Below are 55632 nucleotides of genomic sequence, written 5' to 3' on the forward strand. Positions count from 1 at the left end.
AGCACCTACGTCGGTGGTTGCATCTTAGCTCGCAGGGTTACTCGGAGGAAACCGTCGCGAACGCGATGGCATGCATGCTTGACGCATTGTCTGTTGCGTCCAGTCGCTGCATCGGTGCCGATGTCGCAACGCACAACACTGAGCCGCCGCGATAGTTTCGATCGATTCCAAATTGCATTTGCCTCCACGCGCGAACGCGATCATTCTTGCGATCAAGGCGGCCGCCGGCCCGGTGGGCGTCCGCCACACAAGTGTTGCCGCCGTAAGCGGCTTCATGCACCGGCAGGGGAAGACGCCTATGCCAACGCTCACCATCAACGGGCGGAGCATGCCCGTGGATGCGGCAAACGACACGCCGCTCCTTTGGGCTATCCGCGAACAATTGCAGATGACCGGCACAAAATTCGGCTGCGGTGCCGGGTTGTGCGGTGCCTGCACCGTGCACGTCAACGGCGAAGCCGTGCGCTCGTGCCAGACCCTGGTCGGCGACGTCGCCGGCAAGAAGATCACCACCATCGAAGGCCTCGCCCCCAAGGGCGACCATCCGCTTCAGAAGGCGTGGATTGCCGAGCAGGTGCCGCAATGCGGCTACTGCCAGTCCGGACAGATCATGCAGGCGGCCTCGCTGCTTGCGAAGAACGCCAATCCGACCAAGGAAGAGGTCGTGGCGCATATGGACGGAAATCTCTGCCGTTGCATGACCTATTCGCGGATCCAGAAGGCGATCATGCGCGCCGCCACCGAGATGCGCACCGCATCCGCCGCCGGCAACGAGCGGAGGCCCACATGAATCAGCACATGAAGACCATCACCCCTGAGGCGACCGATCTCAGCCGCCGCTCCTTCCTCGTCGGCACCGCCGCGACCGGCCTCGTGCTCGGCTATGCCGGCGTGCCCGGCATCGGTGAGGCGCTTGCCGCGCCGTCGAATTTCGAGCCGAGCGTCTGGTATGCGATCGCGCCCGATGGTCTGGTCACCGTGACCTGCGGCAAGGCCGACATGGGCCAGCACATCGCCTCCACCATGGCGCAGATCGTCTGCGAGGAGCTGGGCGCGAAGTGGAGCGACATGCGGGTCAATCTCGCCTCGAACGATCCAAAATTCAACGACCCCGTGCTGGGGGCGCAGATCACTGGCGGCAGCTGGTCGACCATGATGAATTTTGACGCCATGAGCCGCGCCGGCGCGGCCGGACGGATGGCGTTGACAGAAGGTGCTGCTGCCGCGATGGGCGTGCCGGCGTCGGATCTCGTGGTGCGCGATTCCATGATCGTGCATCCGAAGTCGAAGAAGCAGATGTCGTTCGCTGATGTCGTCAAGAGCGGCAAGGCAACCAAAACCTTCACGCCTGATGAGCTCAAGGCGATCAAGCTGAAGACGCCGGATCAGTACACCATGATCGGTGTATCGGTGCCGCAGCTCGACATCCCCTCCAAGACCAACGGCACGGCCAAATACGGCATCGACGTGATGATTCCGGGCATGGCCTATGGCGCGGTGGTGACGCCGCCGGTGCGCTTCGGCGCCACGGTGAAATCGGTCGACGACAGCGCTGCGAAGAAGGTGCCGGGCTTCATCAAGGCCGTCACCCTCGACGACAAGACCCAGACGACGTCGGGTTGGGTCGTTGCGGTCGCCAGCACCTATGCCAACGCCAAGAAAGCGGCCGAAGCGCTGAAGATCGCCTATGACGGTGGCCCGAATGCGAAGGTGTCGAGCCAGTCGCTGCTCGATGAAGCCAGGCGGCTTCAGAAACTCGACGATTCCGGGCAGTTCTTCGTCAAGGACGGCGATCCCGCGGCGGCACTCGGCACGGCGGCCAAGGTGCTGGAGGCGGAGTACACCACCAGCATCAACATCCACGCGCCGATGGAGCCGATGAACGCCACTGCGGAGTTCAAGGGCGACATCCTGCACATCTATTCCGGCAACCAGTTCGCAACCCGCTCCGGCGCGATTGCGGCGGGCGCGGCTGGGATCGATCCGAAGTTCGTGGTGATGCACCAGATGTGGCTCGGCGGCGGCTTTGGCCGCAGGCTGGATGCCGACATGATGGTGCCGGCGGTGCAGGCGGCGAAGGCGATCGGCAAGCCGGTGAAGGTGATCTACACGCGCGAGAACGACATGACGATGGATTTCTCGCGTCCGCTGACCTACCAGAAAGTGAAAGCCGGTGTTGATGGCGACGGCAAGCTCGTCGCGCTCAGCCACGACGTGGTCTCGGCCTGGCCGACCCAGCGCTGGGGAATCCCCGATTTCCTGACGCCCTCGGTCGACAAGAAGGGGCCGCTGGATTCGTTCACGGTGAACGGATCGGACTTCTTCTACACCGTGCCCAACCATTATGTGCGGGCGATCAAGAACGAGATGGCGCACAACGCCACCCCGTCGGGTCAGCTTCGTTCAGTGGCGCCGGGTTGGACGTTCTGGGCGGTCGAGAGCATGATCGACGAGATCGCGGCTGCGACCGGCAAGGATCCGGCGCAATACCGCATCTCGCTGCTCGACGGCGCCGGCAAGAACGACGGTGGCGCGCAGCGGCTGCGCAACACGCTGCTCGCCGCGATGGGCCTTGCCGGCTACGGCACCAAGAAGCTGCCGAAAGGCGAGGGCATGGGCGTGGCCTGCGTGTCGTCGCAGGAACGCGCGACCGCAAGCTGGACGGCCTGCGTCGCGCATGTCGCCGTGGCGCCGTCGGGCGAAGTGACCGTGAAGAAGCTCACGGTCGCAACCGATGTCGGCACGCAGGTGCATCCCGACAACATCCGTGCCCAGGTCGAGGGTGCGGCGATGTGGGGCCTGTCGCTGGCGATGTACGAAAAGGCGACGCTGAAGGACGGTGGCATCGAGCAGACCAATTTCGACAGCTACACGCCCTTGCGCATGAGCCAGGTGCCCGAGGTCGCAATCGCCGTGATCGCCAATGGCGAAAAGGCCACCGGCGTCGGCGAGCCCGCGGTGACCGTCATCGCCCCGGCGATCGGCAACGCCATCTTCAACGCCTCAGGGGCCCGCGTCCGGGCGCTGCCGATCACGGCGGAAGCCGTGAAGGGCTCGATGAAGGCGTAAGGCGGTCCAGGGCTGCTTGAGACAATCCGCCGGAGGGCAACCTCCGGCGGATTTTTTCGTTCCGAAAAACGCAGTCTTTTCAATGGTATGTCTACTGTGCATGGGGTTGTTTCCGCCATTTTGCTGTTCCCGTCACGGAACCCGAATTCCGTAAAATTGCGTGCAATTCCCAAAGCTTCCATTGAGCACGCCTCTTAAGGGCGAGAGAACCTGATCCGGCTTAGGCTGATGCCAAATCCCGTCCCGTGCTTTTGGGGAAGCCATGAACGCGCCAGCCAAATCCGCCGCCAAACGCCGGCTTTTGCTCGCCTCCGACCGGAGCGACGAGAGCAACGAACTCGCCAGCATCTTGAAGGCGGTCGGCGATGTCTCGACGGTGACGACACGGGAGATTCCCGAGCAGCCCTCGCGCGATCTCTCCGGTCTCGTCGTCGACATCAATCTGCGCGCGCCCGAGAGCGTGCAGCGCGTACGCAACAAGTTGCGCGGCGATGCCTATCGCACGATGCCGCGGCTGTTCGTGCTCGCCGATGCCCTGCATCACGGCACCATGCAGGCCTGGGCGCTGGGCGCCACCGACACGATCTCGCGCCCGCTCCAGCCTGAGGACATCCTCCAGCGTATCCGCGCCGCGTTCCCGGACACCACGACCTATGACGCGACCGATCGCGGCAAGACGCTCAACCGCGGCGTCGAGGCGGCGCATGCGGTGCTGAAGAAGATGTTCGAGAAGCTGCCGCTCGGCGTACCGTTGACCTTTGACGACGTCATCGCCGCCGAGAGCAAGATCTTGAAGGCGATCAAGCACTCCTCGCTGCGCGAATGGCTGACCACGGTCGGCTGCCACCATGCCGGCAGCTATCGTCACTGCCTGTTCGTCACCGGCTTTGCCGTCTCCTTTGCGCAGCATCTCGGCATGCGCGAGGACGACCAGCGCCGCCTGACCCGCGCCGCGCTGCTGCACGACGTCGGCAAGGCCTTCGTTCCCTCCGTGCTGCTCGACAAGCCCGGCAAGCTCACCGACGAGGAGATGGCCGAGGTCCGCCAGCATCCACGCCGCGGCTATGACGCGCTCGCAGCCCAGGGCGGCTTCCCGCCGGAGATGCTCGACGTCGTGCTGCATCACCACGAATTCCTCGACGGCAGCGGCTATCCGAACGGGCTCTCGTCGAACCAGATCAGCGACATCGTGCGTCTGACGACGATCGTCGACATCTACGCCGCCCTGGTGGAGAAGCGCGCCTATCGCATGCCCTTCACCCACACGCGCGCCTTCACGATGATGGAAGGCATGGGCAGCAAGCTGGATCAGCAGCTGTTGCAGGCGTTCCGCCCGGTGGCGCTGGGATCGTTCTAGGCGAGATGCCGTAGGGTGGGTTAGCCTCGCGGCTGCGCGAAGCGCGGGCGCTGGGCGTAACCCACCATCCCTCCACGCTTGCCGAACGAAGTTGGTGGGTTACGCCGAGCATATGCGCTTCGCGCATATGCAGGGCTAACCCAACCTACGGCACCGCCTCACCCCAGCATCTTCCTTAACTCCGCCTTCGCCACCTTCTCCAGCGTCGAGCGCGGCATGTCGTCGACGAGCCTGATCTCGCGAGGCACCTTGAAGTCGGCGAGGCCCTTGCGACAGGCGGCCATTACGCTGTCGTGCAGACCGGCGGCAGCGCCCGCGACGCCGCCATGCGGGATGATGAAGACGACCGGCACCTCGTCCAGCATCGGATGTTTCTTGGCGACCACCGCCGCTTCGCGCACGCCGGGCACGACGGCGACGACTTGCTCGATCTCGGACGCCGCGACGTTCTCGCCGCCGACCTTCAGCATGTCCTTGGCGCGGTCGCCGAACCTGATGAAGCCGTCTGTCAGACGCTCGACGCGGTCGCCGGTGAGAAAGAAGCCGTGCTCGTCAAAGCTTTCGCGCGTCGCCGTCTCGTTGTGCAGATATTCGGCGAACAGCGACAGGCCGGGGATGCCCTTGATCGAGAGATTGCCGGTGTCGCCGATTTCGGTCGGCCGTCCGTCATCGTCGGTGATGCGGATCTGATATTCGGGAGCGGCGCGGCCGATCGACATCGGGATGTTGGGCTGATCGACCTCGCCGACGATGCCGTGGGTGATGGTCTCGGTCATGCCCCACCAGCCGATCATCTTGATGCCGAACGCGGCAAAGGCCGGCGGCTCGTTGATCGCGGTGCCCCAGAGGCGGAATTTGTGGTCCTTCGGGACCTCCTGCTCGAGCAGCGCCTTCATGCAGAACGGGATCGTCGAGGTCCAGGTCGAACCGTGCTCGCGCGCCACGCCCCAGAACCGGCTGGCGGAGAAGCGCGGCTGGATCACGCAGGTCGCGCCGACCCACAGCGACGCCAGCATCGAATAGGCCAGCGCATTGGTGTGGAACAGCGGCAGATAGGTCTGGTGTACGTCGCTGGCGTGCAGGTCTTCATGCGCGGCATTGATCTTGGCGCCCCACAGCGCGTTGGCGTGGGTCCAGAGCACCGCCTTCGGCCGCGCTGTCGTGCCTGACGTGTACTGTACGCTGCACGGTGCCAGCGGATCGGGCGCGCGCTTGGGACGGTCCGCGCCGTCGACGAACAGCGCCTCGAAACTGTCGCCGCGTGAAACCGCCTGCTGAGGCGCCGTACCTGCATCATGCGACGTCACCGCCATCCAGCGGATGTTGCGGCAGCTTTGGGCGACGATCTCCGCATAGGCCGGCTGTGTGATCGCAGCGATGGCGCCGCAATGATCGGCAAAATACGCGATCTCGGCCGGCGCCGAGCGCGTGTTGGTCGTAACCGCGATGGCGCCGAGCTCGACGCAGGCGAACCAGGCCAGCAACGCCTCGATGCAATTGTCGAGATGGATGAGCAGATATTCGCCGGGCTTGACGCCGCGTTTGGCGAGCCCTGCCGCGAGCGCGCCGACCCGATCGTGAAACTCGCCATAGCTCCAGCGCCGCGCCGGCGCATCGAACGGCGCCCAGATCAGGAACGGATGTGAGCCGCGCACCTCGGCGCGCATCCTCAAGAGCCAGGGCACGTCGAGCCCGTCGAACGGGCCCACGACTCCGGCTGTGGTCTGTTTGATGGCCATGCGTCCTCCCAAGCAGCCTGCATCTTGATGGCGGCCGCTATTTGATTATTGCGTCTTGCCGCTCTCTCCTCCGTCATTGCTTCGTCGCAAGGGATCCTCGCAATGACGGTGCGTGGGGCCGGCCGCCAGCCCTACCGGCCGCCATCCATGTACGACGAAATCTCGATCAAGCTCCCATCCGGATCCCGGCAATAGACCGAGCGCAGCGTGCCGCGGGCGCCCTGCTTGGCAACCGGGCCTTCCTCGATCGCGACGCCATGTGCCTTCAAATGCGCCACCACCTCGTCGGGCGCGGCGGAGGTCAGGAAGCACAGATCCTCGCTGCCGGCGGTCTGGTGGTCCGCGGTGAACCATTCCACCTTGTCGGCATCGCGCGGCCGGACGTTGATCTTCTGGTTACCGAATTGAAGAGAAGTCCGCGGCGCTTTGCCGCCGCCGGGGTCGAACACCTTGACTTCCATGCCCAGGATCTTGCGATACCACTCTGTGGTGACAGCGACCTCGGCGACGTTGATCACGAGATGATCGAGAGCTTCGACCCTGACCGGCATGCCTTATCCTTTCGTCATGGTGCGCCGCACGCACTTTCCGCCTGCGGCAAGCTTTGTTACAACCGCGCCGCCGACTCCTTCAAGATATCCGCTTTCAAGAACAACACTGGGAGAACCCTTGAGATGATCACTCGCCGTTCCGCGCTGGGCCTGCTTGCCGCCAGTCCGCTTGCAGCCAGCCCGCTGTCGAAAGCCTTTGCCGCCGACTATCCGTCCCGGCCGGTGAAGTTCGTGGTCGGCTATCCGCCGGGCGGCGCCACCGACATCCTGGCGCGGCTGATCGGCCAGCGGCTTTCGGAACGGCTCGGCCAGCAATTCGTGGTCGAGAACAAACCAGGCGCCGGCAACAACATCGGCACCGAATCCGTCGTCAACGCCGAGCCCGACGGCTACACCGTGTTGCTGGTCAATCCGGCCAACTACATCAACTCCACGCTCTACACGAACCTCAAGTTCAACTTCGTGCGCGACATCGCACCGATTGCCGGGTTCCAGCGCGTGCCGAACGTGATGACCGTGAACAAGGACGTGCCGGCCAAGACCGTCGCCGAGTTCATCGACTATGTGAAGGCCAATCCCGGCAAGGTGAACATGGCTTCCTCCGGCAACGGCACCTCGGTGCATTTGTCCGGCGAGATGTTCATGGCGATGACCGGCTGCAAGATGCAGCACGTGCCCTATCGCGGCGCCGCGCTCGCGATCACCGACATGCTCGGCGGTCAGGTGCAGGTGATCTTCGACAACATGCCCTCGATCATCCAGCACATCCGCTCCGACTCGCTGCGCGCGCTCGGCGTCACCACGGCGCAGCGTTCGGCGCAGCTCCCTGACGTGCCCGCGATCGGCGAGACCGTGAAGGACTACGAGGCGAGCGCGCTGTTCGGCATGGGCGCACCGAAGAACATGCCCAAGGACATGATCGCCAAGCTCAACAATGAGATCAACGCGCTCATGAAGGAACCCGACATGACCAAGCGCCTGGTCGAGCTCGGCGGCGATCCGCTGGTGCTGACGCCCGAGGCGTTCGGCAAGGAGGTCGAAGCCGAGACCGCGAAGTGGAAGAAGGTCGTCGAGTTCGCCGGCCTGAAGGTCGAGTAGCGATCTTGTGATTGCGAGGAATGGAGCCCTGCCGTTCGGCAGGGCTTTTTTCTTGCGTGGTCTGTCCCGTCGATCTGGAATAAAACGGCGCGGCGAAACCTGATGATAGATGACGCGTATCTCGTGCCGTGAACAGAGGAGTTGGGATCATGCGCAAGACGCAATTGGCACTGCTGACGCTGGGCGCGACGGTCCTTGCAGGCGTTCTCACCACGACACCGGCCGCGGCGCGCAACTATCCCTGGTGCGCCCAGGGCGGCGAATACGACTATCCCGGCGAATGCGCCTACAGCACCTATGAGCAATGCCAGGCGAGCGTCTCCGGCCGGCTGCTCTACTGCGGACCCAATCCGCTTGTCGCCTATGGGCAGGCGGCGCAGCCTCAGCCGCAACCACGCCGGCGCCCGCGCCACGTCGCGCCGTACTAGCGGCGCGCCTTCGGCGCTCCGACGATCGGCCTTGTCCCGATCGCGTCGTCGTGCAGGCTCGTGAACTCGGGTTCCTGCTTGACGCGACGTCGTTCACGCCTATACTAAACCATATGGTTAAGTATCAGGATCAGACCCTCGACCGAACCTTTGCGGCGCTCTCCGATCCGACGCGGCGTGCACTTCTCGCGCGCCTGGGCGAGCAGGCCGGCCTGTCGGTGAGCGAGCTGGCCGCACCGTTTCCGGTCTCGCTGCCGGCGATCATGAAGCATCTCGATGTGCTCACGGATGCCGGCCTGATCATGCGGGAGAAGACCGGGCGCACGGTGGCTTGCCGGCTCACCGCGCAGCCGATGCAACAGGCGGCGGGCTGGCTCAATCGCTACGCGCAGTTCTGGTCCGACAATCTCGATCGTCTTGCCGCGTTCGTGGAGGAAGAGACATGGCCAACGCAGCCGTCAACGCCGACCCCCGTACAGCCGACCCGCCAAGCCTTGAACGTCCGAGCCTTGAACGTCCAAGCCTTGAATGTCCAAGCCTTACACTCACGCGCCGGCTCCGCGCGCGGCCGGAAAAAGTCTACGCCGCCTGGACGCAAGCCGCGCAGCTGATGCAATGGTTCGGGCCGCCGAACATAAAGCCGGCGACGCTGAATGCGGAGCTCGACGTCCGCCCCGGCGGCCGTTATCGCATCAGCTTCACCCGCGATGACGGCGAATATTTCGAGGCGGGAGGCACCTATCGCGAGGTGGTGCCGAACGAGCTTCTGGTGTTCACCTGGGCCTGGCACTCGACGCCGGAGCGCGAGTCGCTGGTGACGATCACGCTGAAACCGGACAGCGACGGCACGCTGATGATCTTTCATCATGCCCAGTTCTTCGACGAGACCGCGCGCGACAACCACCAGCGCGGGTGGAGCTCGTTCCTCGACAAGCTCGATGCCTACGTCGCCTGACACCATGGAGGACACCATGCAGCAACATCAGATTGCCTCGCGCGAGCAATGGATCGCGGCCCGCAAAATCCATCTGGCGCATGAGAAGGAACTGAGCCAGGCACGTGAGCGCCTCGCCGAAGAACGCCGCGCATTGCCCTGGGTCAAGGTCGAGAAGGCCTATGTGTTCGAGGGACCAAACGGCCAGGTGACGCTCGGCGACCTCTTTAACGGCCGTCCGCAGCTCGTGATTCAGCACGTGATGTTCGCACCCGATTGGGAGGCCGCCTGCAAGAGCTGCTCGTTCTGGGCCGACGGTCTTGATCGCATGGCGCCGCACCTCGCCGCGCGCGACACGGCGATGGTTGCGGTCTCGCTGGCGCCGGTCGCAAAGCTCGAGGCTTTCAAGCAGCGGATGGGCTGGAGTTTTGACTGGGTTTCCTCGGGCGGCAACGACTTCAACCACGACTACGAGGTCTCGTTTACCCGCGAAGAGATCGACAAGGGCGTGCCGAAATACAATTTCGGCACCACGCCGTTCTACGGCCCGGAGCTACCCGGCATCAGCGTGTTCTTCCGCAACGAGGCGGGCGAGATTTTTCACACCTATTCGTGCTTTGCCCGCGGCCTCGACATGATGAACGCCGCCTATCAATATCTCGACCTCACGCCGCTCGGCCGTCACGAGCAGGGCCTGCCCTATCCGATGGACTGGGTCCGCCTGCGCGACCAGTACGAGCCGCAGGCGGCGAAGGGGGCGTGCTGCCAATCTCACCCTTAACTGTCATCGCCCGCGAAGGCGGGCGATCCAATATGCCGAGACAGCGGTGATTGAATCGAGGGACCGCGGCGATGATTAATGCGGCAGCTTACCTCACCGCTTCGCGTCCGCCTGCTCGGTGGCGTTGCACGAGATCAGCATCGTATAGGGCCGCGCGTTGCCGGCGATGTCGGTGGTCTTGAGCTCGGCCTTCGGCTCCGCGGTCTGGTAAGGCACCACGGAATTGTCGAGGAAGTCGCGCAGCGCGCCGGTCTTGATCGCGAAGTTGATGTTTTCAGGGATGTCGCCGGTCGCAGCGGCGATGCGCAGTGCGGGGATCTTCGCGGTTACCACGCCCACGATCTGCCCGGTGGTGTCGAACAGCGGGCCGCCGCTATTGCCGGGCTGCACCGGCGCGCTGATTTGCAGGAAACGCGTGTCGTTGCGCATGCCGCTGAGCGAGCTCGCGATACCGGTCGTCACGGTGAAATCCGACGTGAGCAAGCCATGGAAAGGAAAGCCGATGACGATGACGGAATCGCCGGAGCGGATCGAGCGGTCGCGGATCCGTGCAAAGTCCTTGAATGCCATCGTCGACGGTGCCTGCAACAGAGCGAGATCGTTGTTCGCATCGCTCGACACGACACGCAGCACCATCGAGGCCTCGCCGGTGAGATTGCCCTTGATGTCGCCGACGCAGCCGTCGATCACGTGGTTGTTGGTGACGATGTGGCCGTTCGCGCTGACCACGAAGCCGGTGCCGGTCTTGGCCAGGGTCGCTTTGCCGCGGGCCGGTGGCGCCTGCTTGTCCGGCGCCGCCTGCGGCTTGGCAGCGATCTTGGTGAAGTCGCCGGCCTTGCCCAGCCCGTCGGCCTTCACCCTGGTCACGCAATTGGCCAATGCCGCGATCACGGGCCCGGTCGAGGTCAGGTCGAAGTTCAGGACGGTGCGGCCGCTCGTCGCGACCATGAGGCTTGCCTTCTGAAACGTGCGCACGACATTTGCCGGCATGACGGATGTGAGCATGTTCGGCTGATTGGCCGTGGCGAACAATCTCGCCTGCTCCCGCCCGTCGAAGATGACGTCGATCGCGGCGTTCTCGCCCTGCTTGAACTGGTAGCTGGGGCTCGCAAAGCTCAGGATCCATGAGCCGGCCGTGTTCTGGCCAATGACCAGAATGACGCCATTGGCGTAGGGTGCGGTTGCCGCGCAATGCGAGAAGGCACCCGTCTCGTCATTGCTGAACGCACCGCCGACCCAGTTGCCGACGTTGACGGAGCCGAACGGCCCCTTCGCATGCGCGATTCCGGCGATGCCGACCTGCAAAAGAGACGCAACGACAAATGACTTAAACCACATACTTCCCCCCGGAACGTATCTGCGTCCATCTTATCCGCGGGAGGAGGCGCGGCGCAACCGGCAGTTGTTCCTGCGGGGCGGCCTTGCAGCGGCGACAATCGGCCTTGCCTTTACTTTGCGATGCGATATACTTTGCAATACAAAGTAACGGGTGGACAATCCCGGACAATTGGGCGGAGCGGGGCTTTGGCGTTGCCGATGCGCGATCTCGACAAGGCACTGGCGGACATCGGGGCGATCCGCAGCCAGATTGCGGCCGGCACGGCCTTCCGCGGCTACGGCCCGGCGACCATGGCTGCGACCGGCGCCGTTGCGCTTCTCACCGCGATCCTGCAATTCTGGCTGCTCGGCGATGCGACCAGCGCGCCGCTCGGCTTCTTCTTCGGCTGGCTGATCGCTGCCACGCTTTCAGGCCTGATCATCGGCATCGAGATGCGCGCGCGTTCGCGCCGTCATCATTCGGGGCTGGCCGATGCCATGATCCACCAGGCGGTCGAGCAGTTCCTGCCTGCCGGCGTGGCCGGTGTGCTGCTTGCGGTGGTGATGTGGAAGTTCGCCAGCGAGACGCTGTGGCTGCTGCCGGGCCTGTGGCAGATCCTGGTGTCGCTCGGCATCTTCGCCTCTGTCCGTTCGCTGCCGCGCACCGTCGCACTCGCCGGCGCCTGGTATTTCGTTTCCGGCTTCGCGGTCGTGGTGCTCGCGAGCCAGACCCACACGCTATCGCCATGGACCATGGGGCTGCCTTTCGTGATCGGGCAGTCGGTGATGGCGGGCATTCTCTTTTTCGCGTCCGGAGACAATGATGTCGAAGACTGACAACGCGCCGTTCTCATATGAAGGGCTCGACCGCGTCATCCACGAGAAGGCGAGGCTCGGGCTTCTGACCTCGCTGATGGCGCATCCCAAGGGTCTTGCGTTTGCCGATCTCAAGCAGCTCTGCGGCCTCACCGACGGCAATCTCAGCCGGCATCTCGCCGTGCTCCAGGAAGCCGGGCTCGTCGAGGTGACCAAGGGTTATGAGGGCAACCGCCCGCACACCACCTGCCGCCTGACCAAGGCCGGCCGCCGCCGCTTCCTCGACTATCTCGCCGTGCTCGAGCGCCTGGTGCGCGACGCTGCGAAAGCCGCCGGCCGCGAGGCGCCATCGCTCGGACGCCTCGGCATCATCTCGACCTGATCCTCCCCTTTTTTTGACCGGAGACTTTGCAATGCAAAGTAACGTCACGTCCCACAACGAGAAGCTTCATGTCGGCATCATCATGGACGGCAACGGCAGATGGGCGACGCGACGCGGCCTGTCGCGCGTGCGCGGCCACGAGGCCGGGGTCGAGGCTATCCGCCGCATCGTCGAGGCGGCGCCCAAGCAAGGCATAGGCACGCTGACGCTTTACGCCTTCTCCACCGACAATTGGCGCCGGCCGAAAGCCGAGGTCGCTGCGCTGATGACCCTCTTGCGCTTCTATCTCGCCAACGAGGTGCAGAGCCTCGTCAAGAACGGCGTGCGTCTCACCGTGATCGGTCGCCGCGACCGGCTGCCTGACGGCATCGCCAATGCGATCGCGCGGGCCGAACAGGCCACCGCCCACGGCAGCACGCTTCATTTGCGGATCGCCGTCGACTATTCCGCGCGCGATGCCATCCTCAACGCCGCGGCGAAAGCGGCGGCGCTGACGAGCCTTACCCGCGAAGCCTTCTCACAGCTCGTCACCGGTGAGGCCGGCCTGCGCGACGTCGATCTCATCATCCGCACCTCCGGCGAGAAGCGGCTGTCGGACTTCCTGCTCTGGGAAGGCGCCTATGCCGAGCTGCACTTCACCGAGCGGATGTGGCCCGAATTCGAAGCGAGCGATCTCGCTGCGGCTCTCGCCTCCTTCCATGGCCGCGAGCGTCGCTTCGGCGGCCTTCAGGCGATCATGCCGGAGGAAGTGCCGTCACTCTCCCGCGTGTGACGCAACGCACAGGAAAACGCGCTGTTCGTTTTCAGCCGCATGATTGGCAGCGATGTCCAAGCCGCCGGCGTGCGGTCTCGGTTAGGTGTGCGGTCTACGCAACCTGCCGAGGGCGTCACGCATGTCACAGCTATCTCTGGATGCCGTTGTCGAGCCGAACGAGACCAAAGGCATTGTCTGCATCAGGGCGGCCGATGCCTGCGATGTGGAGAGCCTCTCGATCTATTTCACCGGCCTTTCCACGACGACACGCAACAAGCGCTTCATGGGCGCACGGGCGGACGTCGCGATAGTCGCGGCCGAATGCGTCGCCAAAGCCAGCCATCCCGATCACTTCACCTTGCTCGCCGAGCTGAGGCAGGAGGGGCGCGGCATGATCATCGGCGAGACGCTCTATGCCTATGATGCGGCGGCCGGGCATGGCGAGTTCGCGATCTCAGTCGCCGATGCATTTCAGCGCACGGGTCTCGGCTTGCAGATGATGACCGCGATGGAGAGGCGCGCGAGCGACCTCGGGCACGAGATGATCGCAGCCGAGACCGCGCGGGCAAATGCCGAAATGCGCGGCCTCGCGAAGAAGGCGGGGTTTTGCGATACCGGCCTCGACTGGCAATCAGTTCACCTCGCAAAACGGTTATCGCGCTAGCCACACGCGCCTTGATTTGCCGCGTGGCACGGATCGTGCTCTAGTATCGCCAGGATTTCCCCAGCAATGGGAGCTTTCGGCGATGCGCGCAGTTCTGGATCATTGCACCGGCGGCACGGAGCGGCAGGTTGCGGCCGGCACGCTCGTCGTCAGCGAAGGCGGCACCAGCAGCGGCCACCTCTACGTGCTCATCGAGGGCAAGCTCGAAGTGCTCAAGAGCGACACGGTGGTCGCCACCATCGCCGAGCCCGGCGCCGTGTTCGGCGAGATGTCCGTGCTGCTCGGTCTGCCGCATACGGCAACGGTACGGGCCAGCGCGCATTCGGTTATCTATGAGTTCGAGGACGCGGCGTCGTTCCTCATCCAGCGGCCGGAGGTCGCGCTGCTGCTGGCGCGTACACTGGCGCAGCGGCTCAACGTCGCCAACACCTATCTGGCCGATCTCAAGCGGCAATATGCCGGCCACGGCACGCATCTGGCCATGGTTGGCGAGGTGCTCCAGAGCATGATCAACCTGCCGCCGCTCGAGGTCTCGCCAGGCTCGGATCGGCAATCCGACCCAAGGATGTGAGCCAGTCCGGCGGCTCCTCGATGGTGGCAGCCGGCCGTTTCAGCGGCGCGTCGAGGTCGACCCACTGCGCTTCGCCCGCCGCGAGCCAGAATGCCTTGTTGGCATCGAGATCCAGCACGATGTGCGTCGGCGGCCGGCCCGGTTGCAGGCCGGCGTTGAACACCCAGGTGTGACCCAGCCGGTCGAACCACGAACCGTCGGGGATGAAGGGTGACTGGTGCACATGGCCCGAGATCACCATCGACGGCTGATACTGCATGATCCACTGCACCAGCTCGACGTCGCCGAAGAAGCGCTTGCCGCCCCAGCTGGTCGGCGAGTTCGCCGGCGGCGCATGATGCGCCCAGATCCAGCGCTTGGGGCGATTGGCGCCGGCGTCACGCAGCTGCTCGACGATGCGCTGCTTGACCAGCGGCCCGTCCCACCATGGGCACACCGTGAACAGCGTGTCGCCGAGCGTGAGATTGTCGCCATCGCAGGCGATGCCGAGCTCTCGCACCTCCGAGATCCAGCGCGAGATCTTTTCGCCCTCCGCATTGCGCTCGTCGAGATCGTGATTGCCGGAGCAGAGGATCACGCGGGTCTGCGCCGTGAGCAGCGCGAGATATTTCTTCACCACCACGATCTGCGCGCGAAAATCTACCATCGAGCCGATGTCGAGCGCATCGCCGGCAAAGATCACGAGGTCGAACTGAGGCGCCGCGCTGACCAGCCAGTCGAGCTGCGGCAGCGAATAGTGCAGGTCGGCCACGACCAGGCAGCGCATTGAATATCCGTTCGCGGGAGATCAAAATGTCGGGGAATTCCAGGATGTTATAAAGCAAGAAGCAGACCAGAGGAGGCTGTCTCTTTCCGCAAGCTCAATAGACGGCAGCATGCTGCGGCGCGCATGAGCGCGCAAGGGACCTGATATCGCAGGGCTGGACCGGATCGTCGAATTCTGTTGTCGTGGCCGCCTCAACGCGGTGACCGCATGACTTCCTTCAAGACGATTCGCGCCCGCGCCGAGAAACGCAAGGGCGGCCCCAAGGCGCTCGAAAAGCTGATGCCCGACGAGCCCGATTTGAAGGCTCTCGCAAAACTCGGCGACGACCGCATCCTCGCCGAGATGACCAGACGGGTATTTTGCGCGGGCTTTGCCTGGAGTGTGATCGATTCGAAATGGGACAGCTTCGAAGACGCGTTCCTGCACTTCCAGCCGGCCAAGCTCACCTTCCAGCCCGAGGACTATTGGGAGGGCCTGTTGCGCGATGCGCGCATCGTGCGCAACGGCGCCAAGATCATGTCGGTGCGCGAGAACGCCGCCTTCGTGCAGGAGATCGCCAAAGAACATGGCAGCTTCGGCAAGTTTCTGGCGAAGTGGCCGCCGTCCAACGAGATCGGCCTGCTCGACCTCCTCACCAAGCGCGGCAGCCGGCTCGGGGGCAACACCGGCCAGATGCTGCTGCGCTTCGTTGGCTGGGATGGTTTTGTCACCTCCAAGGACGTGGTCGCGTCCTTGCGCGAGGCCGGCCTCGATATCGCCGAAGAGGTGAAGTCGAAGGGCGATCTCGCCAAAGTGCAGGCGCAGTTCAATGCCTGGGCTGAGGAGAGTGGTCTGTCCTACACATATATGTCACGCATCTGCGCGCTCTCGGTCGGCGAGAACCGCAGCAAGCATTAGGTCAAGAAAAACCAGGAGAAACAAAATGGCCAAGGCCTATTGGGTTGCCACCTACCGCGCGATCAAGAACCCCGACGCCATGGCGGCCTATGCCAAGGTGTCGCGCCAGGCCATCGAAACGGCGGGTGGCCGCGTGATCGCGCGCGGGATGCCGGCTGCTGCCTTCGAGCATGGCATGATGGAACGCGTCGTCCTCATCGAGTTCGACAGCGTCGCGAGCGCCTTGGCGGCGTATGAAAGCCCGGCCTACAAGGCAGCTCACGATCTGCTCGGCGACGGCGCCGACCGCGACATCCGCATCGTCGAAGCCGTCAATTAACGCTGCGGCGCCCGTAATCGTGGACATCGTGTGGCGATCCCGTGCCATGAGCGCGGCGGTCGCCGCGCGCGATCACGAAATACATTTTTCCGGAACATTTGTGCGCAGCACCCGTTCGGGAGTTTGAGCCAGGCGACGCAGGCGCAGGGAACGCCCGCTCTGGTCAACTCAATGAAACCCGACACGACAGAAACGGAGCAGCTCATGAAGCTCACTTCCGAACAGGTGAAGCAGACCGTCAACCAGCTCGGTGCCCAGGTCCTGCCCGACGAACATCCCGCCATGCCGCAGCTCAACAGTATGTTCGGCGAGCACACCTTCTTCGTCGACGAGATGGGCCTGAAGGTCCTCGAGCCCACGCCGTCGTTAGCGGCGGAACGCCAGACAGGCGAAGTCATCAGCCTCGCCGACTGGAGCGATGCCGATTTGACGCGCCTGATGGCGCATGAGCCCGAGCCGACCGGCGTGATCGTGGTGTTCGAACATGTGAGGCATTGACGTCGCTGGTCGTGATGGGAGTTCAGAGCGGCGGGGGAAATCCCCGCCGTGACGATTGTGAGGTGTGACTGCCGTCAATTGATACGGTTGACTTCAGGCAGCCCGAGCTTGAGATTTCGCCTTGGCGGGCGCGCTTTTCGCCCCGGTCGTATCAATAAACGCCCCAGCGTCCGGCAAGGGCTTTTACTGGCGGTAGAGCCCTCGCGTCGCGGGTATATATTCACCTCCATCCATGGAGGTCGAAATGCATCGCACAGTTCCGATGCTGGCATTGCTTGCCACCCTTATGTGCCTTGCCTGCTCGTCGCAGGCCCAGTCGGCCCAGACGGATCGATACTGCCTGCAAGGTCGCCGCTGGGGCTTTCCCGGCAATTGCCAGTTCGCCACCCGTCAACAATGCCTGGCCGCTGCTTCGGGCACGTCCGCCTCTTGCGGCCTCAATCCGCGCTACGCCGCGCCGCGGCGGCGCTGATCACCGCTCGAAGATGAGCCATTCGGCGCTACCGCACAGCAGAAGCGATCAATCGAGAAAGGCCCCCTCCGATGCGAAAGCTTGCACTCTTCGTTATTCTGCTCTCGCTCGCGGGAATGTTTCCTTCGAGCGAAACGTACGCTCAGAGTGCGCTTCGGGGTGCGGTCATCGGTGGTGCCATCGGCGGTCGTCGCGGCGCCGCCATAGGAGCTGCCGCCGGGGCCGTCGCCGGAGCCCACCGGCGGCATAACCATTGGCATCGATATTATTGGAGGAACGGCAGCTGCTGGCATCGCACGAATAGCGGAAGGTCGCACCGCGTGTCGCATCGCTACTGCCGTTAAGTGAGCGCGGAGACTGTCGCGCGGCAGGTCGGACGACGGGAAAGATCGAGAACGGAAACTCAACGAGGGGATCGCAATGTTCTTCGCTCAAGAAGGATTCACCTATCGAAATTTCCTGATGGACATGATTGCGATATTCGCATTCGTCGTCTGGTTCTGGCTGCTCATCGTCATCTATGGCGACCTGTTCAGGCGCCACGACATCTCCGGATGGGGCAAGGCGCTGTGGGTGCTCGCGCTGGTCCTGACCTCGTACCTCGGCATCTTCGCCTACCTGATCACCCAGGGGAGAGGCATGGCCGAACGTAACGCCGAGCAGGCGCAACGGGCGCGCGACGAATTGCGACACATCGTCGGCTTTAGTGTCGCAGACGAAATGGCCAAGCTCGATCAGCTGAAAAAGTCGGGATCCATAACCGATGCCGAGTACGGGCGGCTACGCACCAAGCTGGTCGCTTAGGACTTGAAGGTGAAGGTCTGCCTTCTCATCCTGAGTGCGTTCGCTGTGATGCTGTCCCTGATGCCTGCGCCGGCTAGCGCCCGCTCCGGGGTGGCAGTTGCCCTCTAACTTCCCTTCGGTCCGATCGGGCCCGCCGGGCCGGGCGGTCCTGCCGGACCCGCCGGTCCAGGAGGTCCGGGGAGGCCGCAATTTTGTATGACCACATCTCTCGTATCAGGTCCGGACGTGATCTTCACGATGCAGGTGGAGGGAAAGTCCGGTCCGATCCACCGAAACCCTCCGGTCGAAGTGCTCTCGACCTTCACGGTTTTGCTCGGGCTGATCTTGATCTCCACGCCGGGCTCGCGGGGCCGCCTGACGCGTCCGACGATGACCAACTCGCCCTGCGATATGGCGGCCGTCGTGATCAGTATTTCCGCATGTGCGCTTCCAGTGCACATCATCGCATAGGCAGTCATAAGAGCTGCGACGGTGCCGATAGGCTTCGCGAGCATCATCATTCTCCCCTGCTTGCAGGTCGCCTAACAAATCGCGTCTCGTGCCAAGTGTCGAGTCGTTGTTTGAAGCGAACGACCAAACGCGGTCGAGCCGATAGCTCTCAAATTGTAGATCAATTGTCGGAAACGAAGCGACGTCGCCAAGTCAGTTCAAATGGCAGTGAGCGCGCCGACAAAGCCTATCCGGCCCTATACGCGGGGCGACATAAAAGCCGATAGTTGGTCGACGACCATCGGGCCCTATAGGCCAGGGATCACTCGGAGAAAAAGTTCGACAAGCAGGGGAGGCCCCAAATGTACGCCAATATTCTCTTGAGCACAGATGGATCGGATGTCGCGAGGAAGGGCGTTGAGCATGGCATTGCTTTGGCAAAGGCCCTGAACGCCAAAGTGACGGTCATCACCGTAACGGAAGCGCTGCCGATCGACTATGGCGGCGGACACGATTCAGGATGGATTCCCTCGCAGCAGGAGATTGATAGCTTCGACGCAGCCTGCAAGGAAGGCGCGGGCAAAGTGCTCAATGAAGCTCGCGCAATGGCGGAGCGGATCGGCATATCTGCAGAACTCCTGCATGTTCCGAATGCGCATCCGGCCACTGCGATTATCGAAACAGCAAAATCCAGAGGCTGCGACTTGATCGTCATGGCCTCTCATGGGCGTCGCGGCCTCAGGAAGTTTTTTTTGGGGAGCCAAACATCGGAGGTCCTGGGGGACGGAAGCGTGCCGGTGCTGGTCGTCAGTGGCGGACACAAGTGATCGTGCAGGGTTTGGCAAAGCCGCTCCCGGAGTCGTTCAAGCCCCGATGTCATCGCGTAATCGGTCATCGATCTAACGCGCCTGATGGTCCATGAGCCGGAGCCGACCGGCGCGATCGTGGTGTTCGCGCATGTGAGGGATTGATTGGGCCCCACGGACCGACCTGCATCAGTAGCGGGTTTGAAAAATCCCGCCACTGTCGTTGCCGGCCTGGTTCAAATGCCGAAAGTCAGCTGCGGCTCCGCATCATCCCCGTCCTGAAGGGAAGACAGCGAGACCCCCAGCAGCCTGACGTGCTTGGGCAGCGGCATCTCGGCCTCGAGCAAGCCGCAGGCCAACCGTTCCAACTCGTCCCGGCCTGCAACGGGTGCGGTGCCGGATCTGCTGCGTGTGATGATCTCGAAGTCGGCGAATTTGATCTTCAGGGTGACGGTGCGGCCGCGGTTGCCGGTCGTCTCGCAATGGCGCCAGACCTTGTCGACGAGTGGCTTCAGCTCGGCGACCAGCGTGTCGAATTCGTCGAGGTCGGTCGAGAACGTGGTCTCCGCGCCGATGGATTTGCGGATGCGGTTGGCCCGGACCGGCCGCTCGTCGACACCACGTGAAATCCAGTAGTAATAGGCGCCGGACTTGCCGAAATTCGCATTCATGAACTCCAGCGTCTGGTTGCGGATGTCGAGGCCGGTGAACAGGCCGAGCGCATTCATCTTCGCACTCGTCGCAGGGCCTATCCCATGGAACTTTCCGACGGGCAGCGTCTCGACGAAGGCGGGTCCCATCTCCGGCGAGATTACGAATTGGCCGTTGGGCTTGCGATGATCGGAGGCGAGTTTTGCCAGAAACTTGTTGTAGGAAATGCCCGCGGAAGCGTTGAGGCCCGTCTCGGCCTTGATCCTCTCGCGGATCAGCAAGGCGACGTCCCGCGCCAGCGGGATGGCTTGCAAATTTTCCGTCACGTCGAGATAGGCTTCATCCAGCGATAACGGCTCGATGATGGGCGTGTGCTCGGCAAAGATCTCGCGGATCTGCCTGGAGATCGCCTTGTAGACCTCGAAGCGCGGCTTGACGAAGATCAGGTCGGGACATTGCCGCTTCGCCGTCACCGACGGCATCGCGGAGCGCACGCCGAACTTGCGGGCCTCGTAGCTGGCGGCGGCGACAACGCCGCGTTCCGCCGAGCCTCCGACCGCAACCGGCTTTCCGCGCAGCTCCGGATTGTCGCGCTGCTCCACCGACGCATAAAAGGCATCCATATCGATATGGATGATCTTGCGGACGGGCGAGGCGTCGCCGGTCACCGTGTCGGATTCGCTCATGGAAAGATGATACAATTGAGTGATGAGAAGCGCGAGGTCATGGATGTTTCAATTGTCGGTCTTCGTCGTCGCGGTGGTCGGCATCGGCTGGCTGATAGGCGCGACCAATCTCCCCGGTGCGTGGTATGCCGGCCTCGCCAAGCCGGGCTTCGTGCCGCCGAACTGGGCGTTCCCGGTGGCGTGGACCATCCTCTACATCATGATCGCGGTGGCGGGCTGGCGGACCTTTCGCCGTGACCCAACGGGTCGAGCGATGCTGGTCTGGGCCGTGCAACTGGCGTTGAACTTCGCCTGGTCTCCGGTGATGTTCACGATGCACCAGATCGGATTCGCGTTGGTCATCCTCATCGGCCTGTTCGCCGCGATCGTGACCTACATCACTACAGAGACATCGCGCGACAGGTTGGCAGCCGCATTGTTCGTGCCTTACGCAGCCTGGGTCGCATTCGCCGGCGTGCTCAATGCGGCAATCTGGCGTTTGAATTGAGAAATTCAGTCTAGAGTTCATCAAAGAACAATCTCAGGCTTGTGAGTGGCAAGCCTAGGCATGCGATCCTACATGAGCGTGCAGAGGACAGCCCATGCAATACAGCTCCGAGCTCATTCAGACGATGCGTCAGGCACTCGAGACCGTGATGGCGAGCGTACCGGCTCATCAGTCGGTGTTCGGTTTGAAAGCAGCCGTAGCCGAATGCATTCTGAACGCTGCCGCACACGGCCAGACGTCGTATGACGGGCTGGTGCAGTCCGCCTCCGACCAGATCCAGGCGATTATTTCGATGCTGACGTGAAAACGGCTGGGGGAGACTGGCGCACCCGACACGATTCGAACGTGTGACCTTTGCCTTCGGAGGGCAACGCTCTATCCAGCTGAGCTACGGGTGCAGTCGAGGTTCATTTAGCCGATTGGCGGGGGGCGGGCAACCGCTTCCGCCGTCTTCGGTCAGGCTGATTTGCGGGCAATACGGCCAGGAACCGGCGCTGCCTCCCGCCCGAGCCCCGCGAATTCGGCGAGCAGGCGTTCGGCGCAGATGACGCGGTTGCGGCCGAGCCGTTTGGCCGCATAGAGCGCCTCGTCGGCGGCGCCCAGCAGCCGGTCGGGGGCTCCGTTGACGTCAGTGGGGATGTGGCTGGCGACGCCGACGCTGAGGGTGACGTGGTCGCCGGCACCGCTGGCGCCATGGGCTATCCGCAGGGTCATGACAGCGGCGCGGATTTCCTCGGCGATGGCGCAGGCGCTGTCGCAATCCATATCCGGCAGGATCAGCGCGAACTCCTCGCCGCCATAGCGGCTGGCGAGGTCGAGCGGGCGCACGGCGTGGCGGCTGACGACATCGGCGACCGCACGCAGGCATTCGTCGCCGCTCTGGTGGCCGTGACAGTCGTTGAACAGCTTGAAATGATCGACGTCGACGAACAGCAGCGCCATCGGCTTCTGCGTCCGCTGGGCGCGGGCCCATTCCGTCATCAGCATCTGGTCGAAGGCGCGGCGGTTCGACAGGCCGGTCAACCCGTCCTTGGTGGCAAGCTCTTTCAGCGCGGTCTCGGCGCGCTTCTGGTCGGTGAGGTCGCGCAGCGTCTCCACCACGGCGATCAAATTACCGGCCTCGTCATGGATCGGGCCGGCGTCGATGGCGAGATAGAGCTGGCTGCCGAGTTTTGGCATCACGCACCAGTTCTCCGCAGAGAAGCCGAGCCCGTTATGACCGCGCGCGGCGTACTCCGAATAATATTCCGGCAGCTGCTCGGGGCGGTCGAGCGCGACGAGGTCCGCCAGGCACGGGCGCTTGGTTTCGTAGAAAGCCTGCCAGTGCTTTGTCGTGCCGATCACCTCGGAGGCGGCGACGCCGGTCAGTCGCTCGCAGGCCCTGTTCCAGATCACGACGCGGCGCTTGGGATCGATCACGAAGGTCGGCACCACCAAATGCTGCATCAGCCGCACCGCATAGGAATCCGCGACGTCGACGGTTTTGGCTGAAGGCCTGCTTGACCTTTTTCCGGGCTTGGCCATCTCAGGCCACCGCCGCGACAGGCGCGGCGTCTCCCGGATTGAACAGCTTGCGCACTTCGGCCGCCGGCTTCGGCTTGCTGAACAGATAGCCCTGCATCTCCGTGCAGCCGAGCGCGCGCAGCATCTCGCGCTGGGCCTCGGTCTCGACGCCCTCGGCGACCGTGGTCATGTTGCTGGCGGCAGCGATGTTCACGACGGCCTGCACGATGACAGGCGCGCCGCTGGTCTCCGCGATATCGGCGACGAAGCAGCGGTCGATCTTGATCTTGTCGAACGGGAAACGCTTCAGGTAGCTCAGCGAGGAATAGCCGGTGCCGAAATCGTCGAGCGCGATACGCACGCCGATGGCGCGGAGCTGGTGCAGGATCGAGAGCGCCGCCTCGTCGTCCCGGATCAGCACGGCCTCGGTAATCTCGAGCTCGAGCCGGGAGGGAGCGAGCCCGGAGGCGGCGAGCGCGCCCGCAATCCGCAGCGCCAGCGTGTCGCATTTGAGCTGCACCGGCGAGACGTTGACCGCGATCCGCACATGCGCCGGCCAGGTCGCGGCCTCGTTGCAGGCGGTACGCAGCACCCAGTCGCCAAGTTCGGTGATCAGGCCGGTATCCTCTGCGATCGGAATGAACTCCGCCGGCGAGATCATGCCGCGCTCGGGGTGGCGCCAGCGCAGCAGCGCCTCGCAGCCCGAGACTTCGTTGGTGCGCAAATCGACCAGCGGCTGGTAGTGGATCTCGAAGCCGCCATTCACCAGGGCCTGGCGCAAATCCTGCTCCAGGGTCAGGCGCGCCCTGGCGCATGCGTCCATCGCCGGCTCGAAGAAGCGATGGGTGCGGCGGCCCGAAGCCTTGGCGCCATACATTGCAAGGTCGGCGTTCTTGATGAGCTGGTCGAGATCGGTGCCGTCCTGCGGCGCCAGCGCGATGCCGATGCTGGCATCGGTGGAGAGCTGATGGCCGAGGCAATGATAGGGCTGCCGGATCGCCTCGTAGATCCGTGTCACGAATGACAGAACCTCGGCGGAGGACCGCACTGCCGTCTGGATCACCGCGAATTCGTCACCGCCGAGCCGCGCGATCAGATCGCCTTTCTTGAGGCAGCCGCGCAGGCGCGTCGCGATCGCCTTCAGCAGCTCGTCGCCGACGTGATGGCCGAGCGAATCGTTGATGCCCTTGAACTCGTCGACGTCGATATAGAGCAATGCGAATTGCTGGCCGCCTGCGACCTTTTCCAGCTCGCGCTCGATTTGCTCGCGGAACAGCGTGCGGTTCGGCAGGTCGGTCAGCGCATCGTAATGCGCCATATGCGCGATCTTCTCATGGGCACGCCGCCGCTCGGTGACGTCCTCGATGACGCTGATGAGGTAGCGCGGCTCGCCGGACTTGTCGCGAATGCCGATGCGGGTCGAGGTGATATAGCGCGGTCCCTTGGTCTGGCTTTGCCAGGCATGCTCGTCCTTGAACAATCCCTCGGCGGTTTGCAGCGCCTTGCTGTCGTCTTCCGTGACGATCCTGGCTGTGTCATCCGGGTAGAGGTCGAACGGGGTCTTGCCGATGATCGCTTCACTGGATTGGCCGAATTGCTCCTCGGCGGTGCGGTTGATCAGCAGATATTCCCGCGTTCCAGCGTCCTTCACCGTGATCTGGGAGGGGATGTGATCGATGATCTCGCGCAGGAACATGTAGTTGCGGTCGCGCTCCTGCTCGAGATGGCGCCGCTCGGTGATCTCCTCGATCGTGGCGACCCAGCCGCCCTGCGCGAGCGGGGTGTTGATGACCTGGAAGGCGCGGCCGCTGGGCAGCTCATGGATCCTGGTGGAGACCGTGCCTTCGGCGACCACCCGCATCACATCGGCGCAAAACGCCTCGACGTCGCCGCCGAACGCGCCACGCTCCTTGCGATGGTACATGGCCTCGCGGATGTGGGTGCCGGGCTTGATGACGTCGTGGGAGAGGCCGAACATGTCGGCGTAGCGGCGGTTGCAGGTGACGATGGTGCCGCCTGCGTCGTACAGGATCAGCCCTTGCGACATGTTGTTCAAGGCGGTGTCGAGCCGCTGCCGCTCCGACTCGATCCGCTGCTGGGCCTCGCGGTTCTGCCGGTCGATCTGACGAATGATCAGATAGAGGATCAGCGCGATCACGGTGGCCGAAAGCATTGCCGTGGTGACCATGAAGCCGGTTTGCTGCCGCCAGTCCGCAAGCGCTGCGCTCATCGTGTTGGTTGCGACGATGACCAGCGGAAAATGGCCCAACGATGCGGCCGAGCCCAGCCGCTCCTCGCCGTCGAAGGGGCTTGTGACGCGAAGCGTCTGCTGGCCGCCATCAGCCAGCACTTTCTGCATCAGCGGTGCGTTCTTGTAGCTCGTCCCGATCATGGCTTCGATATGCGGGTAGCGCGCCAGCATCTTGCCTTCGCGGTCGAACAGTGAGATCGCCGTGCCCTCGGCGAGCGCCACGGATGCGAAATAATTCTGGTAGCTGTCCGGATCGATCCGGCGGACCATCGCGCCGAAGAAGGTGCCGTCGGTGCCGTTCAGCCGGCGCGCGACGACCGTCGTCCATTTGCCGATGAGGAAGCTGCGGACGGATTCCAGCGCCACCGGCTCGGCCATCGGATTCGATTTGAACGCCTGAAAGTAGGCGCGCGTAGAGACGTTGATCTTGGGCAGCGGTTGGGATCGCGACCAGTTGATGATCTCGCCGTCGGCATCGTAGATCACGATGTCGCCGAGATAGGATACGGCGCTGATCTTGCCCCGCAGCATCTCATTGGCTGCCGGTCCCGACATCCGCTCGCGGAACATCGCGGCTGAATTGATCTCCGGCAGTTTCATCTGCCCGATCAGATCGGCGGCGACGACGTCGGAATCCTGGAATTGCTGATCGAAGTGCCGCGCGATCAGCTGCACGGTGTTTTCGAGCTCGCGCTCGCGGTTGGCGAGGGTCCGCTCGCGAAACTCGCCGATGGCCATGGCGGTCACGGTGAATATTCCCGCGACCAGCAGCATGCCGCTCAGGGTCAGCCACAGCACGGGGCCGCGCCGCATCGCTGCCTCCCAGCCGCGTCTCGCGGCTAGGGACATTTCGGCTGCGATCCCTGTAAAGGCCTGGCGCATTCCCCCCTCCCTGGAGGAACAGGAATACACCGCACAAATGGCGTAAAGCTTAGGAAAGCCAGTTACCTAAGCATTAATCCAGTTGCGCTGTCCGGCCGGTATGCAGCGGGGCTGGAATCACCTCGCGGTTGCGCGGGTTCCCGCGACAATCGCTGCGCTGCATCATTAATCGTGGCTTAATGCGAGGCGCCCGTGCTCTTGTCGCCGCCGCCATTGCGGAGACGTCCGACCACGCCGGTCGGAAAGAAATAGACGCTGGCAATGAACAGCAGTCCGAGCCACAGCAGCCAGCGATCGGGGTGGAGAAGCCCCGGCAGCAGCGGCAAGCCGGCTTCCGACGCCGCCTTGGAGGCGACGCCCATCAGCGACTGCAGATAGTTCTGGGCGAGGATGAAGATGGTGGCGCCGATGATCGCGCCGTAGATCGTGCCCATGCCGCCGATCACGACCATCAGCAGGATGTCCAGCATGATCGAGAAGCTGAGCGAGGTGTCGGGGCCGGCATAACGCAGCCACAGCGCGTTCAGGATGCCGGCGCCGGCGGCGACGAGGGCGGCGAGGCAGTTGGCGTAGCTCAAATGGAAGACGGTGCGGAAGCCGAGCGCTTCGGCGCGAAAGCGGTTCTCGCGGATCGCTTGCAGCACGCGCCCGAACGGCGAGTTCACGACGCGCAGCAGCGCGAGGATCATCAGGGCCGAGACGGCGAACACCAGATAGAAGGTCAGAATCCGGCCGTTGATCTCGAAGCCGAACAGGCTTTTGGAGATCAGCACGGTGCCGGGACGCAGCAGCTCGGGCAGCTGGAAGCTGCGCCCGTCCTCGCCGCCGGTCAGCCAGGACAGCTGCGAGGCCAGCACCTGGAAGGCGGAGGCGACCGCGAGCGTGATCATGGCGAAAAAGATCGCGGCGACCCGCAACGAAAACAATCCGATCGCTAGCGCCAGCAGCGCGGCCAGCGGCAGGCCGACGACGATGCCGGTTGCGACCGCGGCCCAGTTCGGGCCCATCCCGTATAGCGCGATCGCGATGGCGTAGCTGCCGATGCCGTAGAACATGGTGTGGGCGAACGACACCGAGCCGGTATAGCCGAGCAGCAAATCGTAGGAGGCGACCAGCGCGGCGAACACGCAGATCTTGGCCGCGACGTTCAGCGCCTTGGCGCCCGGGAACAGGAACGGCGTCGCCGCCAGCGCCAGGATGATGACGACGAGGAGCAGCGTGAGCACGCGGCTGCGCGGCGGATCGCCGGAGAGAAGCATCATCGGCTGGTCACCGCATAGAGGCCGCGCGGCCGCCACATCAGAATGGCGACCATCAGCAGAATGTTGGAGACGAGGGCGAGTTTCGGTACCAGGAAGCCGCCGTAATTGGCGACCATCGCCACCAAAATCGCGCCGATGAAGCAGCCGCCGATCGAGCCCAGGCCGCCGATGATGACGACGACGAAAATCAAGACGGTGAGCTCGTCGCTCATGGAGGCGTGGACCTGCTCGCGATACAGCGCCCACATCACGCCGCCGAGGCCGGCGAGCGCCGATCCCGTCATGAACACGCCGAGGAACAGTCGTCGGATGCGATAGCCGAGCGCCTCGACCATCTCCCGGTTCTCGACGCCGGCGCGAATCAGGAGGCCGAGCTTGGTGCGGTTGAGCACGAGCTGGATCGCGATAAAGACACCCAGCCCGATCAGCATCGCCAGCACGCGATATTTGGCAATTGCGACGTCGCCGAAGATGAAGGAGCCGCGCAGCGAGGTCGGCAGCGGCATCGGGATGATCTGCGGTCCCCATAGCGCGTACATCGTCTGCTCGGCGACGATCAGGCCGCCCGTCGTCATCAGGATCTGCTTCAGATGCTGGCCGTAGACGGGCAGGATCAGCACGCGCTCCACGACCAGGCCGAGCGCGCCGGAGACCGCCATCGACAGCAGCGCCGCCGGCGCCAGCACAGCGAGGTTGATCCAGAGCGAATCTGCCTGCATTGAGGCCGCGAACGGCGCCAGCACCAGCGTTGCGACATAGGCGCCGACCGCGATGAAGGCGCCGTGGCCGAAATTGAGCACGTCCATCAGGCCGAACACCAGCGTCAGGCCGGAGGCCATGATGAAGATCATCATGCCCATCGCGAGGCTCGCCGCCGTCAGCGTCAGCCAGGTGCTGGGTGAGCCGATCAGGGGGATCATCACGAGGGCGAGCGCGATCGGCAGCAGGATCGGTGCGATGTCGCGCTTCGGTTTCGGCAGCGGATCGGCAGCGGCAATCTCGGTCACTGATGCGCCTCCAGGCTCAGGCCGAGCAGCCGCTCCTGCAGCGGCACGTCGGCGGCCAAGGCCGCCATCTCGCCGCGATGGACGATGGTGCCGTTGTCCATGACCAGCACGTTGTCACCAAGCTCGCGGGCGGCAAAGAAATTCTGTTCCACCAAAAGGATCGTCGCGCCCCTGCGCTTGATCTCCTTCAGGCACTCGATCAGCGCCACGATGATCGCAGGCGCCAGCCCCTTGGTCGGCTCGTCGATCAGCAAGAGCTTGCGCGGCTCGATGATCGCGCGCGCGATCGAGAGCATCTGCTTTTGCCCGCCCGAGAGACTGCCCGCACGCGACAGCCAGAACCGGCGCAGCGCCGGGAAGAAGCCAAAGATCCAGTCCAGCTGCTTGTCGTCCATCGGCCCGTCGCGGGCCGCCAGCACGAGATTTTCCTTCACCGTGAGGTCGGAAAACACGGCCATGCTCTCGGGCACATAGCCGACGCCGAGCCGCGCGATATCAGGCGTGGCGCGGCCCTCGATGCGCTCGCCGGCGAGGCTGATCTCGCCGGAGGAAGCCTGCCACAGGCCCATGATGGTGCGCAGCGTCGTAGTCTTGCCGGCGCCGTTGCGGCCGAGCAGCATCGTGGTCTGCCCTTGCTGGACCGCGAGGTCGATGCCCTGGAGGATGTGATAGCGGCCGATATGGGTGTGCACGCCGGAGAGTTTGAGCAGGTCTGTCATGCTGCGCCCTCTGAAGCTTTCTTGGGCGCGACGCCGAGATAGGCTTGCTGCACGATCGGCGAGGCGATCACCTCGGCCGGCAGACCATCCGCAACGAGTTGGCCGTTATGCAGCACGATGATGCGGTCGGCGAGCGAGCGGACCACGTCCATCTTGTGTTCGACCAGCAGGATGATCTTGCTCTTGTCCTGCTTGAGCTGCGCGATCAGGTTGAGGACAACAGGGACCTCGTCGATGCTCATGCCCGCGGTCGGCTCGTCGAACATGAACACTTTCGGCTGCAGCGCGATCATCAGCGCGACCTCGAGCTTGCGCTGATCGCCATGCGATAGCGCGGTCGCGGCGACGCCGCGTCGGCCACCGAGCGCGACCTGATCGAGGATGGCGTCGGCGCGCGCGATCAAGTCGCGGCGGACCATCCAGGGCCGCAGCATGTCGTAATGCGTACCATCAGCCGCCTGCACCGCGAGGCGGACGTTTTCCTCCACCGTCAGGTTCGGAAACAGGTTCGTGAGCTGGAACGCGCGCCCGAGGCCGGCGCGGGTCCGCAGCGGCGCGGAATGCTGGGTGATGTCGGTGCCGTCGAACAGGATGTGGCCTGCGGAGGCGCGCAGCTGGCCCGAGATCAAATTGAAATAGGTGGTCTTGCCGGCGCCGTTGGGTCCGACGATGGCGGTGAGCTCGCCCGGGCGGAACGTGCAGGTGACGTTGTTGACCGCGACATGGCCGCCGAAGCGAATGGTGAGGTCGCGGGTTTCTAAGCTCAACGTCATTGGAAGTCCGGCGAATGATGAGATGAGAATATATCCGCGACCACGCCACGCCCCCTCCCCCGCTTGCGGGGGAGGGCTGGGGAGAGGGTGTCTCCGCAATCGAGAACCCCAGGAGAACAGAGCCCTCTCCCGCAAGCGGGAGAGGTGAAGCAAGAGAGATCAGCGCTTGTTCTTAACCGGAACGTCCATGTCCTCGATCTTCAACTCGCGCACCGGCTCGAGCACGGCCCAGGCGACGTTCGGATCGACCTTGACCTTGAAGTGATACATGCTCTGCAGCGCCTGATGGTCTTCTTTCCGGAACACCATCTTGCCCTTCGGCGTGTCGAACTCCAGGCCTTCCATCGCCGTGATCAGCTTCTCGGTGTCGGTCGATTTCGCCTTGGTGACCGCGGCGACGACGGACATCGCGGCGGCAAACCCGCCCGCGGTGAAGAAGTCCGGCGGCGCCTTGAACCGCTTCTGGTGCTCGGCGACGAACCAGTCGTTCACCGGATTCTTCGGGATGTCGTAGTAGTAATAGGTCGCGCCTTCCATGCCCGGCAGGCCCTTATACGCCGCGAGCGCCGGCAGGATGTTGCCGCCGGTGGAGAGCTCGATGCCATAGCGCTTCGGGTCCATGTCCTGGAGTTTTGCCAGCGGATTGCCGGCGCCGGCCCAGATCACCCAGATGATCTTACGGCCCGGCTTGTCTTTCAGCGCATCAAACAGGCGCTGGCCGACCGCGGTGAAGTCGGTGGTCGAGGTCGGGGCGTATTCCTCGGCGGCGAGCGTCGCGCCGGTCTTGGCGAGCGCTTCCTTGAAGGCGCCGACGCCGTCACGGCCGAACGCATAGTCCTGCGCCAGCGTCGCAACGGTGACGCCCTGCTTGCCGATCGCGACCGCGTTGGAGATCGCGTCCTGCGACGAATTGCGTCCGGTGCGGAAGATGTAGCGATTCCACTTCTCGCCGGTAATCTGGTCCGCGACCGCGGGCTCGACGATGAGGATCTTCTTGTTCTCCTCGGCGACGGGGAGAATGGCGAGCGCTGCGGCCGACGAGGTCGTGCCGATCGCGATGTCGGCCTTGTCGTCCTGGTAGGCCTCCGCGAGCGCGGCCTTGGAAAGGTCGGGCTTGCCCTGGTCGTCCTTGGTGATGACGACGATCTTGCGGCCGTCGAGCGTCATCGTGCCCTTGGTGGCGTATTCAAAGCCCATTTGCAGGCCGGTCTCGGTCTGCTTGGCGTAAGCCTCGAGCGGGCCGGTCTTGCCGTAGATCAGCGCGATCTTGAGGTCGTCGGCGCGCGCGGAGCTGCTCGCGGCCAGGCCGATGATGGCTGCTGTGAGAATGAGCGATCGACGCACGGTGGTCCCTCCCTGATGAAATACCTTGCCCACAGCGATTTGCATAACAACGCAAACATTGCAATTCCACCTTCCGGCGAAGCTTGCTGCGGGCTTGTGTGACAATGTCTTGACGTGCTGGTGGCGGATTGCAGCTGCCGAAGAAATCGGCAGCCCGAGACGGAGCGGTTACCGCCGATACCCGCTCGCCCGCGAATATCCCTGCCGGTTCTGCTGCATCGGACGGCTGGCCACGCTGCCCCGTGACTCGCTGGAGGTGGGGGTGCCGAGCTTCAGTTCCTCCAGGAAGATCGGCCGCGAGAAATAATAGCCTTGCGCGTAGCGGATCTTGGTTGCGGCCTGGAGGTAGGCGAGCTCCTCGTAGGATTCGAGGCCTTCGGCGATCACGGTCATGCCGAGCGCTTCGCTCAAGGATTCGATCGCGCGCAAAATGCCTTGGCTGCGCGGGCGCTTATGGATGTCGGTGATGAAGGAGCGGTCGATCTTGATCTCGTCGGCGGTGATGTCGGCGAGCGCCGAGAGCGAAGAATAGCCGGTGCCGAAATCGTCGATCGAGATGCCGACGCCGAGCTTGCGGAACATCGGCAGGATTTCCGACTGGAAATGACTCTTGGCGACGAAGGCGTCTTCCGTCACCTCGATCATGAATCGCTGGGGAAAGCCGGTCTCCTCCAGCGCCAGCGCAAAGCTGCGCATGAATTCGGGATTGCCGGCCTGCTTGGCGGCGACATTGATGCTGATGGTCGCTTCCGCGCCAAAGGTCTCGTTGATCAGGTCGATCGATTTGACGATCTCGGCGAGCACCAGATGAGTGAGCTCGTCGATCAGTCCGAGCTCGCCGGCGAGGTTGATGAACGAGCCCGGCGCCTGGATCACGCCTTCGTCGTCGCGCAAGCGCACCAGCGCCTCGATGCCCTTCACCGCCTGGGTGCGGATGTCGACCTTGGACTGGAAGGCGCAGCAGAAGCGCTTTTCGAGGATGGCCAGCCGCAGCGACTGCTCGATCTTCATCCGCGCCAGCGCCTCGCGCTCCATGCTGGAATCGAAGAACGCCGCCATTCCCTTGCCGTCGTTCTTGATGCGATACATCGCGATGTCGGCGTTCTGGCGCAGCGTCTCGAAGCTGCGGCCATGATCGGGATAGAGGCTGATGCCGACGGAGGTGGAGGCGAAGACTTCCGAATTGTCGATGAAGAACGGCGCGGTCAGCCGCTCCAGCGTCGATTGCACGAACTCGGCAACTTCCTCCTGACTCTGGATCGGTGAGAGCAACAGCAGAAATTCGTCGCCGGAGATGCGCGACAGCATGTCGGAATCGCGCAAGTCGCGTCCGAGCCGCTTCGCCAGCTCGACCAGCAGCGCGTCACCGACGGTGTGGCCGTAATAATCGTTGATGTGCTTGAAATTGTCGACGTCGAGAAAGGCGAGCGCGAAACGATCGCCCTTGCCGTCGCGCGCGAGCAGGCTGTTGGCGCGGTGCTCGATCACGCGCCGCGAGGGCAGGCCGGTCAGCTCGTCGAAATAGGCCGAACGGAACAGCTGGTCCTCGAAGTTCTTCTGTTCGGTGATGTCGGAGGAGGCCGAGATCAGCAGCTCGCGTCCGGCGAGGCTGATGGGGCGATGGGTGGTCAGCAGCACTTGGCGCGCGGCGCCGTCGTGAAGGGCTTCCTCGGAGATGACTGGCTGACCGGACCTCAATGCCCGCTGGCAGGCTTCGCGGCGAGGCGCGGGATCGGGCGAGGGTCGGCTGCCGTCCATGCCGAGCTGGGACGCCGCGGCATCATTAACCAGCAGAAGCTCGCCGTGGGCGTCCTGCACGGTCAGGCCGGCCGGCAGCATTCTAACGATTTCCTTGAGAAATCCGAGTTCGGCTTCACTCGCGCCGGAATATTTGTTGTCGTTCATAGAAGTCATGAATCTTGTTGTTTCTGCGCGCCTTTGCAATGGCGCGATCTTGCGCGGTTCCCTCTTAAGTTTGGTTAAGGGGTACGGAGAAATACGAGGGTGTTTTGCGGCGATGCGACGCGTGCAGAAAATCGTCATTAACAGAGCGTCAATGCCGCTTGCGAAACCCCAAGCGGAGCGCGCGCTTCTCTTTCGCTTGTGCCGAGTCTGGCCGCCGGTCTAGCCGCGTCTATCCGTTCTTGGGGACGCGGCATTGCATGATGCAATGCAGGCCGGTCTCCAGATACGAGACTTCGGTCTTGCCGTCGAAGGCTGATAGCGCCGACTTCAGCAATTTGGTGCCGAAGCCGGGCGCCGATACCTTGCCGATGCTCGGACCTTCGGTCTCGTCCCAGGTGACGGTCAGGCGGTCGCCGCTGACGGTCCATGACACCAGCAACAATCCCCGCGGCGCGGAGAACGCGCCATATTTGCCCGCGTTGGTGGCGAGCTCATGAAACATCAGTGACAGCGTCACCGCGAGCTTCGGCGGCAGGAACAGCCGGTCGCCGTTGAGGGTGAAGCGGACATGGCCATAGGGCCCGAGCTCCGAGATCAGGAGATCGCGGATGTCACAGCCCGCCTTGTCGATCCGCGAGATCAAATCGTCGGTCGTGGCCAGCGAGCGCAGCCGTGGATCGATCCGGGCCCAGACCTGCGGCTGGTCGTGCAGCACCTGATGAATTACGGCGTGCACGGTCGACAGCTTGTTCTTCAGCCGGTGCTGGAGCTCGTCGACCAGCAGCTTGCGATAGTCTTCTTCCTCGATCAGGCGTTTGGAGATTCGGCGCTGCTCGACCAGCATCGTACGATAATGCTCGACGCCCCAGATGGTGAGCGCGCAGACCGCCCAGTACAGCGCCAGCAGGGCAAACCGCGCGTGATCGGCCAGGGCATCGCTGAAATTCAGGGTCACGCCGAGCACGCCGCCGACGATCGCCGTCACGATGCCGATCCGGAAGCCTCCGAAAGCGGCGGCAAAGAACACGGCCGGAAAATAGGGGGTGAAGTAGACGTCCGGCCGCACATGCGCGAGCCCCCAGCGCGCCAGCGTCGCAACCAGCACGCAGGCGACCGCAAAGGCAATGCTGAGGCCGAGTGACGGCGGTGCCAAGCCCTGCCAGCCCTTGCGGAAGTCGTCGATCAGCTTCTCCATGCGCAGCCCGGTCGCGATGTGCCTTCGCGGTGAATGTTACGCATGTCAGCAGCGCAAGCAAAGCTTGCCTTGTCGGGAGACGGCAGGAATAGTGAGCGCTGCGGCGTCGATCGCCGCGGCACCGTTATCGATCGGTGGCCACCATTTGGCATCAAATCATTCAAAAACAGGGACATTCCATGGGAAGGCTGGACGGCAAGGTGGCGGTGATCACGGGTGCGACGAGCGGCATCGGATTGCGTACTGCGGAAGTCTTCGTTGCCGAAGGTGCCAAAATTGTGATCGCGGGGCGGCGCATACCGGAAGGCGAGGCGCTGGCATCGCGGCTCGGGGCCGCTTGCGTCTTCCGCCAGACCGATGTGACTGTCGAAGCGCAGATGCAGGCCCTGATCGCGCTCGCGGTGGAAAAATTTGGCCGCATCGACTGCCTGTTCAACAATGCCGGCGGTCCGGCGCAGACCGGCGGCATCGAGGGCCTCGAGGTCGAGCGCTTCGACGCCGCGATGGCGACGCTGGTGCGCAGCGTCATGCTCGGCATGAAGCACGCCGCGCCCCATATGAAGAAGCAGGGGGCCGGCAGCATCATCAACAATGGCAGCATCGCCGGTCGTCTCGCCGGATTCTCCTCATCCGTGGTCTATGGCGCGGCCAAGGCGGCGGTGATCCATCTCACCAAATGCGTGGCGATGGAGCTCGGCGAATCCAATGTGCGCGTCAACTCGATCTCGCCCGGCGCGATCGCGACCGGCATCTTCGGCAAGGCCCTCGGTCTGTCGACAGAAGCCGCCGAAAAGACTCCGGCGGTGATGCGCGATGTCTACAAGACGGCACAGCCGATCCCGCGCGCCGGCATCCCCGACGACATCGCGCATGCCGCGGTGTTCCTGGCGAGCGACGAGTCGAGCTTCATCAACGGCCACGACCTGGTCATCGACGGCGCCATGACCAGCGGCCGCAATTGGAGCCAGCAGCAGCAGGGCCTGGCGGCCTTGCGCAACGCGTTCGATCAGGGGGCGTAGGAGACAGGTTTCGTGCCCCGGACGCGGTGCGGCGCGAAGTGCCGCTCCGCAGAGCCGGGGCCCCGAACTGAAAATGTCTCAACATTCTGGGTCCCGGCTCTGCGCAGCAGCGCTAGCGCCGCAGCGCGTCCGGGACACGAGACTTGAGAGCTAAACCGCCTTCACCCGCACCTTCAACCCATCCCGCGGCTTCGGGATCGGCCACATCTGCCACTCCGGCTTGTAGCCGGGCTCCAGCGACACCTCGAGGTTCTGCAGGAAGTGCCGCGCAAAACACTTCGCCTGCATGTAGGCGAAGTGCAGGCCGAGGCACATATGCGCGCCGCCGCCGAACGGCACCCAGGCGAAGCGGTGGCGGTTGCGCTGGGCGTCCTCGGTGAAGCGCAAGGGATCGAAGCGATCCGGCTCCGGCCAGAGGTCCTTCATGTGATGGGTGTAGAGCGGATTGACGCCGACCGCGGTACCGGCGGGAATCGTAAATCCCTTGAAGGTGAAATCGCGCATCGCGCGGCGCGGCATCGAGGGCACCGGCGGCTTGATCCGCAGCGCCTCCTTGAACGCCATCTCCGACAGCGGCATCTTTTCGAGATCATCGAAGCTGCTGGGTGCACCCGGCGCAAGCCCGAGCGCCTGGACTTCCGCGCGCAGCCTGTCCTGCCAGTCCGGATTGGCGGCGAGCTCGCCGATGAAGGAGGTCAGCGACGAGGTCAGTGTGTCGTGCGCCGCCATCATCAGGAAGCTCATATGGTCGATGATGTCCTGCTCGGACAGCAGCGCGCCGTCCTCATGGGTGGCGCGGCAGAGATGCGAGAACAGATCGTCGCCGCCATGATTGCCGCGTCGGAGCGGAATCTGCTCGCGGAAATAGGCGACGATGCGCTTGCGTCCGTTGACGCCACGCGCCATCTGCGTGCCGGGCAGGGGGCGGCGGATCGGGGCGACCGCAGCCGCGACCATGTCGACGAAGGCGCGGTTGATCTCGTCGACCTCCGGCCCGATATCGGCGCCGAGGAACGAGGCCGCAGCAAGATCGAGCGTGAGCTGCTTCATCGCCGGATAAAGCTGCATCTCGCCGGGCGCGGCCTTCCACTGCGCGACCCGCGCGGCGATGCCGCGGTCGAGATCGCTAAGATAAGACTTCATCGGCCCGGACTTGAACGCGACCGACAGCGCCTTGCGATGCAGACGGTGCTCGTCGAAATCGAGCAGCATCAATCCGCGTGGAAACAGCAGGCCGAGCACCTTGTTCCAGCCGTGTGTCGACGAAAACAGTTTTTGCTGGTCGAACAGCACCAGCTCATTGGCCTCCGGCCCGAGCAGCACGACATTGGTCTCGCCGAAAATGTGGGTGCGGTAGACCGGGCCCCATTTGGCGCCGTTTGCTTCGATGTGCCCCTTGGGGTCGGCCAGCACCTGAAAGGTCTTGCCGATGATCGGCCAGCCCTCGTCGCCGGGGATGTGCGTCAGCTCATTGCGTTTGGGCGCGGTGAAGCCAAGCGCAGGCGTGGCCACATTCTGCATCGACATGACGATTGCTCCGGTTGGCTGACCGAACAGCGCGCGATCGCGATATTAATATGGCCTGCGCCACGCTGACGGGATCAACATAGCACAGGCCGCAATCACTTGCTCATGATAGTGGCTACAGGCGTAGCCGCGTCTATCGCTTCGCCGCTTCCTTCTGCAGATCCGGCGCATTGACGGCGGGAATGGCGACGCGGCCGGGGCCGGTCACCTTGAGCGCCTCGGCGGCCTTCTCGTTCTGCATGATCTTGGCCATCACCGCCTGTCCCGCGCGCTCGAAAATCTCGCGGTTCTCGATCACGAACTTTTGCGACTTGCGCAAAGAATCGACGTAGCCGTTGATCTCCGGCACGACGTAGCGCGCGACCATGTCCCAGCTGCGGCGGGTGGCTTCCGGGTTGGCCCAGTCGTGCACGAAGCCGATGACGGCGCCGATGCCGCCGGACACTTGCATCACGTTCTTGATGGTTTTGACGAGATCGTCGGGCGTGCCGATGGTGGAGGCCGCGCCCTCGACAAAGGCTGTCTTGTCCACGGCTTCATCGGCTGAGGAGAACGCGGTCAGGCCCGGCCGCTGCAGCGTGCCGACATTATATTCGTTGTGCCAGCGCATCAGCCCGGCGCCGGCCTCCTTGCGCGCCTGCTCGCGGCTCTCGGCGATGTGGAAAGTCAGGAGCACGCGCCAGTTCGCGCGATCGACTGTGGTGCCGTGCTTCTTGGCGGCATCTTCCGCAAATTGCCATTGCTGCTGCAGCGACATCAGTCCCTGCGTCGTCATCGAGCCCAGCGAGATGATGCCGATGCCGTATTTGCCGGCGAGCGTCATCCCCGACGGCGAGATCTGCGAGGCTACCACGAACGGCATCTCCTCCTGCAACGGCAGGATCTGGAGCGCGGCGTCGTTCATGGTGAACCATTCGGTCTTCGCCGTGACGCGCTCGCCGTTGAACAGGCGGCGGATCACCGCGATCGCCTCGTCCTGACGGTCGCGCTGCGTCATCGGGTCGATGCCGAGCGTATGTGCGTCGGAGGCGAGCGCGCCGGGACCGGAGCCGAAGATGGCGCGGCCGCCGGTCATGTGGTCGAGCTGCACCATGCGCTGGGCAACGTTGTAGGGATGGTGATATGGCAGCGACACCACGCCGGTGCCGAGCTTGATCCGCTTGGTGCGCTCGCCGGCCGCGGCCAGAAACATCTCGGGCGAAGCGATCATCTCCCAGCCGGAGGAATGATGCTCACCGCACCAGTACTCGTCATAGCCGAGCGCATCCAACTGCTCGACCAGATCGAGATCGCGCCGAAACTGGAGCATCGGATGCTCCCCGATCGGGTGATGCGGGGCAAGGAAAGCTCCGAACTTCAGGCGCGCCATGGCGTTCTCTCCGGCTGGATTTTTTGTTTGTTGAGGCGGTGAGGCTACGTGCCTGATGACACGAACGCAATCGCGCGATGTCCCGCGTTACGGAATGCAGGCATGCGTGTAAACGAGGCGAGGTTGCTTCTTCTCCCTCTCCCCGTTCTTACGGGGAGAGGGTTGGGGTGAGGGGCCTCTCTCCGCAGATGAGATCGTCGTGAGACCTGTGCCCCCTCACCCGGAATTCAAACTGCGTTTGAATTCCGACCTCTCCCCGCATCCGCCTCCGCTAAAGCTTCGGCGGACAAGAGCGGGGCGAGGTGAAGAAAGATCACCGCGTCATCCTGTTCCACGCATCGAGACCGGCGATCTTGTACGCCTCGGCCAGCGTCGGGTAGTTGAACGTGTTCTGGATGAAATAATCGATGGTGCCTTTGAGGTTGAGCACGGCCTGGCCGATATGGATCAGTTCGGTCGCGCCTTCGCCCAGAATATGCACGCCGAGCAGGCGGCGCGTCTTGGTCGAGAAGATCATCTTCATCATGCCGCTGTTCAGCCCCATGATGTGGCCGCGCGAGGTCTCGCGGAAGCGCGCGATGCCGACCTCGTAGGGAATGCCGCGCGCGCGCACCTCTTCCTCGGTGAGGCCGGTCGTCGAGATCTCCGGCACCGAGTAGATGCCGTAGGGAAAGAATTCCGGCGGCGCCATCGGCTCCATGCCGAGCGCGTGGCAGGCGGCGACGCGGCCCTGCTCCATCGATGTCGAAGCAAGGCTCGGAAATCCGATCACGTCGCCGGCGGCATAGATGTGCGGCACGCTGGTCTGCAAGGTGACAGGGTCGACCGAGATGCGGCCGCGATGGTCGACCACAATGCCGGCGGTCTCGAGGTTGAGCCGGTCGGTAGCGCCGACGCGGCCCGCGGCGAACAGCAGCATTTCGGTAGTGACGTGCCGCCCGTCCGACAGATGCGTGACGATGCTGCCCTGTGCGGTCTTCTCGATCGAGTTGACCTTGGCGCCGAGCCGCAGCGCGACGTTGCGGTCGCGGAGCTCGTGCATGAACTCGTCGATCAATTCCTTGTCGATGAAATCGAGGAAGGTCGGCCGTGGCTCGATCAGGGTCACGGGCACGTCGAGCGCGCTGAAGATGGTGGCGTATTCGACGCCGATCACGCCGGCGCCGATCACGGCGAGGCTCCGCGGCAGTTTCGTCAGCTCGATGATCTCGTCGCTGTCGAGCACGGTGGTGCCGTCGAACGGCACGTAGTCGGGCCGGAACGGGCGCGTGCCGCAAGCGATCAGGATGAACGCGGCCGACACGGTCTTGGTCTCGCCGATCGGGCTGGTGATCTCGACTTCGTGCGCCGAGACCAGCCTTGCCTCGCCATTGGCGGTCCGCACCAAATTGCGACTGAACTGATGCTCGAGCACCTCGACCTCATGGTCGAGCGTCTTCTGCAGCCGGGTCATGAGATCGCTGGCCGCGATGTCCTGCTTCACCCGGTAGGAGCGACCGTAAAATCCGCGCTCGCGCCAGCCCGACAGGTTCAGCACCGTCTCGCGCAGCGTCTTTGAGGGGATGGTGCCGGTGTGGACCGAGACGCCGCCGACCCGCCGGCCCTTCTCCACCACCAGCACGGCCTTGCCGAGCTTGGCACATTGCACCGCTGCCCGCCGACCCGACGGGCCCGAGCCGATCACCACCATGTCGTAATCGTACATCGCGAAGACTTCCGAGCCCGCAAAACCAGCAGGAACTGCCATGCAGCAATCGGGCCAATGCAGCAAGAGGAAAGCAAGTCCTACGTCGGAGGTAATCGCGCGGATGAGGTCGATCTGCGAGCATCGCGGCCAAATAAATTCTCCGGGGTTTGCACGCCGATGCATCAGACCGTCACAAAGCCGATCGATTCGACCCGCCGCTGGTGGGTGCTCGCGATCGTCGTCGCGGCACAGTTCATGTTCGGCGTCGACGCCTTCATCGTGAACGTCGCCATTCCGACCATTGCGGTGGACCTTCACGCCACGCCCGCCCAGATCGAATCCGTCATTGCGATCTATCTGATCGCTTATGCCACGCTGGTCGTCACCGGCGGCCGCCTCGGTGACATCCACGGCACGAAGAACGTGTTCCTGGCCGGCGTGCTCGGCTTCACGACGACTTCGCTGTGGTGCGGCCTTGCACAGTCGGGCGCAGAGCTGATCGTCGCGCGGCTGGCGCAAGGCGCGACCGCTGCGCTGATGGTGCCGCAGGTGCTGGCGACGCTGCATCTGCTGTTCACGGACGGCGAGCGCAGCCGCGCCTTCGCGATTTACGGCATCGTGCTTGGGCTTGCGGGCGCGGCAGGCTTCCTGCTCGGCGGCCTCCTCGTCACGCTCGATCTCGCCGGCACCGGATGGCGCTCGGTGTTCTTCGTCAACGTGCCCTGCGGTCTCGCCATCGCCGCTGCGGCCTGGCGCATCATGCCGTCGGTGCCGCGCCGGGGCGGCACAAAGCTCGACATTAAAGGGAGCGTCGTGCTGTTCGCGGGGCTGCTGTGCCTGATTGGGCCGCTGCTGTTTGGTCACGATGTCGGCTGGGCGCCTTGGCTGTGGGTGGTGATGGCGATGGGCGGAATGATCCTCGCTGCATTCCTGAAGCTCGAACATGCGGTCGCGCGCGCCGGGGGCGTGCCGCTGATCGATCTTTCGTTGCTGGCGGATACCGCCTTCTTGCGCGGCCTTGGTGCGGCGTTCTTTTTCTTCGTCGCCAATCTCTCGTTCTATCTGGTGATGACGCTGTTCATGCAGCGAGGCCTGAAGATCCCGCCGCTCACGGCCGGCATGGCCTGCATTCCACTTGCCGTCGCTTTCGTCGTGGCTTCACGCCACAGCGGCGCACGCGCACGGCATCGCGGCACGAGAGTGTTGATCGAGGGCTGCGCGTTGCAGATCGCGGGCCTCGCGGCGCTCGCGCTTCTTGCAGGTTCCGTCGATGCGCCGACACCACTTCCGCTCGCGCTGACCATGGGCATCTTCGGCTACGGTCAAGGATTGGTGATGGCGCCGCTGTCAGGCGCGGTGCTCTCGACCGTCAAAGCTGCCGCCGCAGGCTCAGCCTCCGGCATGTACGGCACCACGGCGCAGATCGGAAATGCGGCCGGAGTGGCCGCAATCGGCGCCGTGTTCTTCGCAGTCGAATCATTGCAATCAGCGCGCGCAGGATTCCTGATCTCGCTTGCATTGTTTGCGGTGTTAATGATGATCTGCGTCGCATTTCTGTCGTGGATGCGCCGCGCGGCTGCACGAAGTTGAGGCATTGCGGTTAATACGCACGGATATCTGCGGGCTTTTGCGTGATTCAGGGCTGATCGACAGCACACGGTCTTTTCATTTTGCAGTGCAGCAACTATTTGGTTGGGTGAACGTTGAACGTCGCCTGCCAGGAGTTGCCGTGTCGCTCGCCAGAAATCTCGATCTCTTGAGACATCTGCCCAAGGTGGATGGTTTGCGCCTGACCGAGTTCGGTCGCAGCGCCGATGCGTCCAGTCCGTTGGAAGAGGTCACGGCCTTTGGTGACAATCCCGGGGCGTTGCGCATGTTCGCATTCGTGCCGGAGCAATTTCAGAAGTCGCGCGCGCTCGTCGTCGTGCTGCACGGCTGCGGCCAGACCGCCGCGGCTTACGATCTCGGTGCGGGCTGGTCGACGCTGGCGCAGCATTATGGTTTCGCGCTAGCGATGCCCGAGCAGCAGCGCATCAACAACGGCAACACCTGCTTCAACTGGTTCAATCCGGAAGACACCGCACGCGACAGCGGCGAGGCGCGTTCGATCCGCGAGATGATCACGCATATGGCGGAGACGCACCGCATCGATCCCAGGCGCATCTACATCACGGGGCTTTCCGCCGGCGGCGGCATGACCTCGGTGATGCTCGCGACCTATCCGGAAGTTTTTGCGGCCGGTGCGATCATCGCCGGGCTTCCTTACGGCATCGCGTCGAATTTGCGCGAGGCGCTCGACGGCATGTTTCATTCGCCGCAGCGGCCTGAGCGCGAGCTCGGCGATTTCGTGCGGCGGGCGTCGAACCATCGTGGGCCCTGGCCGAAGATATCGGTGTGGCACGGCAGCGCCGACCGCACGGTCAATCCCGGCAATGCCAACGAGATCGTCAAGCAGTGGCTCGATCTGCACGATTTGCCGCTCGTGCCGATGGCGGAAACCAATGTCAACGGCTATCCGCGCCAGGCCTGGTGGAACAAGGACGGCGAGACGCTGGTCGAGTCCTATGCCATCACCGACATGGCCCACGGCACGCCGCTTGGGCTGGCCGACAACGACCAGCGCTATGGCGTCGAAGGCGCGTTCCTGATCGAGGCCGGAATTTCGTCGTCGTACCACATCGCAAAGTTCTTTGGCCTCACCGGATGGATTGCGGACGCGAAGCAGGCGGAGGCAAAGCCGGCACGTTCGCCCGCGCCGCATCTGGCACGCTCGATCCGCGCGGCGGTCGCGGAGCCGGCCGAGCCGAAGCCCGAGGAACGCCGCGGCCTCGATCTCGGCCAGATCATCACCCGCGCGCTGACCGCCGCGGGGCTGATGAAGTAACGCCAATCTCACCGTCGTCCCGGACAAGCGCGCCCTAAGCGCGCGCCGATCCGGGACGACAGCGGAGTTTGCGGTTACGTCGTCGCGTCGATCATTTCGATCGGCGTCACAGTCACCTCGCCACCCGCCACCTTCCGCGTCATCTCCTGATAGGCCTTGAAGAAGTCGCGCGATTGCAGCGTCTTTTGCGCGGCATCGTCCGTGACGCTGGCGAGATGGAAATAGTGGCCGTCGTCGCGGTTCTTGAGGACACGATAGCCGATCCGCCCTTTCAGCTCCGGATCGCCGTCGATCGCCTTGATGAAGCGGCCGATCTCCCGGTGCCATGCGTCCGTCGTGCCGTTCCTGAATTCGTATCGGATCATGAAGTGCTTCATGTGACGCTCCCTGTTCGTCATGTGCACCATCATCTGCGCGCTATGTACCGTCCTGCAAGTATGGACAAAATTGATAGTATGGACTTTTTCGGCATCGCTCCTATCCTTGTGCAAGCCCGCTGCACATGGAGGAGACGACATGGCAAAAGCTTCCCCTGCGCGCACCTGTCCGGTCGCGGCGTTCCAGAAGATGATCAGCGGCAAGTACAAGCTCCGCATCGTCTGGGACCTCAAGGACGGCCCGCGCCGTTATGGCGAGATCAGGAGCGGCCTGCTGCGCGGCACGGAAGGCAGCGCCGAGATCACCCCGCGCGTGCTCAGCCGTGAATTGAAGGCGCTGACGGAGAGCGGCCTGATCGACCGCAAGGATTTCGGCGAGGTGCCGCCGAAGGTCGAGTATCGCCTGACGCGGAAAGGAAAGAGCTTTGTGCCCGTGGTCGCGGCGATCCGGGAGTGGGGCGATCGTAACCTGAGTGTATCAGCGGCGCTCGTGGACGCCGCCGAATAACCCTACATCTCGCCGGTGATGAACGGATTGGCCATCCGCTCCTGGCCGATGCTCGAACCGGTGCCATGGCCGCAGATGAAGCCGACGTCGTCGCCGAGCGGCAGCAGCTTTGTCATGATCGAGTTGATCAGCGTGGCGTGATTGCCGCCGGGCAGATCGGTGCGCCCGACCGAGCCCGCGAACAAGACGTCGCCGACATGGGCAAAACGCAGATCCTTGTTGAAGAACACCACGCTGCCGGGCGAGTGGCCGGGGCAGTGGAAAACCTCGAACGTCAAGTCGCCGATCGACACGGTATCGCCTTCGTCGAGCCAGCGGTCCGGCTCGAAATTGCGCACCTCCGTCATGCCGAAGCGCGCGCCGCTCTCGACCACGTTGTCGAGCAGGAACTTGTCCGCGATATGCGGGCCCTCGATCGGCACCTTCAGCGCATCGCGCAATTCAGCTGCGCCGCCGACATGGTCGATATGGCCGTGGGTCAGCCAGATCTTCTCCACGGTGACGCCGGTCTGCTTGATCGCCTCGAGGATTTTCGGCACATCGCCGCCGGGATCGATCACCACGGCCTTCTTGGAAGGCTCGTCCCAGATGATGGTGCAGTTCTGCTCGAACAGCGTCACCGGGACGATGATCGCGCCGGCTTTGGATTGGGTGTCATTTTGCTCGGTCATGCCGCCACAATGCCGATTTTTGGCCTATGGCCAAGCAAAAGATTCGCGCCGAGGGAACCGCGACGCAAGGCGTCACACGACCGTCCCAATTGACTTGCTGTTTTGAACCGGAACGTTGCTTCCGCGTTCTCTTGCGCGAGGCGCAGTTTCAGGATGGTATCTCCGATATGGTTCAGGGCAGCGAGACTTGGTGGCGCGACGGCATCTTCTATCAGATCTATCCGCGCTCGTTTCAGGACTCGGACGGCAATGGTGTCGGCGATCTCGCCGGCATCCTCCGGCGCCTTCCTTATGTGAAATCGCTCGGCGTCGACGCGATCTGGCTGTCGCCGATCTTCCCCTCGCCGATGGCCGATTTCGGCTACGACATTTCCGACTACATCGGCATCGATCCGTTGTTCGGCACGATGGCCGATTTCGATGCGCTGCTCGCCGCCGTGCACGATAACGGCCTCAAGTTGATCCTCGACCTCGTGCCGAACCACACCTCCGACCAGCATGCCTGGTTCGTCGAGAGCCGTTCGTCGCGCGACAATCCCAAACGCGATTGGTACATCTGGCGCGACCCGAAGCCCGATGGCAGCGTGCCCAACAACTGGCTGTCCGAGTTCGGCGGCAGCGCCTGGGCTTTCGACGAGGCGACGGGGCAATATTACTATCACGCCTTCCTTGCGAAGCAGCCGGACCTCAACTGGCGCAACCCCGACGTCCGCGCCGCGATCTACGACGTGATGCGGTTCTGGCTGGAGAAGGGCGTCGACGGCTTTCGCGTCGACGTGATCTGGCACCTGATCAAGGACGCCGAATTCCGCGACAACCCGCCAAACCCGCATTATGTCGAGGGTCGGCCGCCGCACGAAAAGATCCTGACGCGATATTCCACCGACCAGCCGGAGGTGCATGAGGTCATTGCCGAGATGCGGCGCGTCACCGATGCCTATCGCGCCCGCGTGCTGATCGGCGAGATCTATCTGCCGCTGCACCGGCTGATGGCCTATTACGGCAACGATCTCACCGGCGCGCAGATGCCGTTCAACTTCGCGCTGCTCTCGACCTTCTGGAGCGCGCGTTCGATCGAGCACATCATCGAGGATTACGAGAAGGCGTTGCCGAAGGGCGCCTGGCCGAACTGGGTGCTCGGCAACCATGATCGCCCGCGCGTGGCGAGCCGCGTCGGGCCCGAGCAGGCCCGCGTCGCCGCCATGCTGCTGCTGACCTTGCGCGGCACCCCGACGCTCTATTACGGCGACGAGATTGGCATGCATCAGCTCGCTATCGCGCGGGAGGACGTGCGCGACCCCGTCGAGAAGAGCATGCCCGGCCTCGGTCTCGGGCGCGACGGCTGCCGCACGCCGATGCAATGGGACCCGTCCGCATTCGGCGGCTTCTCGGACGTCAAGCCATGGCTGCCGCTGCCGGAGGATCATATCCACGAGAACGTCGTCAATCTCGAAGCCGATACGCGCTCGATCCTCAATTTGTACAAGCGTCTGATTGCCTTGCGAAAGGCCCCTTCGCCGCTGGTTGCCGGCGACCATCATTCGATCGCCGCGCAAGGCGATCTCCTGATCTATCGCCGCGAGGCCGAGGGCAGGAGCGTGATCGTCGCGCTCAATCTCGGCGCCGAGCCGATCGCGGTGACGACCAGCGCGATCAAGTTTGGCAGCGAGATCTTGCTGTCGACGTTCCTGGATCGCGAGGGCGAGAAGCTCGAAGGCGTGCTGGATTTGCGCGGGAATGAGGGCGTGATCATCGCGCCGCCCTAGCTGTCGTCCCCGCAAGCGCAGAGCGAAGAGGTGGCCAGCGCTATCTTCCCGTCGTTGAAGCAGTGGAGCAAATTACGGCGTCACCCCGGATGTTTGTTACGCGCGCTAGCCCCGTTGATATCACTCCGCTTCAACAGATAATCCAGCCCGCCAACCCGATACCAGCGATACCCATACGGCTCCAGCACGACGCGATGCTGGCCGCGCTTGTCGGCGTGGCTGTGGTCTTCCGCGAGCAGATTGATCAGGTGCTCGCCGGCCTCTCCCGGCAGCCCCACCGAGAACGCGGTCTCGCGCGGCTTTTCGTCGAGATTGTGCACGAACAGCACCGAATTGTTGCGCCAGTCGTAGCGGATGATGAAGACCGCGGGGTCGCGCGTCGGAATGACCGTAAAATCGCCCCAGCCGATTTCAGGCACTTCCTTGCGCATGCGGACGATGCGCTCGGTCCAGTTCAGCATCGAGTTCGGGTCGCGCCGCTGCTTGGCGACGTTGACGTGCGGATAGCCGTACGGTCCCTCGTCGATGACTGGCAAGGCCGGCCTGTCGCTCGTGGTGAATCCGCCATTAGGCTCGGTCGACCATTGCATCGGCGTGCGTGCGCAGTTGCGTTCCGGGAGCGAAAGATCATCGCCCATTGCGATCTCGTCGCCATAGCGGATCACAGGCGTCCCCGGCAGCGTGCACATCAGGCTGTAGGCGAGCTCGAGCCGCCGCCGGTCGCCGCCCAGCATCGGCGCCAGGCGACGGCGAATGCCGCGGTCGTAGAGCTGCATGTCCTTGTCCGGACCGAAGCTTTTGAACACGGTGTCGCGCTGCGCCGGGGTCAATCGCCCGAGATCGAGCTCGTCGTGATTGCGCAGGAACAGGCCCCATTGTGCCGAGGCCGGCCGCGGCTTGGTCGCCTTTAACGCTTGCGCCAGCGGACGGGAATCGGACGAGGCCAGCGCGTAGAACAGGTGCTGGTTGACCTGGAAGTTGAACATCATGTGCATGCGGTCGGCATCGCGGCCGAAATATTCCATGTCGGTCTTTGGCAGCACGTTGGCCTCGGCGAGGATGATGGCATCGCCCTGCCGCCATTGCAGGAATTCACGAAATGCACGCAGCATGTCGTACTGCTCGGCCGGCTTCTTCACCTTGGCGCCTTTGGTCGCGATCACGAAAGGCACGGCATCCATCCGGAAGCCTGAGACGCCGAGCTGGATCCAGAATCCCATGATCTTAAGGATCTCCGCCTGCACATGCGGGTTCGACGTGTTGAGATCGGGCTGGAAATCGTAGAAGCGGTGGAAGTACCAGGCGCCGGCTTCCTTGTCGCGCGTCCATGTCGATTTCTGAACGCCGGGAAACACCATGCCCTTGTTGGCGTTGGCCGGCTTCTTGTCGGACCAGACATACCAGTCGCGATAGGGCGAATTCCTGTCGCTCCGCGCCGCCTTGAACCAGGGATGCTGGTCGGAGGTGTGGTTGACGACGAGGTCGATGATGACGCGAATGCCGCGCTGCTTGCAGCCATGGGTGAACTCGACGAAATCGCCGAGCGTGCCATAGCGGGAATCGACACTGTAATAATCGGCGACATCGTAGCCGTCATCGCGGCCCGGCGAAGTCTGGAACGGCATCAGCCAGATCGTGGTGATGCCGAGCCCGTGCAGATAGTCGAGCCGGCGCAGCAGGCCCTTGAAATCGCCGATGCCGTCGCCGTTGGCATCCATATAGGTGCCGACGGACAGGCAGTAGATGATGGCGTTCTTGTACCAGAGATCGTCGATCATGCGTGCGCAGCCTCGGTGGTTCCGCCGAGGTGCGGCGGCTGCGTGATAAGTGCGTGGGGAAGGGGAGGTTCCGCCTGTCCTCCCGGGCCGCGCCACTTGGCGCGAGCCCGCGCGCCCCGGAATGACGGGCGGGATGGAATCGGCTAATCTCCCGCGATGGACAGCTCCGCCCGCAACATCGCCCTCGTTCCACCGCCCGACCGTCGCCAGTCGGAAACAGCACTCGCAATCGCGCGCGGCACGGCGCGGCTGCTGCGCTCGCTCGGTTTCACCTGCATCAGCGAATTGCCGCTGCCCTCGGGCCGGCGCGCCGATCTCGTCGCGCTGAACGAGCGCGGCGAGATCTGGATCGTCGAAATCAAGTCATCGGTCGAGGATCTGCGCGCCGATCAGAAATGGCACGAATACCGCGCCCATTGCGACCGGCTGTTCTTCGCCTTCACCCAGGATTTGCCGTGCGAGATATTTCCTGATGACACCGGCCTGATCATTGCGGACGCCTATGGCGCGCACATGCAGTGCGAGGCGCCCGAGCACAAGCTCGCCGCCGCCACGCGCAAGCAGATGACGGTGCGGTTTGGAATGGCGGCGGGCTTGCGGATCAACCGCCTGGTCGATCCGCAAGGCCACGCTGAGCTTTGGGAATAGATGCTCTCGTGTCCCGGACGCGCTGCAGCGCTTGCGCTGCTGCGCAGAGCCGGGACCCAGAAGGCGACGATTCAAGCTGAAGCGTGGGCCCCGGCTCTGCAGCGCATCACTGCGTGCTGCGCAGCGTCCGGGGCACGAGAGCCGATAGCGGAGATTACCGCGGCGCGCGCTTCGCCAGAATGCGCTGCAACGTCCGCCGGTGCATGTTCAGCCGCCGCGCCGTTTCCGAGACGTTGCGGTTGCACATTTCGTAGATGCGCTGGATGTGTTCCCAGCGGACGCGGTCGGCGGACATCGGGTTGGCCGGCAGCTCGGATTTTTCCGCGCTGGTCGAGAGCAATGCTGCGACGACGTCGTCGGCATCCGCGGGCTTCGAGAGATAATCGATCGCACCCATCTTCACCGCGGTGACGGCGGTGGCGATGTTGCCATAGCCGGTCAGCACGATCGCGCGGGCATCCGGGCGCTTCTTCTTCAGCGCCGACACCACGTCGAGGCCGTTGCCGTCGCCGAGCCTGAGATCCACCACCGCGAATGCCGGCGCCGCTTTGCCGATCTGCGCCAGGCCGTCCGAGACGGAGTCGCAAGACGTCACCGCAAAGCCGCGTGTTTCCATGGCGCGCGACAAGCGCTCCAGGAACGGCTTGTCGTCCTCCACGATGAGAAGCGAGCGGTCGGTCTGTTCGTTCAGTTCGGCGATGGCGTTCAAGGTTTTTGTCCTCTGTCCTGCACATCTACATATGGCGCCGCAATCGGGCAGTGCCAAGGCCGCCAATAGTCGATCGGGCCCCTCGTGCGACGCAAGGTCGCGGTCTATCCTATTGTTTCTTCTGATGTCTCGATAGCCTCAAAACGCTCTCGCGGCCAATTGATCTGGACCACGGCGCCGTGGTCCGGAAAGGTCCGATTGGTAAACGAGACCTTGGCGCCGGTGCGTTCCAGCAAGGTGCGTGCGATGAACACGCCGAGCCCGAGGCCGCCGCCTTCATCCTGGGTACGCCGCCGCGACAGATAGGGCTCGCCGATCCGTTTAAGGATATCGGGTGGAATGCCTGGGCCGTCGTCGGAGATCACGAGCTCGATCGTATCCTTGTTCCACCAGGCGTTCACCTCGACAGTGGTCCGGGCGAAATCGACCGCGTTCTCGACGATGTTGCCGACGCCGTAGAGGATCGCGGGGTTGCGCGATCCGACCGGCTCGGCGACGGCGGCAACCGCGACCCGCACCTTGATATCGATGCCGAAATCGCGATGTGGCGCCACCACCTCCTCGATCAGCTCCGACAGCTTCATGCGGTCGAACGGCGCGCCGGTGGAGGAGAGCTGCGTGATCTTGCTCAGGATCTCGCGGCAGCGCTGGGTCTGCTCGCGCAGCGTCTTCAGGTCAGCGGCAAAGACCGGGTCCTTCACCGTCTTTTCCAGCTCGCGCGAGATCAAAAAGATCGTCGCGAGCGGCGTGCCGAGCTCGTGCGCGGCGGCGGCGGCGAGGCCGTCGAGCTGGGTCAGATGCTGCTCGCGCGTCAGCACCAGCTCGGTCGCGGCGAGTGCGTCCGCGAGCTTGCGCGCTTCCTCGGTCACCTGGAACGAATAGAGGCTGGTGACGCCGATCGCGAGCACGATCGAGAGCCAGACGCCGACGAGATAGATCGGCGGCAACACCAGCGGATCGTCGGAATCCCAAGGCAGCGGCAGATGGAAGAAGAACAGCACCGAGGCACAGGCCACGGCCAGCACGCCGAGGCCGAAGGTGAAGCGCGCCGGCAGCGCGGTGGCCGAGATCAGCACCGGCGCGAGGAACAGGAACGAGAACGGATTCTGCAGCCCGCCGGTGAAGAACAGCAGGCCGGCGAGCTCCACGATGTTCAGCGCCAGCAGGCCGGCGGCCTGCATCGGCTCCAGCCGCTGCAGCGGATTGGACACGGTTTGCAGCGCCAGATTGAGCGCGGCCGACAGCGCGATGATGCTGACGCAGGGAACGATCTCGACATTGAACTCCAGCCCCTGTGCCACGATGAAGATCGCGGCGAGCTGGCCGAGCACCGCGAGCCAGCGCAGCCGCAGGATGGTGTCCAGGCGGATATGCCGCTGCGCAGGGCGAAAGTCGGAAGCGGCAATTTCGGTCATATCGGCCAATGTGGCGGTGCCTCCTCGGTCACAAACGCAGGGCTCGCGGAACCACCCGGATTACAAGCCTTGCGCTCTCCGCTGCAATAGCAGAAGAACGGCCAGCATGACCGGGAATGACAAGGCTTCAAGTCGGCCGACTGTCGCGGGTAGCACTTCATCCGCGGCAATCGAGGTCGATCGCCTGGTCAAGGTCTACAAGCAGACCCGCGCCGTCGACGATATCTCCTTTTCGCTGCCGCGCGGCAGCATCACCGGGCTGCTGGGCGGCAACGGTGCCGGCAAGACCACGACCATCGCGATGATCATGGGTCTGGTGCTGCCGACCTCCGGCCGCGTGCAGGTGCTCGGTCACCGCATGCCAGAGGAAAGCGCCGCCGTGCTGGGGCGGATGAATTTCGAAAGCCCCTATGTCGACATGCCGATGCGGCTCACGGTGCGGCAAAACCTCACCATCTTCGGCAAGCTCTATGCGGTGAAGAACCTGTCGGGCCGCATTGCTGAGCTCGCAGAGGATCTCGATCTCACCGAATTCATCGACCGTGCCAACGGCAAGCTCTCCGCGGGACAGAAGACCCGCGTCGCGCTGGCGAAGGCCCTGATCAACCAGCCCGAGCTCTTGTTGCTCGACGAACCCACCGCCTCGCTCGATCCTGACACCGCCGACTGGGTGCGGGGCCATATGGAGCGCTATCGCAAGGCGAACAACGCCACCATCCTGCTCGCTTCGCACAACATGCTCGAGGTCGAGCGGCTTTGCGACCGCGTCATCATCATGAAGCGCGGCCGCGTCGAGGACGACGATACGCCTGAGGCCATCATGGCGCGCTACAACCGCACCACGCTGGAAGAGGTGTTTCTGGACGTTGCGCGCGGCCGGGTGAATGGCGAGAGGGAGGCGGCGAGATGACCGACATCTCCCTCCACCGCGGCATCTCCCTCCACCGCATCGGCGCGATGATCCTGCGTTACTGGTATTTGCTGATGTCGTCCTGGCCGCGGCTGCTCGAGCTGCTGTACTGGCCGGCGATGCAAATCATCACCTGGGGCTTCATCCAGCATTACATCGCCCTCAACGCCAATTTCTTCGCGCGCGCCGGCGGCACGCTGATCGGCGCCGTCATCCTCTGGGACATCCTGTTCCGCGGCCAGCTCGGCTTCTCCATCTCCTTCCTGGAAGAGATGTGGGCGCGCAACCTCGGCAACCTCATGATGAGCCCGCTCAAGCCGATCGAGTTTCTGCTGTCGCTGATGGTGATGAGCCTGATCCGGCTCGCGATCGGGGTCATTCCGATGACGCTGCTCGCGCTGATCTTCTTTCACTTCAACGTCTACAGCCTCGGCCTGCCGTTGATCGCCTTCTTCTGCAATCTGATCTTCACCAGCTGGTCGGTCGGCATCTTCGTCTCGGGCCTCGTGCTGCGAAACGGTCTTGGCGCCGAGAGCATCGTCTGGACACTGATGTTCGCGATCATGCCGCTCGCCTGCATCTACTATCCCGTCAGCGTATTGCCGGTCTGGCTGCAATACGTCGCGTGGGCGCTGCCGCCGACCTACGTGTTCGAAGGGATGCGCGCGCTGCTGATCGACAACACCTTCCGGATCGATCTGATGCTGGATGCGTTGGCCATCAATGCAGTGCTGCTGGTTGCTTCTTTTTGGGCATTCCTTGCCCTTTTGCGCAGCGCCAAGAACAGCGGCTCGCTGCTGTCGGGCGGCGAATAACGTCACTTTCTCGTGGATTCAGGCTAGTTTAACCGTCTTCGCTACGTAGATGTACGGAACCATGCATTGACGCAATATTACGCATTCGGCAGTATGCTGCGATGCGAAGAGGAATTTAGCGATGCCTATTGGTGAGTTTGGCGGCGCGCCGCCCCTGTCGGCCGAAGGCAGTCCGGTCCTGACGACGCCGATGTACTGGATGTACGAGATGGGGCAGGCCTCTCTCAATCCGGCGCGTGCGATCACCGACGCGACCAAGCTCCTGTTTCAGAATCCCCTCAATCCCTGGGCGCGCACCGAAATCGGCAAGTCTGTCGCCGCGGCCTGCGAATTGTTCGAGCGCACCACGCGCCGCTACGGCAAGCCGGAATGGGGTCTCAACGACACCGAGGTCAACGGCATCCGCGTCCCCGTCGAGGTCCGCCCGGTCTGGGAAAAGCCGTTCTGCCGGCTGCTCTACTTCGATCGCAAGTTCACCCGTCCGCTGCGCAGCCCGCAGCCGCGCGTGCTGATCGTCGCGCCGATGTCCGGCCATTATGCGACGCTGCTGCGCGGTACGGTCGAAGCTTTCCTTCCGGCGCATGAGGTCTACATCACCGACTGGGCCGACGCCCGCATGGTGCCCTTGAGCGATGGCCGCTTCGATCTCGACGACTACATCGACTACGTCATCGAGATGCTGCACGTCCTCGGCGGCAACACGCATGTGCTGGCGGTGTGCCAGCCCTCCGTGCCCGTCGTCGCCGCCGTCTCGATCATGGAAGCACGCCGCGATCCCTTCGTGCCGACCTCGATGACGCTGATGGGCGGTCCGATCGACACCCGCCGCAATCCGACCGCGGTGAACAACCTCGCCCAGGAGCGCGGCATCGACTGGTTCCGCAATCACGTCATCACCAAGGTGCCGTTTCCGCATCCGGGCTTGATGCGCGACGTCTATCCGGGATTCCTGCAGCTCAACGGCTTCATCAGCATGAATCTCGACCGTCACATGGACGCCCACAAGCAGCTGTTCGCCAATCTGGTGAAGGGCGACGGCGACCTCGTCGACAAGCATCGTGACTTCTATGACGAATATCTCGCGGTGATGGACCTCTCCGCCGAGTATTATCTCCAGACCGTCGACACCGTGTTCGTGAAGCACTCGCTGCCGAAGGGCGAGATGAGCCATCGTGGAACCCGCGTCGATCCTTCCAAGGTCACGCGCGTTGCGTTGATGACGGTGGAAGGCGAGAACGACGACATCTCAGGCCTCGGTCAGACCGAAGCAACACACACGCTGTGCAGCGCGATTCCCGATCATCGCCGTGTTCATTACGTGCAGAAGGGCGTCGGACATTACGGCGTGTTCAACGGATCGCGCTTCAAGTCGGAAATCGTGCCGCGGATTCATGATTTCATGGTCTCGGCTGCGAATCCGAGCTCGTTGCAGGCTCTCGCGGCCGAATAATCGCTTTTTTCGGCTTTCCCGCTGAAAACCGATGCCCTGTCGGAGGTTCCGACAGGGGTGGGTTCACTCCAGATTCGAGGTAATTAGGTAGCGATCTAGGAGTGAGTCGGTCCTCACCGCTTGGGGGTGCCGCATGCGTCCAGCGGGGGCGAAAAAAGCCGGTTCCAACCCCAGTCTGTAGGGTCTCCCGGACGCCAGACCCCTGTATATTGGGCAAATGATTTGTTTTTGCGCCGAGCGCTTTCCCTGGCGGCGGTTATGGCAGAATCCGGGCGACCTCTTGCTCCCCGGACTGACAGACATGGCCACTCGCGCGCTCCTCTACCGTCGGCCCCATGAACCAAAGACCCTTTTGATCGCCCATGGGTCGCAATTCTTCGCGATTCGGCTGCGAAGACACCGCCGAGCGCGCCGTTACACGCTCAGAATTCATCCGAGTGATCGCGAAGCCATCCTCACCATGCCGCCGCGCGGCACGCTCGCCGAAGCAAAAGACTTCGCGCAGCGTCACGGTGCGTGGATCGCCGCACGTCTCGGCCGTTTGCCGAAGGCCGCACCGTTCCAACCTGGCACAGTGATACCGCTTCGCGGCACGCCCCATCGCATCGTTCACCGCGCAGGCACGCGCGGCACGGTGTGGACCGAGACACGTGACAGCGGTGAACGCATTCTTTGCGTCGCCGGCGGCGCCGAGCATGCTGATCGTCGCGTCCACGACTTCCTCAAGCGCGAGGCGCGCAAGGATCTGCAGCGTTCGGCGGAAGCCTATGCCGACGAACTCGGCGTCAAGGTGAAGCGGCTCTCGATCCGCGATCAATCCAGCCGCTGGGGCTCCTGCACCTCGGCCGGCTCGCTGTCGTTCTCCTGGCGCCTGATCCTGGCGCCACCCTTCGTGCTCGACTACCTCGCCGCCCACGAGGTCGCCCATCTCGTCGAGATGAACCACTCCGCCCGCTTCTGGCGCGTCTGCGGAAAAGTCTGCCCGTCGATGGAGCGCGCCAAGAAGTGGCTCGATACGTACGGGAATGATCTGCACCGGTATGGGGTCGAGGAGTAGGCTTGCAGTGATTGCGAGCGCGGCTCCATTCTCCCTGTCGTTCCGGACAAGCGCGCTTTAAGCGCGCGCCGATCCGGGACCCATAACCACAGGGAGAGATTTGGCGAAGATTGGCCGTTCGGTACGTCTACCATTTGCCATCGATAGATCGCGCGGTATGGGTCCCGGCGTTCGCCGGGACGACACCGGGAGTGAGGCGGCTCCAGCGCACTCGCGCCCGCTCGACGCCCTGAAGCGCCAACGACCGGCCCATCGGGGTGATCGGCCGGTCGCCGGCATTCCGCAACTCGTAGTTTCGGGGCTAGACCAGAAGATCGTGATGGAGCGGGAGCGCGTGCACCTGCTGGAGTCATGACCGTCGAGCGAGACAGGGGCGTGGTCTGCCGAGGCCTGCGGCCCTGCCGCCTTTGCCAAAGGTGACGGCGAAAGCAGCGTCGTCAAATTATAGCCGTTCCCATCGCTGCCGATGGCGTATTCGATCACGTTATTGCCGCCCAGGAAGAAATTGTAGATCGACACGCCGCTGTTGATGACCCCATCCGCGGCGTCGGCCGCGTTGGTGACCAGCAGGTCGTTGCCGTTCTGGTACAGCATCAAGGTCGATCCGGCACTGTCCAGCACGTGGATATAGTCCGACGTTCCTCCGCCAAAGCCGGTGCCGTTGGCGGCGCTGAGATCATCGGCGGCAGTGTCGATACCGGCATCGCTGATCCTAACTTGGTATTCGTCGTCGCCCTGATTGCCGCGCACGACATCGGCGCCGGCGCCGCCATAAAGGACGTCGTTGCCTATCCCGCCGGTCAGATTGTCGTTGCCGCCGTTACCGATCAGCGTGTCATTGCCGTCGCCGCCAAGCAGAACATCGGAAGCGTTGCCGCCGGTGACCCGATCGTTTCCGGCCCCGCCGTCGATGATATTCGAAAGC

At 63.6% G+C, this 55632-nt stretch carries 56 protein-coding genes and 1 tRNA gene (1 of these 57 running past the window's edge); 33 read left to right on the forward strand and 24 right to left on the reverse strand.

Features of this window, described 5'->3' with window-relative positions:
* Positions 1 to 298 precede the first annotated feature (298 nt).
* The 3 genes from IVB29_RS21200 (at position 299) to IVB29_RS21210 (ending at position 4426) form a co-directional block, all read left to right on the forward strand.
* Entirely contained in the window at positions 299 to 790 is a 492-nt protein-coding gene (locus tag IVB29_RS21200; RefSeq protein ID WP_247505330.1) for a (2Fe-2S)-binding protein, read from the forward strand.
* Positions 787 to 3069, forward strand: coding sequence for a molybdopterin cofactor-binding domain-containing protein (locus tag IVB29_RS21205; protein WP_247505331.1), 2283 nt, complete (start codon positions 787 to 789; stop codon positions 3067 to 3069). The genes IVB29_RS21200 and IVB29_RS21205 overlap by 4 nt, the downstream gene beginning before the upstream one ends.
* A gap of 262 nt (positions 3070 to 3331) precedes the next feature.
* Complete coding sequence (locus tag IVB29_RS21210) at positions 3332 to 4426, forward strand: HD domain-containing phosphohydrolase (protein ID WP_247505332.1); 1095 nt, start codon at positions 3332 to 3334, stop codon at positions 4424 to 4426.
* Between the two features lie 158 nt (positions 4427 to 4584).
* Here the strand turns inward: IVB29_RS21210 and IVB29_RS21215 are convergent, their stop codons facing one another.
* Positions 4585 to 6165: an AMP-binding protein gene (locus tag IVB29_RS21215; RefSeq protein ID WP_247505333.1), complete on the reverse strand. Its 1581-nt coding sequence runs from the start codon at positions 6163 to 6165 to the stop codon at positions 4585 to 4587.
* A gap of 131 nt (positions 6166 to 6296) precedes the next feature.
* On the reverse strand, positions 6297 to 6716 hold the full coding sequence (locus IVB29_RS21220; protein ID WP_247505334.1) for a VOC family protein: 420 nt from the start codon (positions 6714 to 6716) through the stop codon (positions 6297 to 6299).
* Between the two features lie 123 nt (positions 6717 to 6839).
* Between IVB29_RS21220 and IVB29_RS21225 the strand changes: the two genes are divergently transcribed.
* The 5 genes from IVB29_RS21225 (at position 6840) to IVB29_RS21245 (ending at position 9957) form a co-directional block, all read left to right on the forward strand.
* Positions 6840 to 7814, forward strand: coding sequence for a tripartite tricarboxylate transporter substrate binding protein (locus IVB29_RS21225; protein ID WP_247505335.1), 975 nt, complete (start codon positions 6840 to 6842; stop codon positions 7812 to 7814).
* A 149-nt stretch (positions 7815 to 7963) separates the two neighbouring features.
* Positions 7964 to 8242 carry a DUF3551 domain-containing protein gene (locus IVB29_RS21230; RefSeq protein ID WP_247505336.1) on the forward strand — a complete coding sequence of 93 codons (279 nt, stop codon included), beginning with the start codon at positions 7964 to 7966 and terminating at the stop codon, positions 8240 to 8242.
* A gap of 50 nt (positions 8243 to 8292) precedes the next feature.
* Positions 8293 to 8853, forward strand: a complete 561-nt coding sequence (locus IVB29_RS21235; protein WP_247505337.1) for a helix-turn-helix transcriptional regulator — start codon at positions 8293 to 8295, stop codon at positions 8851 to 8853.
* Positions 8853 to 9197 carry an SRPBCC domain-containing protein gene (locus tag IVB29_RS21240; protein WP_247505338.1) on the forward strand — a complete coding sequence of 115 codons (345 nt, stop codon included), beginning with the start codon at positions 8853 to 8855 and terminating at the stop codon, positions 9195 to 9197. Before IVB29_RS21235 ends, IVB29_RS21240 begins: the two co-directional genes overlap by 1 nt.
* A gap of 16 nt (positions 9198 to 9213) precedes the next feature.
* A complete protein-coding gene (locus tag IVB29_RS21245) occupies positions 9214 to 9957 on the forward strand; it encodes a thioredoxin family protein (RefSeq protein ID WP_247505339.1) in 744 nt (247 codons plus the stop codon).
* Between the two features lie 93 nt (positions 9958 to 10050).
* Here the strand turns inward: IVB29_RS21245 and IVB29_RS21250 are convergent, their stop codons facing one another.
* A complete protein-coding gene (locus IVB29_RS21250; protein WP_247505340.1) occupies positions 10051 to 11295 on the reverse strand; it encodes a serine protease in 1245 nt (414 codons plus the stop codon).
* Between the two features lie 198 nt (positions 11296 to 11493).
* Between IVB29_RS21250 and IVB29_RS21255 the strand changes: the two genes are divergently transcribed.
* From IVB29_RS21255 to IVB29_RS21275, 5 genes are all read left to right on the forward strand, one after another.
* Complete coding sequence (locus IVB29_RS21255; protein ID WP_247505341.1) at positions 11494 to 12111, forward strand: hypothetical protein; 618 nt, start codon at positions 11494 to 11496, stop codon at positions 12109 to 12111.
* The gene (locus IVB29_RS21260; protein WP_247505342.1) at positions 12098 to 12472 is read left to right on the forward strand and encodes a transcriptional regulator; all 375 of its coding nucleotides are present in this window, start codon (positions 12098 to 12100) and stop codon (positions 12470 to 12472) included. The genes IVB29_RS21255 and IVB29_RS21260 overlap by 14 nt, the downstream gene beginning before the upstream one ends.
* Before the next feature lie 31 nt (positions 12473 to 12503).
* A complete protein-coding gene (locus IVB29_RS21265; RefSeq protein WP_247505343.1) occupies positions 12504 to 13244 on the forward strand; it encodes a di-trans,poly-cis-decaprenylcistransferase in 741 nt (246 codons plus the stop codon).
* 121 nt (positions 13245 to 13365) lie between these two features.
* Positions 13366 to 13890 (forward strand): GNAT family N-acetyltransferase, encoded by a 525-nt coding sequence (locus IVB29_RS21270; RefSeq protein ID WP_247505344.1) that lies wholly within the window; start codon positions 13366 to 13368, stop codon positions 13888 to 13890.
* 82 nt (positions 13891 to 13972) lie between these two features.
* The gene (locus IVB29_RS21275) at positions 13973 to 14461 is read left to right on the forward strand and encodes a cyclic nucleotide-binding domain-containing protein (RefSeq protein ID WP_247505345.1); all 489 of its coding nucleotides are present in this window, start codon (positions 13973 to 13975) and stop codon (positions 14459 to 14461) included.
* Here IVB29_RS21275 and IVB29_RS21280 read toward each other — a convergent pair.
* A complete protein-coding gene (locus IVB29_RS21280; RefSeq protein ID WP_247505346.1) occupies positions 14400 to 15227 on the reverse strand; it encodes a metallophosphoesterase family protein in 828 nt (275 codons plus the stop codon). The two genes, IVB29_RS21275 and IVB29_RS21280, sit on opposite strands and share 62 nt — an antisense overlap.
* A 207-nt stretch (positions 15228 to 15434) precedes the next feature.
* On the opposite strand from IVB29_RS21280, the gene IVB29_RS21285 reads away from it, so the two are divergent.
* The 8 genes from IVB29_RS21285 to IVB29_RS21320 all read left to right on the forward strand — a co-directional run bounded on the left by IVB29_RS21285 (position 15435) and on the right by IVB29_RS21320 (position 19473).
* Positions 15435 to 16124, forward strand: a complete 690-nt coding sequence (locus tag IVB29_RS21285) for a DNA-3-methyladenine glycosylase I (protein WP_247505347.1) — start codon at positions 15435 to 15437, stop codon at positions 16122 to 16124.
* A 25-nt stretch (positions 16125 to 16149) separates the two neighbouring features.
* Positions 16150 to 16443 (forward strand): DUF1330 domain-containing protein, encoded by a 294-nt coding sequence (locus IVB29_RS21290; RefSeq protein WP_247505348.1) that lies wholly within the window; start codon positions 16150 to 16152, stop codon positions 16441 to 16443.
* 204 nt (positions 16444 to 16647) lie between these two features.
* Positions 16648 to 16941 (forward strand): hypothetical protein, encoded by a 294-nt coding sequence (locus IVB29_RS21295; RefSeq protein WP_247505349.1) that lies wholly within the window; start codon positions 16648 to 16650, stop codon positions 16939 to 16941.
* Positions 16942 to 17185: 244 nt separating this feature from the next.
* Positions 17186 to 17413 carry a DUF3551 domain-containing protein gene (locus IVB29_RS21300; RefSeq protein ID WP_247505350.1) on the forward strand — a complete coding sequence of 76 codons (228 nt, stop codon included), beginning with the start codon at positions 17186 to 17188 and terminating at the stop codon, positions 17411 to 17413.
* A 116-nt stretch (positions 17414 to 17529) separates the two neighbouring features.
* Entirely contained in the window at positions 17530 to 17757 is a 228-nt protein-coding gene (locus IVB29_RS21305) for a YMGG-like glycine zipper-containing protein (RefSeq protein ID WP_247505561.1), read from the forward strand.
* Between the two features lie 76 nt (positions 17758 to 17833).
* Positions 17834 to 18217 carry an SHOCT domain-containing protein gene (locus IVB29_RS21310; RefSeq protein WP_247505351.1) on the forward strand — a complete coding sequence of 128 codons (384 nt, stop codon included), beginning with the start codon at positions 17834 to 17836 and terminating at the stop codon, positions 18215 to 18217.
* Positions 18218 to 18412: 195 nt separating this feature from the next.
* Entirely contained in the window at positions 18413 to 18667 is a 255-nt protein-coding gene (locus tag IVB29_RS21315) for a hypothetical protein (protein WP_247505352.1), read from the forward strand.
* A 341-nt stretch (positions 18668 to 19008) separates the two neighbouring features.
* Positions 19009 to 19473, forward strand: a complete 465-nt coding sequence (locus IVB29_RS21320) for a universal stress protein (RefSeq protein ID WP_247505353.1) — start codon at positions 19009 to 19011, stop codon at positions 19471 to 19473.
* 215 nt (positions 19474 to 19688) lie between these two features.
* Here the strand turns inward: IVB29_RS21320 and dinB are convergent, their stop codons facing one another.
* Positions 19689 to 20789, reverse strand: coding sequence for a DNA polymerase IV (gene dinB / locus IVB29_RS21325; RefSeq protein WP_247505354.1), 1101 nt, complete (start codon positions 20787 to 20789; stop codon positions 19689 to 19691).
* 43 nt (positions 20790 to 20832) lie between these two features.
* Between dinB and IVB29_RS21330 the strand changes: the two genes are divergently transcribed.
* Positions 20833 to 21276, forward strand: a complete 444-nt coding sequence (locus IVB29_RS21330; protein ID WP_247505355.1) for a TspO/MBR family protein — start codon at positions 20833 to 20835, stop codon at positions 21274 to 21276.
* Between the two features lie 94 nt (positions 21277 to 21370).
* Positions 21371 to 21580 carry a hypothetical protein gene (locus IVB29_RS21335; RefSeq protein ID WP_247505356.1) on the forward strand — a complete coding sequence of 70 codons (210 nt, stop codon included), beginning with the start codon at positions 21371 to 21373 and terminating at the stop codon, positions 21578 to 21580.
* Positions 21581 to 21597: 17 nt separating this feature from the next.
* Here IVB29_RS21335 and IVB29_RS21340 read toward each other — a convergent pair.
* The 10 genes from IVB29_RS21340 to IVB29_RS21385 all read right to left on the reverse strand — a co-directional run bounded on the left by IVB29_RS21340 (position 21598) and on the right by IVB29_RS21385 (position 34117).
* Positions 21598 to 21674: transfer RNA gene (locus tag IVB29_RS21340), tRNA-Arg, on the reverse strand.
* A gap of 58 nt (positions 21675 to 21732) precedes the next feature.
* Positions 21733 to 22800, reverse strand: coding sequence for a diguanylate cyclase (locus IVB29_RS21345; RefSeq protein WP_247505357.1), 1068 nt, complete (start codon positions 22798 to 22800; stop codon positions 21733 to 21735).
* A gap of 1 nt (position 22801) precedes the next feature.
* The gene (locus IVB29_RS21350) at positions 22802 to 25912 is read right to left on the reverse strand and encodes an EAL domain-containing protein (protein ID WP_247505358.1); all 3111 of its coding nucleotides are present in this window, start codon (positions 25910 to 25912) and stop codon (positions 22802 to 22804) included.
* Between the two features lie 176 nt (positions 25913 to 26088).
* Entirely contained in the window at positions 26089 to 27174 is a 1086-nt protein-coding gene (locus tag IVB29_RS21355; RefSeq protein WP_247505359.1) for a branched-chain amino acid ABC transporter permease, read from the reverse strand.
* The gene (locus IVB29_RS21360; RefSeq protein ID WP_247505360.1) at positions 27171 to 28181 is read right to left on the reverse strand and encodes a branched-chain amino acid ABC transporter permease; all 1011 of its coding nucleotides are present in this window, start codon (positions 28179 to 28181) and stop codon (positions 27171 to 27173) included. The genes IVB29_RS21355 and IVB29_RS21360 overlap by 4 nt, the downstream gene beginning before the upstream one ends.
* Positions 28178 to 28900: an ABC transporter ATP-binding protein gene (locus IVB29_RS21365; protein WP_247505361.1), complete on the reverse strand. Its 723-nt coding sequence runs from the start codon at positions 28898 to 28900 to the stop codon at positions 28178 to 28180. Before IVB29_RS21365 ends, IVB29_RS21360 begins: the two co-directional genes overlap by 4 nt.
* Positions 28897 to 29673, reverse strand: a complete 777-nt coding sequence (locus IVB29_RS21370) for an ABC transporter ATP-binding protein (protein ID WP_247505362.1) — start codon at positions 29671 to 29673, stop codon at positions 28897 to 28899. The genes IVB29_RS21365 and IVB29_RS21370 overlap by 4 nt, the downstream gene beginning before the upstream one ends.
* 159 nt (positions 29674 to 29832) lie before the next feature.
* Positions 29833 to 31017, reverse strand: coding sequence for a substrate-binding domain-containing protein (locus IVB29_RS21375; RefSeq protein ID WP_247505363.1), 1185 nt, complete (start codon positions 31015 to 31017; stop codon positions 29833 to 29835).
* 168 nt (positions 31018 to 31185) lie between these two features.
* A complete protein-coding gene (locus IVB29_RS21380; RefSeq protein ID WP_247505364.1) occupies positions 31186 to 32922 on the reverse strand; it encodes an EAL domain-containing protein in 1737 nt (578 codons plus the stop codon).
* 229 nt (positions 32923 to 33151) lie between these two features.
* Positions 33152 to 34117, reverse strand: a complete 966-nt coding sequence (locus IVB29_RS21385; RefSeq protein WP_247505365.1) for a sensor histidine kinase — start codon at positions 34115 to 34117, stop codon at positions 33152 to 33154.
* Positions 34118 to 34296: 179 nt separating this feature from the next.
* On the opposite strand from IVB29_RS21385, the gene IVB29_RS21390 reads away from it, so the two are divergent.
* Entirely contained in the window at positions 34297 to 35136 is an 840-nt protein-coding gene (locus IVB29_RS21390) for a glucose 1-dehydrogenase (protein WP_247505366.1), read from the forward strand.
* 150 nt (positions 35137 to 35286) lie between these two features.
* Here the strand turns inward: IVB29_RS21390 and IVB29_RS21395 are convergent, their stop codons facing one another.
* The 3 genes from IVB29_RS21395 to sthA all read right to left on the reverse strand — a co-directional run bounded on the left by IVB29_RS21395 (position 35287) and on the right by sthA (position 39737).
* Entirely contained in the window at positions 35287 to 36663 is a 1377-nt protein-coding gene (locus IVB29_RS21395) for a cytochrome P450 (protein WP_247505367.1), read from the reverse strand.
* 133 nt (positions 36664 to 36796) lie between these two features.
* Positions 36797 to 38032 (reverse strand): LLM class flavin-dependent oxidoreductase, encoded by a 1236-nt coding sequence (locus IVB29_RS21400; RefSeq protein WP_247505368.1) that lies wholly within the window; start codon positions 38030 to 38032, stop codon positions 36797 to 36799.
* 313 nt (positions 38033 to 38345) lie between these two features.
* The gene (gene sthA, locus IVB29_RS21405; protein ID WP_247505562.1) at positions 38346 to 39737 is read right to left on the reverse strand and encodes a Si-specific NAD(P)(+) transhydrogenase; all 1392 of its coding nucleotides are present in this window, start codon (positions 39735 to 39737) and stop codon (positions 38346 to 38348) included.
* Positions 39738 to 39896: 159 nt separating this feature from the next.
* On the opposite strand from sthA, the gene IVB29_RS21410 reads away from it, so the two are divergent.
* Both IVB29_RS21410 and IVB29_RS21415 read left to right on the forward strand, forming a co-directional pair.
* The gene (locus IVB29_RS21410; protein WP_247505369.1) at positions 39897 to 41309 is read left to right on the forward strand and encodes an MFS transporter; all 1413 of its coding nucleotides are present in this window, start codon (positions 39897 to 39899) and stop codon (positions 41307 to 41309) included.
* 139 nt (positions 41310 to 41448) lie between these two features.
* Positions 41449 to 42603: a PHB depolymerase family esterase gene (locus tag IVB29_RS21415; RefSeq protein ID WP_247505370.1), complete on the forward strand. Its 1155-nt coding sequence runs from the start codon at positions 41449 to 41451 to the stop codon at positions 42601 to 42603.
* 74 nt (positions 42604 to 42677) lie between these two features.
* On the opposite strand, the gene IVB29_RS21420 is transcribed toward IVB29_RS21415, so the two are convergent.
* Entirely contained in the window at positions 42678 to 42980 is a 303-nt protein-coding gene (locus tag IVB29_RS21420; RefSeq protein ID WP_247505371.1) for a hypothetical protein, read from the reverse strand.
* Between the two features lie 139 nt (positions 42981 to 43119).
* Here IVB29_RS21420 and IVB29_RS21425 point away from each other — a divergent pair, with 139 nt between their 5' ends.
* Positions 43120 to 43488 carry a helix-turn-helix domain-containing protein gene (locus IVB29_RS21425; RefSeq protein ID WP_247505372.1) on the forward strand — a complete coding sequence of 123 codons (369 nt, stop codon included), beginning with the start codon at positions 43120 to 43122 and terminating at the stop codon, positions 43486 to 43488.
* 2 nt (positions 43489 to 43490) lie between these two features.
* Here the strand turns inward: IVB29_RS21425 and IVB29_RS21430 are convergent, their stop codons facing one another.
* A complete protein-coding gene (locus IVB29_RS21430; RefSeq protein WP_247505373.1) occupies positions 43491 to 44159 on the reverse strand; it encodes an MBL fold metallo-hydrolase in 669 nt (222 codons plus the stop codon).
* Positions 44160 to 44326: 167 nt separating this feature from the next.
* Between IVB29_RS21430 and IVB29_RS21435 the strand changes: the two genes are divergently transcribed.
* Positions 44327 to 45925 (forward strand): alpha-amylase family glycosyl hydrolase, encoded by a 1599-nt coding sequence (locus tag IVB29_RS21435; RefSeq protein ID WP_247505374.1) that lies wholly within the window; start codon positions 44327 to 44329, stop codon positions 45923 to 45925.
* Positions 45926 to 46005: 80 nt separating this feature from the next.
* Here IVB29_RS21435 and IVB29_RS21440 read toward each other — a convergent pair whose 3' ends face one another.
* Entirely contained in the window at positions 46006 to 47703 is a 1698-nt protein-coding gene (locus IVB29_RS21440) for an alpha-amylase family protein (RefSeq protein ID WP_247505375.1), read from the reverse strand.
* 156 nt (positions 47704 to 47859) lie between these two features.
* Here IVB29_RS21440 and IVB29_RS21445 point away from each other — a divergent pair, with 156 nt between their 5' ends.
* Positions 47860 to 48351, forward strand: a complete 492-nt coding sequence (locus IVB29_RS21445; RefSeq protein ID WP_247505376.1) for an MmcB family DNA repair protein — start codon at positions 47860 to 47862, stop codon at positions 48349 to 48351.
* Between the two features lie 154 nt (positions 48352 to 48505).
* Here the strand turns inward: IVB29_RS21445 and IVB29_RS21450 are convergent, their stop codons facing one another.
* On the reverse strand, positions 48506 to 49060 hold the full coding sequence (locus tag IVB29_RS21450) for an ActR/PrrA/RegA family redox response regulator transcription factor (RefSeq protein WP_247505377.1): 555 nt from the start codon (positions 49058 to 49060) through the stop codon (positions 48506 to 48508).
* A 104-nt stretch (positions 49061 to 49164) separates the two neighbouring features.
* Positions 49165 to 50475, reverse strand: a complete 1311-nt coding sequence (locus IVB29_RS21455; RefSeq protein WP_247505563.1) for an ActS/PrrB/RegB family redox-sensitive histidine kinase — start codon at positions 50473 to 50475, stop codon at positions 49165 to 49167.
* A gap of 106 nt (positions 50476 to 50581) precedes the next feature.
* Here IVB29_RS21455 and IVB29_RS21460 point away from each other — a divergent pair, with 106 nt between their 5' ends.
* The 4 genes from IVB29_RS21460 (at position 50582) to IVB29_RS21475 (ending at position 54707) form a co-directional block, all read left to right on the forward strand.
* Entirely contained in the window at positions 50582 to 51385 is an 804-nt protein-coding gene (locus IVB29_RS21460; RefSeq protein ID WP_247505378.1) for an ABC transporter ATP-binding protein, read from the forward strand.
* On the forward strand, positions 51382 to 52200 hold the full coding sequence (locus IVB29_RS21465) for an ABC transporter permease (protein ID WP_247505379.1): 819 nt from the start codon (positions 51382 to 51384) through the stop codon (positions 52198 to 52200). Before IVB29_RS21460 ends, IVB29_RS21465 begins: the two co-directional genes overlap by 4 nt.
* Positions 52201 to 52321: 121 nt before the next feature.
* Positions 52322 to 53650 carry a polyhydroxyalkanoate depolymerase gene (phaZ, locus tag IVB29_RS21470; protein ID WP_247505380.1) on the forward strand — a complete coding sequence of 443 codons (1329 nt, stop codon included), beginning with the start codon at positions 52322 to 52324 and terminating at the stop codon, positions 53648 to 53650.
* A gap of 217 nt (positions 53651 to 53867) precedes the next feature.
* A complete protein-coding gene (locus IVB29_RS21475; protein ID WP_247505381.1) occupies positions 53868 to 54707 on the forward strand; it encodes a SprT family zinc-dependent metalloprotease in 840 nt (279 codons plus the stop codon).
* Positions 54708 to 54764: 57 nt separating this feature from the next.
* Here the strand turns inward: IVB29_RS21475 and IVB29_RS21480 are convergent, their stop codons facing one another.
* On the reverse strand, positions 54765 to 55632 hold the 3' portion of the coding sequence (locus IVB29_RS21480; RefSeq protein WP_247505382.1) for a calcium-binding protein. 131 nt of this gene lie beyond the right edge of the window; 868 of the gene's 999 nt are visible here — the last part of the coding sequence; the start codon falls outside the window, past its right edge — the gene reads right to left on this strand; it ends in the stop codon at positions 54765 to 54767.

It is taken from the genome of Bradyrhizobium sp. 1 (assembly GCF_023073315.1).
GTDB lineage: Bacteria > Pseudomonadota > Alphaproteobacteria > Rhizobiales > Xanthobacteraceae > Bradyrhizobium.

Excerpts from the sequence above, each read along its gene's own strand:
- IVB29_RS21200 (WP_247505330.1), top strand. The coding sequence starts at position 299 with ATGCCAACGCTCACCATCAACGGGCGGAGCATGCCCGTGGATGCGGCA.
- IVB29_RS21205 (WP_247505331.1), top strand. The coding sequence starts at position 787 with ATGAATCAGCACATGAAGACCATCACCCCTGAGGCGACCGATCTCAGC.
- IVB29_RS21210 (WP_247505332.1), top strand. The coding sequence starts at position 3,332 with ATGAACGCGCCAGCCAAATCCGCCGCCAAACGCCGGCTTTTGCTCGCC.
- IVB29_RS21215 (WP_247505333.1), bottom strand. The coding sequence starts at position 6,165 with ATGGCCATCAAACAGACCACAGCCGGAGTCGTGGGCCCGTTCGACGGG.
- IVB29_RS21220 (WP_247505334.1), bottom strand. The coding sequence starts at position 6,716 with ATGCCGGTCAGGGTCGAAGCTCTCGATCATCTCGTGATCAACGTCGCC.
- IVB29_RS21225 (WP_247505335.1), top strand. The coding sequence starts at position 6,840 with ATGATCACTCGCCGTTCCGCGCTGGGCCTGCTTGCCGCCAGTCCGCTT.
- IVB29_RS21230 (WP_247505336.1), top strand. The coding sequence starts at position 7,964 with ATGCGCAAGACGCAATTGGCACTGCTGACGCTGGGCGCGACGGTCCTT.
- IVB29_RS21240 (WP_247505338.1), top strand. The coding sequence starts at position 8,853 with ATGCAATGGTTCGGGCCGCCGAACATAAAGCCGGCGACGCTGAATGCG.
- IVB29_RS21245 (WP_247505339.1), top strand. The coding sequence starts at position 9,214 with ATGCAGCAACATCAGATTGCCTCGCGCGAGCAATGGATCGCGGCCCGC.
- IVB29_RS21250 (WP_247505340.1), bottom strand. The coding sequence starts at position 11,295 with ATGTGGTTTAAGTCATTTGTCGTTGCGTCTCTTTTGCAGGTCGGCATC.
- IVB29_RS21255 (WP_247505341.1), top strand. The coding sequence starts at position 11,494 with ATGCGCGATCTCGACAAGGCACTGGCGGACATCGGGGCGATCCGCAGC.
- IVB29_RS21260 (WP_247505342.1), top strand. The coding sequence starts at position 12,098 with ATGTCGAAGACTGACAACGCGCCGTTCTCATATGAAGGGCTCGACCGC.
- IVB29_RS21265 (WP_247505343.1), top strand. The coding sequence starts at position 12,504 with ATGCAAAGTAACGTCACGTCCCACAACGAGAAGCTTCATGTCGGCATC.
- IVB29_RS21270 (WP_247505344.1), top strand. The coding sequence starts at position 13,366 with ATGTCACAGCTATCTCTGGATGCCGTTGTCGAGCCGAACGAGACCAAA.
- IVB29_RS21275 (WP_247505345.1), top strand. The coding sequence starts at position 13,973 with ATGCGCGCAGTTCTGGATCATTGCACCGGCGGCACGGAGCGGCAGGTT.
- IVB29_RS21280 (WP_247505346.1), bottom strand. The coding sequence starts at position 15,227 with ATGCGCTGCCTGGTCGTGGCCGACCTGCACTATTCGCTGCCGCAGCTC.
- IVB29_RS21285 (WP_247505347.1), top strand. The coding sequence starts at position 15,435 with ATGACTTCCTTCAAGACGATTCGCGCCCGCGCCGAGAAACGCAAGGGC.
- IVB29_RS21290 (WP_247505348.1), top strand. The coding sequence starts at position 16,150 with ATGGCCAAGGCCTATTGGGTTGCCACCTACCGCGCGATCAAGAACCCC.
- IVB29_RS21295 (WP_247505349.1), top strand. The coding sequence starts at position 16,648 with ATGAAGCTCACTTCCGAACAGGTGAAGCAGACCGTCAACCAGCTCGGT.
- IVB29_RS21300 (WP_247505350.1), top strand. The coding sequence starts at position 17,186 with ATGCATCGCACAGTTCCGATGCTGGCATTGCTTGCCACCCTTATGTGC.
- IVB29_RS21305 (WP_247505561.1), top strand. The coding sequence starts at position 17,530 with ATGTTTCCTTCGAGCGAAACGTACGCTCAGAGTGCGCTTCGGGGTGCG.
- IVB29_RS21310 (WP_247505351.1), top strand. The coding sequence starts at position 17,834 with ATGTTCTTCGCTCAAGAAGGATTCACCTATCGAAATTTCCTGATGGAC.
- IVB29_RS21315 (WP_247505352.1), top strand. The coding sequence starts at position 18,413 with ATGACCACATCTCTCGTATCAGGTCCGGACGTGATCTTCACGATGCAG.
- IVB29_RS21320 (WP_247505353.1), top strand. The coding sequence starts at position 19,009 with ATGTACGCCAATATTCTCTTGAGCACAGATGGATCGGATGTCGCGAGG.
- dinB (WP_247505354.1), bottom strand. The coding sequence starts at position 20,789 with ATGAGCGAATCCGACACGGTGACCGGCGACGCCTCGCCCGTCCGCAAG.
- IVB29_RS21330 (WP_247505355.1), top strand. The coding sequence starts at position 20,833 with ATGTTTCAATTGTCGGTCTTCGTCGTCGCGGTGGTCGGCATCGGCTGG.
- IVB29_RS21335 (WP_247505356.1), top strand. The coding sequence starts at position 21,371 with ATGCAATACAGCTCCGAGCTCATTCAGACGATGCGTCAGGCACTCGAG.
- IVB29_RS21345 (WP_247505357.1), bottom strand. The coding sequence starts at position 22,800 with ATGGCCAAGCCCGGAAAAAGGTCAAGCAGGCCTTCAGCCAAAACCGTC.
- IVB29_RS21350 (WP_247505358.1), bottom strand. The coding sequence starts at position 25,912 with ATGCGCCAGGCCTTTACAGGGATCGCAGCCGAAATGTCCCTAGCCGCG.
- IVB29_RS21355 (WP_247505359.1), bottom strand. The coding sequence starts at position 27,174 with ATGATGCTTCTCTCCGGCGATCCGCCGCGCAGCCGCGTGCTCACGCTG.
- IVB29_RS21365 (WP_247505361.1), bottom strand. The coding sequence starts at position 28,900 with ATGACAGACCTGCTCAAACTCTCCGGCGTGCACACCCATATCGGCCGC.
- IVB29_RS21370 (WP_247505362.1), bottom strand. The coding sequence starts at position 29,673 with ATGACGTTGAGCTTAGAAACCCGCGACCTCACCATTCGCTTCGGCGGC.
- IVB29_RS21380 (WP_247505364.1), bottom strand. The coding sequence starts at position 32,922 with ATGAACGACAACAAATATTCCGGCGCGAGTGAAGCCGAACTCGGATTT.
- IVB29_RS21385 (WP_247505365.1), bottom strand. The coding sequence starts at position 34,117 with ATGGAGAAGCTGATCGACGACTTCCGCAAGGGCTGGCAGGGCTTGGCA.
- IVB29_RS21390 (WP_247505366.1), top strand. The coding sequence starts at position 34,297 with ATGGGAAGGCTGGACGGCAAGGTGGCGGTGATCACGGGTGCGACGAGC.
- IVB29_RS21395 (WP_247505367.1), bottom strand. The coding sequence starts at position 36,663 with ATGTCGATGCAGAATGTGGCCACGCCTGCGCTTGGCTTCACCGCGCCC.
- IVB29_RS21400 (WP_247505368.1), bottom strand. The coding sequence starts at position 38,032 with ATGGCGCGCCTGAAGTTCGGAGCTTTCCTTGCCCCGCATCACCCGATC.
- sthA (WP_247505562.1), bottom strand. The coding sequence starts at position 39,737 with ATGTACGATTACGACATGGTGGTGATCGGCTCGGGCCCGTCGGGTCGG.
- IVB29_RS21410 (WP_247505369.1), top strand. The coding sequence starts at position 39,897 with ATGCATCAGACCGTCACAAAGCCGATCGATTCGACCCGCCGCTGGTGG.
- IVB29_RS21420 (WP_247505371.1), bottom strand. The coding sequence starts at position 42,980 with ATGAAGCACTTCATGATCCGATACGAATTCAGGAACGGCACGACGGAC.
- IVB29_RS21425 (WP_247505372.1), top strand. The coding sequence starts at position 43,120 with ATGGCAAAAGCTTCCCCTGCGCGCACCTGTCCGGTCGCGGCGTTCCAG.
- IVB29_RS21430 (WP_247505373.1), bottom strand. The coding sequence starts at position 44,159 with ATGACCGAGCAAAATGACACCCAATCCAAAGCCGGCGCGATCATCGTC.
- IVB29_RS21435 (WP_247505374.1), top strand. The coding sequence starts at position 44,327 with ATGGTTCAGGGCAGCGAGACTTGGTGGCGCGACGGCATCTTCTATCAG.
- IVB29_RS21440 (WP_247505375.1), bottom strand. The coding sequence starts at position 47,703 with ATGATCGACGATCTCTGGTACAAGAACGCCATCATCTACTGCCTGTCC.
- IVB29_RS21445 (WP_247505376.1), top strand. The coding sequence starts at position 47,860 with ATGGACAGCTCCGCCCGCAACATCGCCCTCGTTCCACCGCCCGACCGT.
- IVB29_RS21455 (WP_247505563.1), bottom strand. The coding sequence starts at position 50,475 with ATGACCGAAATTGCCGCTTCCGACTTTCGCCCTGCGCAGCGGCATATC.
- IVB29_RS21460 (WP_247505378.1), top strand. The coding sequence starts at position 50,582 with ATGACCGGGAATGACAAGGCTTCAAGTCGGCCGACTGTCGCGGGTAGC.
- IVB29_RS21465 (WP_247505379.1), top strand. The coding sequence starts at position 51,382 with ATGACCGACATCTCCCTCCACCGCGGCATCTCCCTCCACCGCATCGGC.
- phaZ (WP_247505380.1), top strand. The coding sequence starts at position 52,322 with ATGCCTATTGGTGAGTTTGGCGGCGCGCCGCCCCTGTCGGCCGAAGGC.
- IVB29_RS21475 (WP_247505381.1), top strand. The coding sequence starts at position 53,868 with ATGATTTGTTTTTGCGCCGAGCGCTTTCCCTGGCGGCGGTTATGGCAG.